The 57,365-nt window shown below is 51.6% G+C and carries 58 protein-coding genes (1 of these 58 cut by a window edge); 27 read left to right on the top strand and 31 right to left on the bottom strand.

Going from position 1 to position 57,365, the window contains the following annotated elements; translation table 11 throughout:
• On the top strand, positions 1-25 hold the end of the coding sequence (locus HB679_RS01370) for an SHOCT domain-containing protein (protein WP_214070142.1). The gene continues 203 nt to the left of window position 1, outside the view; 25 of the gene's 228 nt are visible here — the last part of the coding sequence; its start codon lies beyond the left edge, outside the window; its stop codon occupies positions 23-25.
• 98 nt (positions 26-123) lie between these two features.
• Complete coding sequence (locus HB679_RS01365; RefSeq protein ID WP_214070141.1) at positions 124-543, top strand: hypothetical protein; 420 nt, start codon at positions 124-126, stop codon at positions 541-543.
• Positions 544-574: 31 nt separating this feature from the next.
• On the opposite strand, the gene HB679_RS01360 is transcribed toward HB679_RS01365, so the two are convergent.
• Positions 575-1,282, bottom strand: coding sequence for a Crp/Fnr family transcriptional regulator (locus HB679_RS01360; protein WP_214070140.1), 708 nt, complete (start codon positions 1,280-1,282; stop codon positions 575-577).
• A gap of 96 nt (positions 1,283-1,378) precedes the next feature.
• On the opposite strand from HB679_RS01360, the gene HB679_RS01355 reads away from it, so the two are divergent.
• The 4 genes from HB679_RS01355 (at position 1,379) to HB679_RS01340 (ending at position 4,452) form a co-directional block, all read left to right on the top strand.
• On the top strand, positions 1,379-2,044 hold the full coding sequence (locus HB679_RS01355) for a methyltransferase domain-containing protein (RefSeq protein ID WP_346345136.1): 666 nt from the start codon (positions 1,379-1,381) through the stop codon (positions 2,042-2,044).
• 28 nt (positions 2,045-2,072) lie between these two features.
• On the top strand, positions 2,073-2,666 hold the full coding sequence (locus HB679_RS01350; RefSeq protein WP_214070138.1) for a class I SAM-dependent methyltransferase: 594 nt from the start codon (positions 2,073-2,075) through the stop codon (positions 2,664-2,666).
• Positions 2,667-2,869: 203 nt separating this feature from the next.
• Positions 2,870-3,178 carry a hypothetical protein gene (locus HB679_RS01345; protein ID WP_255547516.1) on the top strand — a complete coding sequence of 103 codons (309 nt, stop codon included), beginning with the start codon at positions 2,870-2,872 and terminating at the stop codon, positions 3,176-3,178.
• Positions 3,175-4,452, top strand: coding sequence for an aminotransferase class I/II-fold pyridoxal phosphate-dependent enzyme (locus HB679_RS01340; RefSeq protein ID WP_214070136.1), 1,278 nt, complete (start codon positions 3,175-3,177; stop codon positions 4,450-4,452). The genes HB679_RS01345 and HB679_RS01340 overlap by 4 nt, the downstream gene beginning before the upstream one ends.
• A 100-nt stretch (positions 4,453-4,552) precedes the next feature.
• Here HB679_RS01340 and HB679_RS01335 read toward each other — a convergent pair whose 3' ends face one another.
• Both HB679_RS01335 and HB679_RS01330 read right to left on the bottom strand, forming a co-directional pair.
• Positions 4,553-4,807 (bottom strand): hypothetical protein, encoded by a 255-nt coding sequence (locus HB679_RS01335; RefSeq protein ID WP_214070135.1) that lies wholly within the window; start codon positions 4,805-4,807, stop codon positions 4,553-4,555.
• A 6-nt stretch (positions 4,808-4,813) separates the two neighbouring features.
• Complete coding sequence (locus HB679_RS01330; RefSeq protein WP_214070134.1) at positions 4,814-5,170, bottom strand: hypothetical protein; 357 nt, start codon at positions 5,168-5,170, stop codon at positions 4,814-4,816.
• A gap of 117 nt (positions 5,171-5,287) precedes the next feature.
• On the opposite strand from HB679_RS01330, the gene HB679_RS20555 reads away from it, so the two are divergent.
• The 8 genes from HB679_RS20555 (at position 5,288) to HB679_RS01295 (ending at position 13,499) form a co-directional block, all read left to right on the top strand.
• A complete protein-coding gene (locus HB679_RS20555; RefSeq protein WP_255547515.1) occupies positions 5,288-5,422 on the top strand; it encodes a hypothetical protein in 135 nt (44 codons plus the stop codon).
• A gap of 94 nt (positions 5,423-5,516) precedes the next feature.
• Positions 5,517-5,930, top strand: coding sequence for a glycine cleavage system protein H (locus HB679_RS01325; protein WP_214070133.1), 414 nt, complete (start codon positions 5,517-5,519; stop codon positions 5,928-5,930).
• Positions 5,923-7,149 carry a pyridoxal phosphate-dependent aminotransferase family protein gene (locus HB679_RS01320; protein WP_214070132.1) on the top strand — a complete coding sequence of 409 codons (1,227 nt, stop codon included), beginning with the start codon at positions 5,923-5,925 and terminating at the stop codon, positions 7,147-7,149. The genes HB679_RS01325 and HB679_RS01320 overlap by 8 nt, the downstream gene beginning before the upstream one ends.
• Positions 7,150-7,246: 97 nt before the next feature.
• Entirely contained in the window at positions 7,247-8,650 is a 1,404-nt protein-coding gene (locus HB679_RS01315; protein WP_214070131.1) for an NAD-dependent succinate-semialdehyde dehydrogenase, read from the top strand.
• 54 nt (positions 8,651-8,704) lie between these two features.
• Positions 8,705-10,846: a copper-translocating P-type ATPase gene (locus HB679_RS01310; RefSeq protein ID WP_255547514.1), complete on the top strand. Its 2,142-nt coding sequence runs from the start codon at positions 8,705-8,707 to the stop codon at positions 10,844-10,846.
• A 13-nt stretch (positions 10,847-10,859) separates the two neighbouring features.
• Entirely contained in the window at positions 10,860-11,216 is a 357-nt protein-coding gene (gene queD / locus HB679_RS01305) for a 6-carboxytetrahydropterin synthase QueD (protein WP_214070130.1), read from the top strand.
• A 246-nt stretch (positions 11,217-11,462) separates the two neighbouring features.
• Complete coding sequence (locus tag HB679_RS01300) at positions 11,463-12,764, top strand: hypothetical protein (RefSeq protein ID WP_214070129.1); 1,302 nt, start codon at positions 11,463-11,465, stop codon at positions 12,762-12,764.
• Between the two features lie 12 nt (positions 12,765-12,776).
• A complete protein-coding gene (locus HB679_RS01295; protein WP_214070128.1) occupies positions 12,777-13,499 on the top strand; it encodes a TIGR00730 family Rossman fold protein in 723 nt (240 codons plus the stop codon).
• 9 nt (positions 13,500-13,508) lie between these two features.
• Here HB679_RS01295 and HB679_RS01290 read toward each other — a convergent pair whose 3' ends face one another.
• From HB679_RS01290 to HB679_RS01270, 5 genes are read right to left on the bottom strand one after another with little or no spacing between them, the layout of a single operon-like run.
• Entirely contained in the window at positions 13,509-14,000 is a 492-nt protein-coding gene (locus HB679_RS01290) for a hypothetical protein (RefSeq protein ID WP_214070127.1), read from the bottom strand.
• A gap of 8 nt (positions 14,001-14,008) precedes the next feature.
• A complete protein-coding gene (gene mgtA, locus HB679_RS01285; RefSeq protein WP_255547513.1) occupies positions 14,009-16,552 on the bottom strand; it encodes a magnesium-translocating P-type ATPase in 2,544 nt (847 codons plus the stop codon).
• Between the two features lies 1 nt (position 16,553).
• Positions 16,554-18,248, bottom strand: coding sequence for an alpha-glucan family phosphorylase (gene glgP / locus HB679_RS01280; protein WP_346345125.1), 1,695 nt, complete (start codon positions 18,246-18,248; stop codon positions 16,554-16,556).
• Positions 18,199-18,600 (bottom strand): hypothetical protein, encoded by a 402-nt coding sequence (locus tag HB679_RS01275; protein ID WP_214070125.1) that lies wholly within the window; start codon positions 18,598-18,600, stop codon positions 18,199-18,201. Before HB679_RS01275 ends, glgP begins: the two co-directional genes overlap by 50 nt.
• A complete protein-coding gene (locus tag HB679_RS01270) occupies positions 18,588-20,972 on the bottom strand; it encodes a phosphoketolase family protein (protein ID WP_214070124.1) in 2,385 nt (794 codons plus the stop codon). Before HB679_RS01270 ends, HB679_RS01275 begins: the two co-directional genes overlap by 13 nt.
• A gap of 221 nt (positions 20,973-21,193) precedes the next feature.
• Here HB679_RS01270 and HB679_RS01265 point away from each other — a divergent pair, with 221 nt between their 5' ends.
• The 5 genes from HB679_RS01265 (at position 21,194) to HB679_RS01245 (ending at position 26,179) form a co-directional block, all read left to right on the top strand.
• The gene (locus HB679_RS01265) at positions 21,194-22,381 is read left to right on the top strand and encodes a PAS domain-containing sensor histidine kinase (protein WP_214070123.1); all 1,188 of its coding nucleotides are present in this window, start codon (positions 21,194-21,196) and stop codon (positions 22,379-22,381) included.
• Entirely contained in the window at positions 22,378-23,430 is a 1,053-nt protein-coding gene (locus tag HB679_RS01260) for a response regulator (RefSeq protein WP_214070122.1), read from the top strand. The genes HB679_RS01265 and HB679_RS01260 overlap by 4 nt, the downstream gene beginning before the upstream one ends.
• 83 nt (positions 23,431-23,513) lie before the next feature.
• The gene (locus HB679_RS01255) at positions 23,514-23,963 is read left to right on the top strand and encodes a lactate dehydrogenase (protein ID WP_214070121.1); all 450 of its coding nucleotides are present in this window, start codon (positions 23,514-23,516) and stop codon (positions 23,961-23,963) included.
• Complete coding sequence (gene hemN, locus HB679_RS01250) at positions 23,953-25,329, top strand: oxygen-independent coproporphyrinogen III oxidase (RefSeq protein ID WP_214070120.1); 1,377 nt, start codon at positions 23,953-23,955, stop codon at positions 25,327-25,329. The genes HB679_RS01255 and hemN overlap by 11 nt, the downstream gene beginning before the upstream one ends.
• A gap of 49 nt (positions 25,330-25,378) precedes the next feature.
• Complete coding sequence (locus HB679_RS01245; protein WP_214070119.1) at positions 25,379-26,179, top strand: universal stress protein; 801 nt, start codon at positions 25,379-25,381, stop codon at positions 26,177-26,179.
• A gap of 93 nt (positions 26,180-26,272) precedes the next feature.
• Here the strand turns inward: HB679_RS01245 and adhP are convergent, their stop codons facing one another.
• The 8 genes from adhP to hemA all read right to left on the bottom strand — a co-directional run bounded on the left by adhP (position 26,273) and on the right by hemA (position 33,787).
• Positions 26,273-27,292 (bottom strand): alcohol dehydrogenase AdhP, encoded by a 1,020-nt coding sequence (adhP, locus tag HB679_RS01240; protein WP_255547546.1) that lies wholly within the window; start codon positions 27,290-27,292, stop codon positions 26,273-26,275.
• Between the two features lie 114 nt (positions 27,293-27,406).
• On the bottom strand, positions 27,407-27,982 hold the full coding sequence (locus HB679_RS01235; RefSeq protein WP_214070117.1) for a YceI family protein: 576 nt from the start codon (positions 27,980-27,982) through the stop codon (positions 27,407-27,409).
• 11 nt (positions 27,983-27,993) lie between these two features.
• Positions 27,994-28,401, bottom strand: a complete 408-nt coding sequence (locus HB679_RS01230) for a hypothetical protein (protein WP_214070116.1) — start codon at positions 28,399-28,401, stop codon at positions 27,994-27,996.
• A 55-nt stretch (positions 28,402-28,456) separates the two neighbouring features.
• Positions 28,457-29,809 (bottom strand): hypothetical protein, encoded by a 1,353-nt coding sequence (locus HB679_RS01225; protein ID WP_214070115.1) that lies wholly within the window; start codon positions 29,807-29,809, stop codon positions 28,457-28,459.
• A gap of 2 nt (positions 29,810-29,811) precedes the next feature.
• Entirely contained in the window at positions 29,812-30,408 is a 597-nt protein-coding gene (locus HB679_RS01220; RefSeq protein ID WP_214070114.1) for a YceI family protein, read from the bottom strand.
• 167 nt (positions 30,409-30,575) lie between these two features.
• Positions 30,576-31,373, bottom strand: a complete 798-nt coding sequence (locus HB679_RS01215) for a universal stress protein (protein WP_214070113.1) — start codon at positions 31,371-31,373, stop codon at positions 30,576-30,578.
• Between the two features lie 68 nt (positions 31,374-31,441).
• Positions 31,442-32,551 (bottom strand): ketoacyl-ACP synthase III, encoded by a 1,110-nt coding sequence (locus tag HB679_RS01210; RefSeq protein ID WP_214070112.1) that lies wholly within the window; start codon positions 32,549-32,551, stop codon positions 31,442-31,444.
• Positions 32,552-32,575: 24 nt separating this feature from the next.
• Entirely contained in the window at positions 32,576-33,787 is a 1,212-nt protein-coding gene (gene hemA / locus HB679_RS01205; RefSeq protein ID WP_214070111.1) for a glutamyl-tRNA reductase, read from the bottom strand.
• Here hemA and HB679_RS20550 point away from each other — a divergent pair.
• The 4 genes from HB679_RS20550 (at position 33,786) to HB679_RS01190 (ending at position 37,785) form a co-directional block, all read left to right on the top strand.
• Positions 33,786-33,914: a hypothetical protein gene (locus tag HB679_RS20550; protein WP_255547512.1), complete on the top strand. Its 129-nt coding sequence runs from the start codon at positions 33,786-33,788 to the stop codon at positions 33,912-33,914. The two genes, hemA and HB679_RS20550, sit on opposite strands and share 2 nt — an antisense overlap.
• 125 nt (positions 33,915-34,039) lie before the next feature.
• Entirely contained in the window at positions 34,040-34,444 is a 405-nt protein-coding gene (locus tag HB679_RS01200; RefSeq protein ID WP_091154009.1) for a hypothetical protein, read from the top strand.
• Positions 34,445-34,455: 11 nt separating this feature from the next.
• Complete coding sequence (gene pta / locus HB679_RS01195) at positions 34,456-36,549, top strand: phosphate acetyltransferase (protein ID WP_214070110.1); 2,094 nt, start codon at positions 34,456-34,458, stop codon at positions 36,547-36,549.
• 24 nt (positions 36,550-36,573) lie between these two features.
• Complete coding sequence (locus HB679_RS01190; protein ID WP_214070109.1) at positions 36,574-37,785, top strand: acetate kinase; 1,212 nt, start codon at positions 36,574-36,576, stop codon at positions 37,783-37,785.
• A 12-nt stretch (positions 37,786-37,797) separates the two neighbouring features.
• Here HB679_RS01190 and hemH read toward each other — a convergent pair whose 3' ends face one another.
• From hemH to HB679_RS01140, 10 genes are all read right to left on the bottom strand, one after another.
• Positions 37,798-38,817 carry a ferrochelatase gene (gene hemH / locus HB679_RS01185; protein WP_214070108.1) on the bottom strand — a complete coding sequence of 340 codons (1,020 nt, stop codon included), beginning with the start codon at positions 38,815-38,817 and terminating at the stop codon, positions 37,798-37,800.
• A gap of 67 nt (positions 38,818-38,884) precedes the next feature.
• The gene (locus HB679_RS01180; RefSeq protein ID WP_091153991.1) at positions 38,885-39,235 is read right to left on the bottom strand and encodes a hypothetical protein; all 351 of its coding nucleotides are present in this window, start codon (positions 39,233-39,235) and stop codon (positions 38,885-38,887) included.
• 92 nt (positions 39,236-39,327) lie between these two features.
• Positions 39,328-40,068 carry a sulfite exporter TauE/SafE family protein gene (locus HB679_RS01175; protein WP_255547511.1) on the bottom strand — a complete coding sequence of 247 codons (741 nt, stop codon included), beginning with the start codon at positions 40,066-40,068 and terminating at the stop codon, positions 39,328-39,330.
• A complete protein-coding gene (locus tag HB679_RS01170) occupies positions 40,014-40,436 on the bottom strand; it encodes a FixH family protein (RefSeq protein WP_091153986.1) in 423 nt (140 codons plus the stop codon). The genes HB679_RS01175 and HB679_RS01170 overlap by 55 nt, the downstream gene beginning before the upstream one ends.
• 3 nt (positions 40,437-40,439) lie before the next feature.
• Positions 40,440-41,807 carry a cytochrome c oxidase accessory protein CcoG gene (gene ccoG, locus HB679_RS01165; RefSeq protein WP_091153982.1) on the bottom strand — a complete coding sequence of 456 codons (1,368 nt, stop codon included), beginning with the start codon at positions 41,805-41,807 and terminating at the stop codon, positions 40,440-40,442.
• A 4-nt stretch (positions 41,808-41,811) separates the two neighbouring features.
• Positions 41,812-42,684 carry a cbb3-type cytochrome c oxidase N-terminal domain-containing protein gene (locus HB679_RS01160; RefSeq protein ID WP_214070107.1) on the bottom strand — a complete coding sequence of 291 codons (873 nt, stop codon included), beginning with the start codon at positions 42,682-42,684 and terminating at the stop codon, positions 41,812-41,814.
• Positions 42,681-42,872: a hypothetical protein gene (locus tag HB679_RS01155; protein WP_214070106.1), complete on the bottom strand. Its 192-nt coding sequence runs from the start codon at positions 42,870-42,872 to the stop codon at positions 42,681-42,683. The genes HB679_RS01160 and HB679_RS01155 overlap by 4 nt, the downstream gene beginning before the upstream one ends.
• A 7-nt stretch (positions 42,873-42,879) precedes the next feature.
• On the bottom strand, positions 42,880-45,003 hold the full coding sequence (gene ccoN, locus HB679_RS01150) for a cytochrome-c oxidase, cbb3-type subunit I (protein ID WP_091153969.1): 2,124 nt from the start codon (positions 45,001-45,003) through the stop codon (positions 42,880-42,882).
• A gap of 81 nt (positions 45,004-45,084) precedes the next feature.
• Entirely contained in the window at positions 45,085-45,246 is a 162-nt protein-coding gene (gene ccoS, locus HB679_RS01145; RefSeq protein WP_214070105.1) for a cbb3-type cytochrome oxidase assembly protein CcoS, read from the bottom strand.
• Positions 45,243-47,633: a heavy metal translocating P-type ATPase metal-binding domain-containing protein gene (locus HB679_RS01140; RefSeq protein WP_214070104.1), complete on the bottom strand. Its 2,391-nt coding sequence runs from the start codon at positions 47,631-47,633 to the stop codon at positions 45,243-45,245. The genes ccoS and HB679_RS01140 overlap by 4 nt, the downstream gene beginning before the upstream one ends.
• Before the next feature lie 120 nt (positions 47,634-47,753).
• On the opposite strand from HB679_RS01140, the gene HB679_RS01135 reads away from it, so the two are divergent.
• From HB679_RS01135 to HB679_RS01125, 3 genes are read left to right on the top strand one after another with little or no spacing between them, the layout of a single operon-like run.
• Complete coding sequence (locus HB679_RS01135; protein WP_214070103.1) at positions 47,754-49,517, top strand: hypothetical protein; 1,764 nt, start codon at positions 47,754-47,756, stop codon at positions 49,515-49,517.
• An 11-nt stretch (positions 49,518-49,528) separates the two neighbouring features.
• The gene (locus HB679_RS01130; RefSeq protein ID WP_214070102.1) at positions 49,529-50,014 is read left to right on the top strand and encodes a pyridoxamine 5'-phosphate oxidase family protein; all 486 of its coding nucleotides are present in this window, start codon (positions 49,529-49,531) and stop codon (positions 50,012-50,014) included.
• A 50-nt stretch (positions 50,015-50,064) separates the two neighbouring features.
• Positions 50,065-50,817: a YoaK family protein gene (locus HB679_RS01125; protein ID WP_214070101.1), complete on the top strand. Its 753-nt coding sequence runs from the start codon at positions 50,065-50,067 to the stop codon at positions 50,815-50,817.
• On the opposite strand, the gene HB679_RS01120 is transcribed toward HB679_RS01125, so the two are convergent.
• From HB679_RS01120 to HB679_RS01110, 3 genes are all read right to left on the bottom strand, one after another.
• Positions 50,810-51,697, bottom strand: coding sequence for a response regulator transcription factor (locus HB679_RS01120; RefSeq protein ID WP_214070100.1), 888 nt, complete (start codon positions 51,695-51,697; stop codon positions 50,810-50,812). The two genes, HB679_RS01125 and HB679_RS01120, sit on opposite strands and share 8 nt — an antisense overlap.
• Positions 51,698-51,706: 9 nt before the next feature.
• Positions 51,707-52,711, bottom strand: coding sequence for an aldo/keto reductase (locus HB679_RS01115; RefSeq protein ID WP_214070099.1), 1,005 nt, complete (start codon positions 52,709-52,711; stop codon positions 51,707-51,709).
• A gap of 63 nt (positions 52,712-52,774) precedes the next feature.
• Positions 52,775-53,644: an RteC domain-containing protein gene (locus tag HB679_RS01110; protein WP_214070098.1), complete on the bottom strand. Its 870-nt coding sequence runs from the start codon at positions 53,642-53,644 to the stop codon at positions 52,775-52,777.
• A gap of 332 nt (positions 53,645-53,976) precedes the next feature.
• Here HB679_RS01110 and HB679_RS01105 point away from each other — a divergent pair, with 332 nt between their 5' ends.
• Positions 53,977-54,201, top strand: a complete 225-nt coding sequence (locus HB679_RS01105) for a hypothetical protein (protein ID WP_214070097.1) — start codon at positions 53,977-53,979, stop codon at positions 54,199-54,201.
• Here the strand turns inward: HB679_RS01105 and HB679_RS01100 are convergent.
• A complete protein-coding gene (locus HB679_RS01100; RefSeq protein ID WP_214070096.1) occupies positions 54,198-56,000 on the bottom strand; it encodes a TetR/AcrR family transcriptional regulator in 1,803 nt (600 codons plus the stop codon). The two genes, HB679_RS01105 and HB679_RS01100, sit on opposite strands and share 4 nt — an antisense overlap.
• Entirely contained in the window at positions 55,955-57,226 is a 1,272-nt protein-coding gene (locus HB679_RS01095) for an aminotransferase class I/II-fold pyridoxal phosphate-dependent enzyme (RefSeq protein WP_214070095.1), read from the bottom strand. The genes HB679_RS01100 and HB679_RS01095 overlap by 46 nt, the downstream gene beginning before the upstream one ends.
• Positions 57,227-57,365: the final 139 nt, after the last annotated feature.

Below are 57,365 nucleotides of genomic sequence, written 5' to 3'. Positions count from 1 at the left end.
AATGGAATTGATCAGGAGGAGTTGAACCTTAAACCCAACTTTATTTAACCAATAGCCCGTTACTCATCCAATGGAGGATCACAAGACGCAGGTAACATCTACTTATCTACAAAACTCACCAAAATGGAAAATTTAACCGAAATGTCCGACCGTGCGGAACAATACCACACACTGGCCAAACGCTGGACCAGCGATTTGGAATTCTTTCAAATAGAAACTGATTTTTTACTCCAGCTACAGCGCGATTATTTGATTCGCCTGACCGGAAAGGTAGCCGGCGAAACGCTGAAGGCTATTGACGATCAAATTTTAGGGCTGCAACTGGATATGCACGAAGCGGCTGTGCGGTGCAGGGAACAACTGGATCGTTTAACCGCGATAGCTGAAAACGTTACGCCGGAGGATATTTCATACCTGCTGACCGAAAATAACGGCTTGGCCGACCTGATGGTCAATCTTAACCAGGAATACCAGGAGGTTAAAAAAGCGTTATTTACCCAGGTTAAGCGCGTTATGCATGAATACAAGCTTTTAACGGATTAGCGGTTTCCTGTCTGCCGGCAAACCCGGCGCGTTACCGGTAATTGGCCCTTTTAACCAGTAGTTTGATATCCCTGATCAATATTTTACGGCCGTCGGTTTCCAGTATACCCTCGGTTTTAAATTCCTTGAGCAAGCGGATAACGTTTTCCTGTGCAATCCCGGCAATATTGGCGAGGTCTGAACGGGATATGTTCAATACGATATCCTGGTCGGGAGTTTGCCCGTCCTTGGCTTTCTCCCGCAGCACAATGAGCGCGATCGCCAGGCGCTCCGGGCCGGTGCGCTGCGCAAAAACGGAGATGCTATTGGCCAGCACCGTAAATTCATGACTCAGCGCCTTTAAGAGTCTTTGCATAAAAAGCGGGGAGCGCTGTAAGGCCGCGGTGAAATCTTCTTTGGGAATAAAGGATACCAGGCTTTCTTCCATGGCAGCCGCGGAATCCGGGTAACGTTCTTCGGAAAGCACCGCATGATAGCCAATGAGCTCCCCCTGATTGGCAACGTAAATAATCTGCTCCTTACCGATCTGATCCACCTTGTATTTTTTAACCTGGCCGCTTCTGACTAAAAAAATCCCGGATGGAAATGCACCCTCGCGGAAGATCACCTCTCCTTTTTGGTAGCGGTAATCGCTTTGGTTGCTGATTAACAAGTTATAATCCTCCGCTGAAAGAACGTTTAAGATCGATTGGGTAGTAAAATTCCAACGGTCGATAGGAAATATTCCTGATAAGCTCATGGCGCAAAGTTACGATAATATTAAAAACTGATAAATATCAGCTTCTTCACTGATTTATTCCGGTGCGGGGTACGCAGACACCGGGTATCTTTGAAGGTGATCAACGCTTACCCATACTCTCTTTTCCCGCCTGAACCGGAAGCCCGTCAACGCAACATCATCGCACCCTTAAAAAAAATCAACCCCGCGGCTTGTTTCTTCCGCAACGATGCAGCGTTCGACTGGTTGTATCCCGAACATTTCCAATTAATGTCCCTGAGACAGTGGACCCCGCTGGCTGTTGCGAAGAAGGCAGCAGAATATTTAAATGTCAAGGGGGCCAGGATCCTGGACATCGGCAGCGGCATCGGAAAATTTTGCATGGTGGGCGCCCACCACTATCCCGATTCCGAGTACTTTGGGGTGGAACAAAGGCATGAACTGGTGCATTACGCCAGGATCGCCAAAAAATATCTCGGGCTGGACAACGCCAGCTTTATCCATGCGAATATCACGCAGGTCAACTTCCATGAATTTGATCATTTCTATTTCTATAACTCCTTTTATGAGAACATCGACCGGGAGAATGCTATCGACGATACGATTGAAACGTCCTACAGCCTCTATGATTATTATACCCGGTATTTGCAGTCCGTACTCAAAGATAAGCCCCCTGGTACCCGGGTAGTCACCTATCAGAGCCTCGGTGAGATCTTACCGAATGATTTTAAACAAGCCGATCAGTCATTCGGCACCCTGCTCCGCTTATGGATCAGGGAATAAATAAATTTTAAGCTGAGAATTATAGCCAATGTATAGCGATACCATCAATATTTCCTATTTCCGAAAAGACGCCGCCTTTGATACCTTATACCCGCAGCATATCCGGGAACTGTCCCAGATGCACTGGACCGCCCTTGACATCGCATTGGAGGCCAGCAATTACCTGGCCAGCCCCGGGGCACGCGTTTTAGACATTGGCAGCGGGGTCGGTAAATTTTGCATCGCAGCGGGCGTGTATCATCCCAATACCGATTTTTTTGGAATTGAACAGCGCAAGGAACTATTCCATCATGCCCAAGTTGCACAAGAACAGGTTGGCGCGGACAATGTTCACTTTAGCCATGGGAACCTGACCGAACTGGACTATGACCATTACGACCATTTTTATTTCTATAATTCTTTCTATGAAAATATAGAGCCCGGCAGCCGCATCGACTACTCAGTAAGGACCTCTTTTGAGCTTTACAACCATTATACCGAGTTCATTCATGATATGCTCAGCAGCCGGCAGGCAGGCACCAGGCTGGTCACTTATCATGCGCCGGATAAACAAATACCGGCATCGTATCAATTAGTGGATAATTCCTATAGCAGGGTATTGAAAATGTGGGTTAAGGGGTAGTGAAAGTGTTGATGCCCTGCTATAAGAATATAGATAAAATAGTACAAACCGGCAGCAGAACGATCAATTAAATGGAAAAGACACCGAAATCGCGGGCGATGCTGCACGCCAAATGCCCGCGCTGCAGGCGCGGGAAGATGTTTGAAGGCGGGATGTATAGTTTCAGTTCTAACCGGATCAATATCCATTGTCCGGACTGCAGGATGATCTTTGAAATCGAACCGGGTTATTTTTACGCCGCGATGTACGTGAGCTATGCCCTGAATATCATGGAGGGTGGAATGATTTGTTATTTGACCTACCTGATCACGGGAAACAGTGATTCACCCTGGCTTTATACCTCAGCGATCCTGTTTGGGCTGTTTGCCTTATCCCCGGTCAATTTCAGGTATTCCAGGGTATTCCTGTTATACTGGCTATCCCCGAAAGTGCATTACCATCCGGAACTGGATAAGCCGGCAATTGTTACGGAAAGCCGTGAAGCGGTTACCAATTTAAAAACAACTACATGAATTTACTAGAAAAAGCTTTGTCAAAATTAGGCCCGCTTGGTTCCCATGCACATTACGCCCACGGCTATTTTGCCTATCCGAGGCTGGAGGGTGAACTCGGCAGCAGCATGATGTTTAACGGAAAAGAGAAATTGATCTGGAGTTTAAATAATTATCTCGGCCTGGCCAATCATCCCGATGTCCGTACAGCCGATGAAGAGGGGGCCAAACAATATGGCCTGGCTTATCCCATGGGCGCGCGCATGATGACGGGCAACTCTACCCTGCATGAACTGCTGGAAGGGAAACTATCCGAATTTGTGAACAAGCAGGATACGTTCCTGCTGAATTATGGTTACCAGGGAATGCTGTCGGTCATCGATAGCCTGGTAGACCGGCATGACGTGATCGTTTATGATTCCGAGGCACACGCTTGTATCATTGATGGCTGCCGCTTACATGCCGGGAAGCGGTTCGTGTTCAAGCATAACGATATGGAAGATTTTGAAAAGCAGCTAAACCGGGCGGAGAAACTGATATCGGCCGGCAATGGCGGGATACTGGTGATCACCGAAGGCGTCTTCGGTATGCGCGGCGATATGGGCAAACTCAAAGAGATCGCCCTTTTCAAAAAAACACATGACTTTACCTTATTGGTAGATGATGCGCACGGCATCGGCGTAATGGGCCCGACGGGTGCCGGGACCGGTGAGTTGCAGGGTGTGCAGGATGCCATCGATCTCTATTTCGGTACGTTTGCGAAAGCTTTCGCCGCTATCGGCGCATTTATTTCCGGCAAGAAGGAGATCATCCAGTACCTGCGCTACAATATGCGCTCCCAAATTTACGCCAAGTCACTGCCGATGCCGGTCGTTTTCGGCCTGCACCAGCGCTTGCAGCTGATCCGGGAGCAGCCGGAACTGCGCATCAAACTCTGGCAGATCACGCACGAACTACAGAACGGATTAAGGGCAGCCGGCCTTGATATTGGCAACACGGAGTCACCCGTTACCCCGGTCTACTTACAAGGTTCGATCCAGGCGGCGACCAAACTCGTCGGGGACCTGCGGGAGCATCATGACATTTTTTGCTCTATGGTGGTTTATCCGGTCATCCCGAAGGGCATGATTATCCTGCGGCTTATTCCTACGGCGATCCATACGTTTCAAGAGGTGTACAAGACTATTACCGCTTTTAAGGCTATTGGTAAAAACCTGGAGGATGGTAAATATGACGGGCATGAAAAACCTTTTTACCCGGCAGATCAAATTTTATCCGGCAACTTATACCAATAGCTCAGCAGCATATTTTGGCCCATTATTGGTTCATTAAAGACTAAGTCACATGTTTGCCTTCACTACGGCATCGGTGTTTTTGAAGCGCGCAAGGTTAGGGTCAGCTGTAATTATGCTTCCTGATATGGAAATGGCCATTGATGATTTTACCGATCAACCGGATCAGTTCCGCATCAAACATCGTGGTGCCTTCATCATTCCTTTCCACCCAGGTACCGTCTTCATCCAAACAGATCTTACAATTCCTGCCTTCCAAAAGGATCTCAAAGGAGGAATCCCTTTGGCCGGGCGGGGATAAGATATAATACAAATATGCCCGCTGCTGATATTTCACCCATAATGGTAGGCCTATCATTTGATGCTACGCTTTGGCCAGCTCTTCCACAAACAGGTTGGTAAATAAAGGATTTGACCGGTTGATGAATTTAACCCGCAGTGTCGCCGCGCTGTCGGCATAGACGATCAGGACCGGCTCATCGCTGTTCATCGCCGGGAGGGCTTCATCAAACCGGTACAAAACTTCTTCCTTATCACACTTGATCCCGGCTTTTTGGAATGACGCTTTGACAAAATCTTCCGCGATACCATTCAGTAATTCCAAATTATGCTCGCTTCGCTGATTGACGGCCGCGAAATCAAATCCCGCCTGCTGTAAATCGTACCCCATATTAAAAGTATCTTTCATTTTTACCTGTTCTGCCTTCGAAGGCTTTTCCATTAGGTCAAAGGTAATACCCCGGGGTGGCGCAAAATGCGGAAAAACATCAGGCGGAATACTGATTTATATCATACCGGATTTTTATCCGGCGGGCAAATTATCCCCTACTTTTGTACGATGTCAAAACGCAGGACTGATTATACCTTCTGGACGAAATACAAAAAATTCGCGGGGAATGAGATCCTGCTGTATGTCATTATGATCGCAGGTATTATCCTGGGGATCATCATGGTCAGCTATTTCCGGAACTAATATAGCTTCGATCGGTTTAAAAACTGATAAATATCAGCTTCCGGGTTGATTTGTTACGATAAATCAGCCTGCACCGGAGGGTAAATTCGAAGCCATGAAAGTTGATTCCCATTACCCGCAGCATTTATATTACACCACCGGCCATCAGTGGTTGAGATTCGAAGAGGCCTATGCCTTTACGGGCATCACGGACTTCGCGCAAAAAGCATTAGCCGGGGTGCTGATCGTGACTATTCCCTACTTAAATAAAATAGTGGTGCAGGGCAGCTATCTGGGCACTATCGAAACGGAACAAGCGGAAATGGACCTATTTATGCCGGTAACCGGGACAATTGCAGCTATCAACCCGGAAATATTCAGCGCGCCCGGATCCGTGAACAACGATTGCTATCATACCTGGCTGGTTCAAATAGAAGCCGCCCAAACTGATCAAAAGAATTTGCTGCTGAACGCCGAAGCCTACGAGGCTTATAGCCGGCAGGAAAACAAAAACAGGACCTATGCGTAAAAAACTACAGGACAAGATCGCCCGTTTTACGGATGCTGCTGACATTAAAGCCAAGGGGCTTTACCCCTATTTCCGGGCAATCGAATCCGGTCAAAACACTGAAGTCCTTATCGCGGGTAAACGGGTATTGATGTTCGGCTCCAATTCCTACCTGGGCCTGACTGATCATCCTTATATTAAAGAAGCCGCAAAAAAAGCGATCGACAAATATGGGACCGGATGCGCCGGCTCCAGGTTCCTGAACGGGACGCTGGATATTCATATCGAACTGGAAAGCCGTCTTGCCCGGTATGTACATAAGGAAGCGGCCGTTCTGTTCAGCACGGGCTTCCAGGTCAACCTGGGTGTCCTGTCCTGTATCACCGGACGAAATGACTATCTGATACTGGACGAACAGGATCATGCTTCTATTATCGATGGCTGCCGCCTTTCCTTTTCACGCGTGATCAAGTATGCGCACAACGATATGCAGGATTTACAGCGAAAGCTAAGTATGCTGCCGCAAGAAGCCATTAAGCTGATTGTCATTGACGGCATTTTCAGCATGGAGGGTGATATCGTTCAATTACCCGGGATCGTTGCCCTTGCGAAACAATATGGCGCCAACATCATGATTGATGACGCGCATAGCCTGGGTGTGATCGGGCATAAAGGTTCCGGTACGGCCTCGCATTTTAACCTGACCGCTGAGGTAGACCTGATCACCGGCACTTTCAGCAAATCGCTGGCCTCCCTGGGTGGTTTTGCGGCCGGTGATCATGCGACCATAGACTACCTGAAACACCAGGCCCGCTCGCTGATGTTCAGCGCGAGTATGACGCCATCGGCTGTGGCCAGCACCATTGCCGCCCTGGATATTATTGAAGCCGAACCGGAAAGGATCGCTAAACTCTGGGATAATACCCATTATGCACGGGCGCTAATGCAGGCCGAGGGCTTTGACCTGGGCTTATCAGCAAGCCCGATCCTGCCCATTTACATCAGGGATAATGACCAGACTTTCCTGGTCACCCGGAAACTGATGGCTATGGGCATATTTGTGAATCCCGTCGTGTCGCCTGCCGTGCTTCCCCAGGACTCCCTGCTGCGGTTTTCCTTAATGGCCACGCATACCTTTGCCCAAATAGAGGAGGCGGTAGAAAAAATAGCCAGGGCATTTAAACAGGCCGGCGTGATCGCGATGAAAGAAGACACACGAAAAAGCACAGTTATCGATTAGGCCCCTGATAAGGTGAGCAAGATCACAATTATTGCGGTCGTACATCATTGATTAGCCCCCGCTCCCATGCTACTTTTGAGCAAAGAACAGCAAGATCATGGAAGCACTAAGCAAAACGTCACCGATCAAATCGGTCAATCCTTTTAATAATGAAATTGTCGCCACCTTCGAGGTGATGACCGATGAACAGGTCGATTCAAAGATCGGCCTGGCCGACACCGCTTTTCAAAGCTGGCGGAAAACACCAAAGGCAGAACGGGCACAACTGTTGCGCCGCGTCGCGCATCTGCTGCGTGTCCGCGGGCCCCAGCTGGAAGCGCTGGCTACCCTCGAAATGGGCAAACTCCTGAAAGAAAGCCGGGCGGAAGTGGAACTTTGCGCGGCTATTTTTGATTACTATGCCGATAACGGCGAAAAGTTCCTGGCCGATCAGCCTTTAGACACTCCGCTGGGATCAGCGTTCCTGTCTTATGAGCCTATCGGCGTATTGCTGAGTATCCAGCCCTGGAATTTCCCTTTCTACCAGATCACCCGTTCAGCGGCGCCACACCTGATGGCAGGTAACACGATGCTGCTGAAGCATGCCTCCAACGTACCGCAATGCGCGCAGCTGATGGAGGATATTTTCCTGGAGGCCGGTTTTCCCGCAGGCGTTTACCAAAACCTGTTTATACCCGGTTCCAAGATCGACCGCCTGATCGCTGATAAGCGGATCAAAGCGGTAACGCTTACCGGCAGCGAGCCGGCCGGATCTTCCGTTGCCGCGGCAGCCGGGAAGTATATTAAAAAATCCACCCTGGAGCTTGGCGGCAGCGACGCGTTTGTCGTGCTGGATGACGCTGATGTCGAACAGGCAGCCGAAGCCGCGGTGCGCGGCCGGATCTGGAACGCGGGACAAGTTTGCGTATCGCCAAAAAGAGTGATCGTAGAGGAAGGGATTGCTGATGCTTTCCTGGAAAAAGTAAAAACCAAATTTGCCGCTTTAAAGGTAGGCGACCCGACGGACGAACAAACCGACCTGGCACCGCTGAGCAGCGAAAAAGCAGTAGCAGACGTGATCAAACAGGTTCAGCAAGCCGTTGAACAAGGCGCGACCGTGTTGGCCGGCGGCCATCGTATCGATCGCCCGGGCGCTTTTATGGAACCAACCATTTTGGCCGATATCCAGCCGGGCACCGCTGCCTACGAGGAAGAGATCTTTGGGCCGGTGTTTATGTTCTACCGGGTAAAGAACGAACAGGAAGCGATTGCTTTAGCCAATGCCACCGATTTTGGGCTGGGCGGCAGCGTATTCAGTTCAGATGATCAGCGCGCCGTAAATGTGGCCAGGCAGATCGATACCGGTATGGTTTACATCAACCATGTGACCGGCATTGCACCTGAATTACCTTTTGGCGGCACGAAACATTCCGGCTACGGCAGGGAACAATCTCCCGCAGCCATTTATGAGTTTGTCAACACCAAGCTGATCCGCGTAACCACAGCGGAAAACGCTTATTAATCAAATCCTGGCAGTCAATCCACAGCAAGCTGCGGATTGACTATTTTTATTCCTATGATAAAAAACAACACCAAGAACCCTGCCGGCAAAACTTTTACCTGCCCCATGCACCCGGAAATTACCAGGAGCAGCCCGGGAGCCTGCCCGATTTGCGGCATGGACCTCGTGCCGGTCATTCCATCAGTGGATGGAGAAGAACAGGAATATAAGGAGCTATCAGGCAAAATGTGGGTAGCCGCCTTTTTCACCATCCCGGTTTTTTTAATCGCGATGCTGGGGATGATGCCGGCCAATCCTTTGTTGAAACTCCTGTCCACCGCTGAATGGGACGGGGTGCAACTGGTATTGTCCCTTCCCGTAATTTATGTTTGCCGCTCTTTTTTCGTTCGGGCCTGGCTATCGGTCGTGACCTGGAACCTGAATATGTTTACCCTGGTCGGCCTGGGTACCGGGGTGGCTTTCCTGTTCAGTTTAACCGGGCTGTTCCTGCCCGGAATGTTTCCGCCGGAATTCAAAACCCATCACGGAGCTGTTGCCTTGTATTTTGAGGCGACTACGGTTATACTCACCTTAGTGCTGTTAGGTCAGTTGCTGGAAGCAAAGGCGCATAGCCGGACCAACGGCGCGATTAAAGCCCTGTTAAAACTGGCACCTACCGAAGCGACACTGGTCTCGGGCGGGAAGGATCAGGTCATCGCTATCGACAAGATCGTAAAAGGAGATCTGCTCCGCGTGAAACCAGGGGATAAGATCCCGGTCGACGGTCATATCACCGAAGGCGGGGCAACGATCGACGAATCCATGATCAGCGGGGAACCCATCCCGGTGGAAAAGAAGGCGGGAGAAAACGTTATATCCGGCACAATCAACGGCAATACCTCCTTTATCATGGTCGCCGAAAAAGTAGGCGCGGAAACCCTGCTCGCCCGCATCGTGGAAATGGTCAGTACGGCCAGCCGTTCCAGGGCGCCGATCCAGCAATTAACCGACCGCATCGCCCGGTATTTTGTACCTGCGGTGGTCCTGCTGGCGCTGATCACCTTCATCGCCTGGGCCAGGTTCGGGCCGGAACCCGCCTTCGTCTATGGCTTAGTCAATGCCATTGCCGTATTGATTATTGCCTGCCCCTGCGCGCTCGGCCTGGCTACACCCATGTCGGTCATGGTCGGCATTGGCAAAGGCGCCGGAGCCGGCATCCTGATCAAGGACGCGGAAGCGCTGGAACGGATGGACCGCGTCAATATCCTGATCACGGACAAGACCGGCACCCTGACCGAAGGTAAACCGGCCGTTGAAAAAGTGGTCGTGGTCAGCGGCATTAAGGATGATGATTTGATCTGCGCCATCGCGTCTTTGAACCAATACAGCGAGCATCCGCTGGCAAGCGCATTGGTGGCCTTTGCCGCTGCGAGGGATCTTTCGCTGACAGCGGTGAACGACTTTCAGGCTGTACCCGGCAAGGGCGTTACCGGAACCGTGAACCAACAGCCGCTGGCGGTTGGCAACGAGGCGCTGATGCAACAGGCAGGCGCCGAAATTCCGCCGGAGCTGGCGCAGGAAGCGCTTCTCGGCCAGCAAGCAGGAAAAACCATCTCTTATATTGCGGTAGCCGGGACCGTCTCGGGCCTGGTCATGATCAGCGATCCCATCAAAGCGAGCAGCCGGGATACGGTCAGGGAATTAATGCGGCAGGGCATCGGGGTGATCATGCTCACCGGCGATAATGAACATACGGCAGCCGCGGTCGCCCGTGAACTGCAGCTGACCGGTTTTAAAGCCGGGCAATTACCGGCGGACAAGCTTGACGAAATCAAAAAGCTGCAGGCGGAAGGCAAAATAGTGGCCATGGCCGGTGACGGGATCAATGATGCCCCGGCACTGGCGCAGGCGGATATCGGCATCGCCATGGGTACCGGAACGGATGTGGCGATAGAAAGCGCCAAGATCACCCTCGTAAAAGGAGACCTGAAAGGCATCCTTCAGGCCAGGAACCTGAGCCATGCCGTCATGAGGAACATTAAACAAAATTTGTTTTTTGCTTTTTTCTATAACGCGCTGGGCATACCGGTCGCGGCAGGTGTCCTCTATCCGTCTCTTGGTTTGTTGCTCTCCCCGATGACCGCCGCGCTGGCCATGAGCCTGAGTTCGGTATCCGTCATCCTTAATGCCTTAAGATTAAGAAATTCAAAAATTTAAGAACGAAAGCCTGATGATCATCTATAAGCAATTCTCCTTTGATTCCGCGCATTTTCTTCCGCAGGTTCCTGAAGGGCATAAGTGCAAGCGCCTGCATGGCCATACGTATCATTTAACGGTGTTTGTAACCGGTAAAGTCCGGGAAAAAGAAGGCTGGGTAATGGATTACGGAGACCTGAAGATGGCCGCCGGACCGGTCGTTGACCTGCTGGATCATCACCTGCTGAATGAGATTGAAGGATTGGAAAATCCGACGGCAGAAGTACTGTCCGTCTGGATCTGGAACAAGATCAAACCTTTACTGCCGCAATTAAGCCGTATCGAACTTAAAGAAACGCCTTCATCCGGGGTAATTTATGAAGGCGTATGAAACCGGCAGATCCGTCGTTCAGATAAACAAGTGGATCAGCTGTTGCCAAAAATCATCCGGCTCAGCCGCAACCGGGTCGAACAACTCGTCGATCCGGTCTGAAAATTCTAACAGTTCTGTACTCATGATCAATGCTTTAATGATGAACAAATTTACCGGAAGAGCAGCGGAAAAAAAATGAGTACGGTCACCCCGGCCGCTGTCCTGCATCATTATTTTAGCGGCTGGCATTAGCCATCTTTGGCTATGAAAAAGTCCGTTACCTTCTTTTATACGCTATTGCTGACCTGTAGCGGCTTAGGTTGTTTAGCCGCCACAGTCGTAAACGCAGACAGTCTTTCCCGTGAGATCCGGCGGCAATTGGGCGGTCCTGCCGGCAAAAAATTATTATTTCCGCAAAGCGTTAAACGTTTCTATGCGTCCAGGTCCTATCATTCCGCATGGTTTAAACCCCAGACGGGAGAAGGGCCAACTTGGCAGGCGATGCTGCTGATCGATTGTACGGAACAATTTGGCCTTGCAGGTGTAAACTATCACCAAAATGAATTATCGTATAATACCTTACATGACATTTTAGAAACGCCGGGCACCATCAGCGCGGCCAGACAGGCCCGCTTTGATATGCTCCTGTCTGACGCCATGATCGCCTATATGAACCATTTACATTATGGCCGGAAAAACCCGGTCTATCCGGCCGGCAAGGTGGATCGCGGAATCCCTGATGCTTTCCATGCCGAAAAAATGCTGACACGTGCGCTCGGGCAAACGGACCTGATCAGTGTGATCACCGGCGTTCAACCCACTAGTAAGCAATACCGGGATCTGCAGTACCAGTTGTATATGTTACTTGGGGTTCATTCCGGGGATAATTACCAGGTTTCCGCGGCGGACATTAAAGGCATGACGCTGAGTATGGAACGGCTCCGCTGGGCTTCGGCCGCGGAAGGCCCTTTTATCCAGGTCAATATCGCCGCTTACACCTTAACCCTCTACGAGCCGGATTCAGCCTACGTTTTCAGGATCATTGTCGGGAACCCCCAGCACCAGACCGCCCGCATACCAGGTGCCATCAGCAACCTGGTAACGGCAGCCGCTGAGGACTCACCCCGGATGGCGCTTCCCCGTCTTTCCACGTTACTGCCGGAAATCATCCCTGAAAAACCTGCGGATCGATCTAACCTATCCTATCCGGGGGCGGCTGGTTCTTTTACCATCAGGCCCCAGGGCAGTCGTGAACAACAACAGTTTGGCCGGGCACAGCGGGATCTGAGCGATGGCAGTATCCGGGTAGCGCACCCGGAAAAGCTGGCAGCGCTGTTGTTACGCTATGACGGCGCGGAAAACAAGGTAGCCGGCATGAAAAAGGCTTTACATGCAGCGCAGGTCCGTACTTTCCGTTTAAAAAAGAAAGTTCCGGTGAAAATAACTTACCTGACCTATTTGATGACAGATGGTGAACTGGTTATCTATAAAGATATTTACGGGCTTGACCGGTCCCTGGAAAAAGCCCTGTTTCCCGGCAATACCCAATTCGTAATCAATTATTAACTATCAATACCGATGATCAATAAAGCTGAAATACAATTCCTGGACGGTCCGCAGTCACGCTGGAAAGAGCTGAAGTTTACTATTCAGACGATGACGCAGCTGATCCACGGCTTCCGGGCGCTGCACTTTGTCGGGCCCTGCATTACCATTTTCGGCTCAGCTAGGTTCAAAGAGGACCACCCTTATTATGCGCTGACCCGAAAAGCTGCTGCCGCATTTGCCCAGCTGGGTTTCACCATCCTGACCGGCGGCGGGCCCGGCCTGATGGAGGCGGCCAATCGCGGTGCCCGTGATGTTGGCGGCAGATCAGTTGGCTGTAATATCCAGTTGCCGGTAGAACAGCAACCCAATCCTTACCTGGATAAATGGGTGTATATGAAGCAGTTTTTCCTGCGGAAGGTGCTGTTGGTCAAATACTCCTTTGCTTTTGTCGTTATGCCCGGAGGGTATGGCACGATGGATGAGTACTTCGAGGCGCTGACCCTGATCCAAACCCATAAGATCAAGGACTTTCCGATCATCATTTTCGGTAAAGCTTATCACCAGGAGCTGATCGCCTATATTGCTCAAATGAAAAAGGACGGGACCATCGGCGAGAACGACAACCGGTTGTTCCTGGTCACCGACGATATCGGGGAAGCCGTTGCGCTGATCCGGGAAAAAAGCATTAAAGCGTATGGCCTGAAGCCCAAAAATAAGGTCAGGCCGTTCAAATGGCTCTTCGAACAGGCTTAAACCTTTATTTTACCCTGCATTACCCAGGTAGAGTCCGATCAATAAGACGATAGCCCCGCCAACAATGACCTGCAGGATCGTTTTAATGAGCGGCGTATTCATAAACTTATAACGGATAAAAGCAATAGCCAGCAGCTCGCCGGCTACGACAACATAGGCCGTCCTCAACGCAATATTTAAATGAGGGATCAGGAATGGAAAAGTATGCAGCATACCGCCAATGGCGGTGGCAATTCCTGTAATACTGCCCCTGATCAGGGGCTTACCCCTGCCCGTTACGGAACCATCATCGGTTAACCCTTCAGCCAGTCCCATACTCACACCGGCTCCCAAAGAAGCAGCCAACCCTACGAAAAAAGCGGATAGCGGTTTACCGGTCAGACCGGCGGCGGCAAAGATCGGCGCCATGGTAGATACAGAACCATCCATAAGCCCAAGCAAAGCGGGCTGCACTTTCTGAATAACGAACCGGCTTTCTGCCTGCTGCCGCGAAACTTTCATCTTTAATTTCATGTGTTCCCGGTTGTCATCTTCCGGTAGAACCAGCGTTTAGCCAGTTCGGCGGTAGCCAGGTAAGCGCTGATGATCAGCAGCATCCAACCATAATAACCCAGGGGTAAGCGGGTAAAGCCGAACCATAAAGCTACCGGCGTAAGCGGCAAGATCAGCACCAGCAGCAGGACAGCGAGCGTGGCGATCAGCAGGAACTTACCCGGCAGGCTTTTGAAAAATGGCAGCCGGGTGCGGACCACCAATACGATCAGGGTAGCAGAAACAACCGATTCAACAAACCAACCTGTCTGAAAAGTGAGTTCGCCAGCGTGAAATACATATAGCAAGACGCCAAAGGTCAGGTAATCGAATACCGAGCTGAGGAGTCCGAAAGTGATCATAAAGCGTTTGATAAAGCCCAGGTCCCAGCGCTGGGGCGACTGGATATTCAGCGCATCGACCCGGTCGGTCGCGATGGTCATTTCGGGAAAGTCGGTCATTAAATTCGTGAGCAGGATCTGCTTGGGCAATAAAGGCAGGAATTTCAGGAACAGGGATGCGCCCGCCATACTGAACATATTGCCGAAATTGGCGCTGGTCGCCATGAAAATATACTTCATGGTATTGGCAAAAGTCTTACGGCCTTCGATGATCCCATCGACCAGCACGTCCAGGTCGCGGCTCAATAGCACGATATCCGCCGCTTCCTTGGCGACATCCACCGCGGTATCTACCGAGATACCGACATCAGCGGTATGCAATGCCGGCGCATCATTGATCCCGTCGCCCATGAAGCCAACCACATGGCCCGCTTTTTTCAACAGGATAATAATACGTTCCTTTTGATTGGGCTCTACTTCCGCAAAAATATCGGTCAGCGGTGCCTGGTGGCTCAGGGCGGCATTGCTCATTTTCTGCATGGCTGAACCAGTCAGGATAAGGGGTTTTTCAATACCGATCTGCAAAGCCAGGCTTTTCGCCACCAGCGCATTATCGCCGGTGATGATTTTGAGCTTCACGCCGAGGTTATTGAGCTTACCCAGCGTAGCGGCCACGCCGGGTTTTGGCGGGTCAAACAAAGTAATAAAGCCGAGGAAGACCATGTCCTTTTCATCGGCCTTGGTGAAATCCTTAGCTGCATCGCCGGGTTTATAGGCGACCCCTAAGGTTCTGAACCCAGCCGCGCTTAAAGCCTCGTATTGCTTGAGTATCGCTTCTTTGCCTGCAACAAGACTGCTTACTTTACCATCGCCGGATTCTATTTTGGTACAAATGTCCAGGACAATGCGCAGCGCGCCCTTGGTAACGGCGAAATTTTCTTTTCCGTTTTTAACCTGTATCGTTAGTCTTTTGCGGATAAAATCGTAAGGAATTTCCGTCTGAACCGTATAAGCGGGCTTCGCCCCTTTATGACCCAGGCAGATCGCCTCATCGATCGGGTTATGAAAACCCTGCTGCAGCGAGGCGTTCAGCCAGGCATATTGCAAAACCTTGTCACTGTGCTGTCCGTTACTGTCCAGCGTATCTTTCAGCTTCACCTTGCCCGCGGTGATCGTGCCGGTCTTATCCGAGCATAAAATATCCATGCTGCCAAAGTTCTGGATAGACGATAAGCGTTTAACGATGACCTTTTGCTTAGCCATCCGCCGCGCGCCGGTGGCCAGGTTAACGCTGATAATGGCCGGCAGCAACTGCGGCGTTAAGCCCACGGCCAGCGCCAGGGAAAACAAAAAAGAGTCCAGCACCGGTTTATGCAGGAAGACATTGATCGCGAAGATGACGAGCACCAAAACCAGCGTGATCTCCATCAGCATATACCCAAACTTGCGGATGCCTTTTTCAAAATCGGTTTCAGGAACCTTAGCCTGCAGTCCGGCAGATATTTTCCCGAACTCGGTTTGCAAGCCGGTTTTCATCACCAGCACACTGGCCTTTCCGCTGATCACGTGACTACCCATAAAGAGCGCGTTCGTTCGTTTGGCCAGCGGCGTATCGGCGGGTAGTACGCCCGCATTCTTTTCTACCGGGTAGGTTTCGCCGGTAAAGGCGGCCTCATCCACGAAAAGTTCCTGCGAGTCCAGGATCAGGCTGTCCGCCGGGATGACATCACCGGCCGACAAAAGCACGATGTCGCCTGGAACTACCCCGTCCAAAGAGATTTCCCGTGACTTTCCGTCCCGGAGTACCGCGCAATGCAGGGCCACCATTTTTAAGAGTTCAGCTACCGCGTTGGCCGCGCCGCGCTCCTGCCAAAAGCCCAGCAGGCTGCTGATCAGAACGATCGTCAGTATAATCACCGTATCGGCCACATCACCCAGCCCCGCTGACAATAGTGCCGCTACGATCAGCATGATCGTAACCGGGCTTTTGAACTGCGACAGAAATAAAAAAAAGCCGGATGACCGGCCATTGGCTTTGATCGTATTGGGGCCGTATTGTTTGCGCCTTACGGCCGCTTCCTGTCCGCTCAGCCCTTTGTTACTGCAGTTGAGGCCGCTTGTGGCTTCTGCTTCGCTTAAATGCCAGAAACTACCCGGCGCGGTATCTTTGTTATTTTCCAATTTATGTGGTTGAGGGGGCATATAATTGTTCCTGGTACTCCCGCACCATCCGGCCGGCTTCAAACGCCGGAACGACATCCCTTGCCGCCTTTTTAATGATGCTGAGCCAATGCTTTTTCTCGTTATAATACATCGGTATAACGGTCTGTTCCAGCGTATCCATCAGGCTCAGGTTTTCCAGGCGGTCCTTTTCCGTTACGGGGAGTTCATCGGCTGCGGGCCGGATCAGGAAAGCGTTTTCCCCATCTTTGGCAAACTCGGGTACCCAGCCGTCAGGCAATGACAGGTTGATACTGCCGTTCATGGCAGCGGTCATCCCGCTGGTGCCCGAAGCCTCCCGGTACATCCTTGGATTGTTCAGCCAGACATCCGATCCTTTTTTTAACAAGGCGGATAAGCCGAGTTCATACCCCGTCAGCACGGCGCAGTTAGCGAATGGTTTTGCCCTGCTGATGATCTGGTTGAACAGTCCAATGCTCTCCATATCTTCCGGGTAAGGCTTTCCCGCCCAGATGATTTGTACGGGGAGAGCGCTGTTATTAACCAGGGCCATAAACCGGTCCCAGTCCCGCATCAGCAGGTCGGCCCGTTTATAGCCCGCAAAGCGCCTGGCCCAGACGATGGTCAACACCCCTTCTTTAAAAAGTTTGCCGCATTGATCGGCCACTACTTTGAATAATTCCCGTTTGAGTTCCTTTTTCCGGTTAATGATCGCTTCATCCTGATCAGCGGCCATAGCCTGGTCGATCAGCGGATCCGCCCAATAGGCTTTATTCTGCGCATTGGTGATGGAGATGATCTCGCAAACGCCCGGATTGCTGCCCCACATCTGCCGGGCGACCCCGCCGTGCAGTTTGGAAACGCCGTTCGCTTTCCGGGCAAACTTGAGCGCCGCCAGGGTATAATTAAAATTATCTCCCTCCAGGCCCAGTATAGACCTGGCCTCGTGCGCCTGCAGGTGATAGAAAAACGACATTTCTTTGAGCAGGTCATAGCTATGCGCTTCGTTACCCGCCATCTCCGGCGTATGCGTGGTAAAGACGACCCGCTTTTTCACTTCTTCCAGGCTTTTATATTTGCTGAGCAGGTAAAAATTCAGGGAAACCGAATGCCCTTCGTTCATATGGTAAACCTCCGGCTCCATACCTAACCTATCCAGCAACATAGCGCCGCCAATACCTAAAACAATGGTTTGGGCGATCCGGGTCGTTTCATTAGGATCGTACAGGCTGTGGGTGATCGATCTGGAAAGTTCATCGTTTTCCGGCACGTCTGTACTTAACAGCAACAGGGGCGCTGATCCGAATGTTTCCGGTTTCAGCAGCCAGGCCCTCACGTGGACAGGCGCATCGTGCACGGTTACCGTAAATATGATCCCGGTATCCTGTAAGAACGAATAATCCTTTTCAATGAATTCCGGCTTCATCAGGCCATTGCCGTCCCGGCCCTGGTCGTAATAGCCATATTTCCAAAGCATACCGACCCCGACCAGGTTTTGTTTCCGTTCATAGGCGCTGCGCAGGTGCGAACCGGCCAGAAACCCCAGTCCGCCGCTATAAATTTTAAGTGACTGATCGATCGCGAATTCCATGGAAAAATAAGCGACAGGGGTATTGTATTTTTCATCCGGCGTATAGCCGAAAATTTCATTGCTGGTCATTGTAGTCAGGCGATATTTTATAAGGTTTATATGCAAAGCTGGGATCGGTCAGCATTTCAATTTCTTCTTTTTGGATATTGGCATCCACCAGGTTAATGTTCAGGTCCTCATAATGATCCATCCGGTACTGCAGCAGTTCCGGCAAACCTTCCGCTCCCCTTTCGATCAGTTGCGCAATATAAGCCTGCGCACCATCTTTTGCCTTCTCCATCGCCTGCCCGATATCGCTGAACAGCAAGCTATCCCGGTCCAGGGTCAGCGTACCTGAAGGTTTGGCGCTGACGGGTTTAAAGTCGTTAACCGGGATTTCGGTAACGGCGGTATCGTTTAAATTTACCCGGTAATATTTATAATAACGGCGCATCCCGCCCTGTTTTATGCTTTCCATTTCCAGTTCAGTATTTCGGGCATATCCTTGCCATTCGTGTTGATATAATGTTTATGTTCGATCAGTTTATCCTGAAGCTGTTGTTTGAGATAAACCCCTTTGCTGCCGGTTTGCGGCAGGCGGTCGATCACATCCATCACCAGGTGGAAGCGATCCATCTCGTTCAGTACGGTCATGTCAAAAGAAGTCGTGATAGTACCTTCTTCTTTATAGCCGCGCACATGCATATTTACATTATTCGCGCGGTTATAAGTCAGGCGGTGTACCAGCCAGGGGTAACCATGGAAGGCGAAGATCACCGGTTTATCCGTCGTGAAGAGTTCGTTATAGTCCTTGTCGGTCAGTCCATGCGTATGCTCGGTGCTCTTCTCCAGCTTGAAAAGGTCGACCACATTGATGACCCTGATCTTCAGTTCCGGCAAATGCTCTCTTAAGATGGAAACCGCAGCCAGGATTTCCAGCGTAGGTACATCACCGCTACAGGCCATAACTACATCGGGCTCCGCTTCCTGGTCATTGCTCGCAAAATCCCAGATGCCGATACCACGGGTACAATGCGCCACGGCCTGTTCCATGTTCAGCCATTGCGGCGCCGGGTGCTTGCCGGCTACGATGACGTTCACATAATGATAGCTGCGCAGGCAATGGTCCATGACTGATAATAAACAGTTGGCGTCGGGCGGTAAATAGACCCGCACGATGGTCGCTTTTTTATTCACCACATGATCGATAAAGCCCGGGTCCTGGTGGGTAAAGCCATTATGGTCCTGTCGCCATACGGTGGACGTTAATAAAATATTGAGCGAGGCGATCTTGCGCCGCCAGGAGAGCTCAGAACTGGCCTTCAGCCATTTGGCATGCTGGTTAAACATGGAATCGACGATATGGATAAAGGCTTCGTAGCAATTGAATAAGCCGTGCCTGCCGGTCAGCAGGTAGCCTTCCAGCCAGCCTTCGCACTGGTGCTCGCTCAGCATTTCCATTACGCTGCCATCGGCAGCAAGGAACTCGTCATGTTCGGCAATAGGCGCGTCCCATTGGCGGTTGGTCGCTTCGAATATAATATCGAGGCGGTTAGATACCGTTTCATCCGGGCCGAAGATCCTAAAGTTGCGTTTTTCCTGGTTCTCTTTGATCACATCACGCAGGAAGCGGCCGCTGACATAAGTATCGCCTTCACCGTCTGCGCCTGGCGCCTCCACGGTTACCGCGTAGTTCCGGAAATCAGGCAGGCGCAGATCGCGCAATAAGTTGCCGCCGTTAGCGTGCGGGTTGGCGCCCATCCGGCGCTCGCCTTCCGGCGCCAAAGCCTGCAGTTCCGGCAATAGTTTACCTGCTTCGTCAAACAGCTCTTCGGGCTTATAACTTTTCATCCAGCTTTCCAGGATTTGCAGATGTTCCGCAGGTGCTGATGCCGAAACGGCCAGCGGGATCTGGTGCGCCCGGAAGTTGCCTTCGATCTGGTAGCCATCCACTACTTTGGGGCCCGTCCAGCCTTTGGGTGACCGCAAGATGATCATCGGCCAGCGCGGACGCTGCCCGTTCGGGTGTTCCGCATCATATTTGACCTGTTTGATCCGGTCCACCGCGTAGTCCAGGGCAGCTGCCATGTCCCGGTGCATTTGTTCCGGTTCATCGCCTTCAACAAAGATGGGGTTCCAGCCATAGCCCCGGAACAGTTGCTCCAGTTCTTCGTGACTGATGCGGGCCAGCACCGTAGGGTTTGAAATTTTATAGCCGTTCAGGTGCAGGATGGGCAGCACCGTTCCATCCGTTAGCGGGTTCAGGAATTTATTGGAATGCCAGGCGGTAGCCAATGGCCCCGTTTCGGCTTCCCCATCGCCGACTACGCAGGCGACGACCAGGTCCGGGTTATCCATCACTGCTCCAAAAGAGTGGCTTAAAGAATACCCCAGTTCGCCGCCTTCATGGATCGAGCCGGGTGTTTGCGGTGACGCGTGGCTGGAGATCCCGCCGGGATAAGAAAACTGGGTGAACAGCCTTTTCAGCCCTTCTTCATCCTGGGTGATATTCGGATAAACTTCGGTATAGGTGCCCTCTAAATAGGTTCCGGCAACTACCGCCGGCCCGCCATGACCCGGACCGGAAACATAGATCATGTTCAGGTCGTATGCCCTGATGATCCGGTTAAGGTGGGTATAAATAAAGTTCTGGCCGGGCGTGGTCCCCCAATGGCCCAGCAGCATATTTTTGACATGCTCCAGTTTCAGCGGTTCTTTCAGTAAAGGGTTGTTCCGCAAATAGAGCTGCCCTACAGACAGGTAATTGGCGGCCCGCCAATAGGCGTTCATTTGTTGCAACAGCCCGGGCGGCAAGGGGTTTTCAGGTATATTGATTGCTGATGATTCCATTTTTGATCTTGAATTTATGTAGCGGTGTTGGTAAAGTTAAGCGAGGGGCGGTTCCCAAAAAATGATCATCATCATTATCAGGATAAGGATGATATGCGTCACCTTAAACGTGCAGAGAAAGCGCAAATAACAGCCAACAGGGTTTAAAAAATGACCACGATCACTTTTTCACCTGAAATTAATTATATTTTGTATGACTTGTAATCTTGATATTTGCGATTATGGAAAATGCGGCCCTTTTGAAAGCTATTATTGCGAACGCCATCGATGGCATCATTACCATTGACAACCGGGGCTGCATTGAATCTATCAACCCGTCGGGCTGCAAATTGTTTCAGTATACACCCGAAGAGGTCATCGGCAAAAACGTTTCCATGCTGATGCCGCCGCCGGATAAAGAGCAGCATGATGAATACCTGGCACGTTACCAGCGTACCGGGCAGCCGCATATCATTGGTGTCGGCCGGGAAGTAAAAGGCTTGCGGAAAGATGGCTCTATTTTCCCTTTCCGGCTGGGCGTAAGCGACGTCGCTTATTCCGGCAGAAATATCTACACCGGTTTTATCCATGACCTGAGCCGGGAAAAAGAAGCGGAAGAGCAATTGAAACAATACGCCGCGCACCTGGAAGAACAGGTGGCCGAAAGGACCCAGAGCCTGCAACGCCTGGTACAAGCCCTGGAACTGGCCAAAGAAGAGGTCAGTGAATCCCTGGAAAAAGAAAAGGAACTCGGGATCTTAAAGAGCCGGTTCGTGTCGATGGCCTCCCACGAGTTCCGGACCCCGCTGAGCGCGGTACAACTATCCGCCTCCCTGATCGAGAAATACGCCCTGTCTTACGGGAACCCCAATATCAGCAAACACGTCGGCAAGATCAAAAACGCGGTAGGCAACCTGACGGCTATCTTAAATGATTTTCTTTCCCTTGAAAAACTGGAAGCGGGAAAAGTAGAACCGGCTTTCAGCAGCTTTGACCTGGTCAAACTGGCAGAAGAGATCACCGAAGAAATGCAGCTGCTGGCCAAACAGAACCAAAACATTATCTACCAGCATACCGGCACGCAGCATATGGTCCGGCTGGATCAGAACCTGCTCAAAAACTGCGTGGTCAACCTGATCGGCAACGCCATTAAATATTCCGGGGAAAACACGTTTATTGAATTTAATACGGAGATCAGCGAACAGGGATGCCAGGTTACCATTAAGGATAACGGTATCGGCATACCGGAAGCTGACCAGAAACATTTATTTGAAGCTTTCTTCCGTGCGCATAACACGGGCAATATACCCGGCACCGGCCTGGGACTGAATATCGTTGCCCGGTATGCCGACCTGATGCATGGCCAGGTGAGCTTTAAAAGCGAAGTGAACCAGGGCACCTTATTTACTATTTCATTACCGATCCTATGAGCAAAAAAGTACTGATCATCGAAGACAATGACGATATCCGCGAAAATATAGCCGAAATACTGGAACTGGCCGGTTATACGGCCCATACCGCCGCCAACGGAAAGAAAGGCGTGGAACTGGCCATAAAAGAACTCCCCGACATTATCCTGTGCGATATCATGATGCCGGAGCTGGACGGCTACGGCGTACTGTATATGCTGAATAAGAAACCCGAAACCGCCGCGATCCCTTTTATCTTCCTGACGGCGAAGGCCGAGCGGGTCGATCTGCGCAAGGGCATGGAAATGGGCGCGGATGATTACCTGACCAAGCCTTTTGATGACATGGAGTTGTTAAACGCCATTGAAAGCCGGCTGAAAAAGAAAGAGATCCAGTTGAATTTTTACAGTAAATCGCTGGACCGGCTCAACAGCATTGTCTCTAAAAGCGATGGCCTGCTGGAATTAAAAAAGATCATCGAGGAGCGCAAGGGCCGTGAATTCAAAAAGAACCAGGTGATTTATTACGAAGGGGATAAAGGCAATAACCTTTTCCTGGTCATGAGCGGCCGGATCAAAACGATCAAACTGGCGGAGGACGGACGGGAACTGATGACGGGCATGTTTTCGGCTGATAGCTACCTGGGCGTTAATGCCCTGTTGTCCGGCGAGGCCTTTACGGATACCGCGACCGCGCTGGAAGACAGTTTATTGTGCCTGATCCCGAAGGACCAGCTGGAACAATTGCTTGACCTGTACCCCATCGTTGCGCGGGAGTTCATCAAATTACTCTCCAACGATATCCGGGAGAAGGAGGATCAGCTGATGCAACTGGCCTACCATTCTGTCCGCAAACGGATGGCCGAAGCCATGGTGCGCCTGTCCCGCGGCGAAAACTCCGGGGCGGAAAGTTTCCGTATCTCCAGGGAAGATCTCGCCGCGATGGCCGGCATGGCGACCGAAACGGTCAGCCGTACCTTATCTGATTTTAAGGACGAGGGCCTGATCGACAAAAAGGGCAGTACAATTACCATCCTGGATATGGCGCGTCTGGCCAAAATGAAAAACTGACGCAGATCACTTTTTTTACTGATACTGCTCACGTGGGGGGAGCTTTGGACCGGTAGTTTTGTAGCTAAACAAAATTATAGCGGATGAAGACGGTCGCGTACAGTATCAAACCTTTCGAAAAAGAATTTTTGGCCCGGGCCAATCAAAAAAAACATGATATTACCCTTATCTCCAACCCGCTGGGCCCGGATACGCTGACTTATGCCGCGGGGAAAGACGCCGTCATCGTGTTTACCACTGACGATGTTTCCGCGCCGGTCGTGGAAAAACTCGCCGCAATGGGTATCCGGTTTATTACGACCCGTTCCGCCGGTACGGATCATATCGATACGGCCGCGGCAGCCCGGTTTGGCATCAAACTGGCTAACGTCCCCGGTCAGGCGCCGGAGGCCCTGCAGGAGATCGCCGATCAAACCATCAAAAACCTCGACCGCTGGCAACTGAATAAATGCGTGGGTAACGCCTGCATTTGTGCCAAAGATTGCAGAGCCGTCCAATCTCCAACCGAAAACAACCCGGCCAATGACCACTAAAGCATCTTCCCTGCGCCTTTCTGACAAGTACCAGGTGGCAGCGCCACGCTATACCAGTTACCCGACCATGCCCTTTTGGGACACCGCCGGTTTTGACGGGCAAGCCTGGGCGGATAGCGTCCGGCGCTCTTTTACGGAAAGTGACCAGTCAGCAGGCATCAGCCTGTATATCCATTTACCATTTTGCGAGGAACTGTGTACCTATTGCGGCTGCAATACACGGATCACTAAAAATCACCGGGTCGAAGAGCCCTACATCGCCGCGCTGATCAGCGAATGGCAACATTACATGGAGATCATGGCTGCGGCACCGGTCATTCGCGAGATCCATCTCGGCGGCGGTACGCCGACGTTCTTCAGCGCAAAAAACCTGCAGGCCCTGATTCGCGGCCTGCTGGAAAAAGCAAGCGTTCACCCGGAAGCAGCCTTCAGTTTTGAGGCCCACCCGGCGAATACGACGGTGGAGCACCTCCAAGCACTATTCGACCTGGGTTTCCGCCGGCTCAGCCTGGGTATCCAGGATTTTGACTCTAAAGTACAGCAGATCATCAACCGCCGGCAAAGCTTTGAACAAGTCGCCACTGTCACGCATCAGGCTCGCCGGATCGGGTACACCTCGATCAATTATGACCTGATCTATGGCCTGCCTTTACAGACATTGGAAGGACTGGCCTGCACCTTACGGAAGGTAGCCGAACTGCAACCCGAAAGAATAGCCTTTTACAGTTATGCCCATGTGCCCTGGCTCAAACCGGGACAACGGAAATTTACCGAACTGGACCTCCCCGCTCCTGCCGCCAAGTTAAAACTGCATGAAACCGGGCGAAGCCTGCTCAAAGGCTATGGCTACCGGGAAGTCGGCATGGATAATTTTGCCCTTCCCGGTGATGAGCTCCTGGAGGCTGCGGCAAAGGGCCGCCTGCACCGGAATTTCATGGGTTATACCACCCACCAGTGCCAGTTGCTGATCGGACTTGGCGTATCGGCTATCAGCGATGCGGGCAGCGCCTATGCCCAAAATATAAAGGTGGTAGAAGACTATTTAAAAGCGGTGAATGAAGAAAAGCTTCCGCTACTGAAAGGACACCTGATGACCCCTGAGGATTTGATCATCCGGCGGCATATCCTGAACATCATGTGTACGGGCCGGACCAGCTGGAACCACCATACCGAACCCTGCGCCGCCGTCTTTGAGGCCATTGACCGCCTGCAGCCGCTTGCGGATGACGGGCTGATCGAACTCAGTTCCCTGGGACTAACAGTAACACCGGAAGGCGAAGGCTACCTGCGCAATATCTGCATGGCGCTGGATGCCCGCTTATGGGCGGCCCAGCCCACTACCCGCTTATTCAGCATGGCTATTTAGGTACCGCAGACAATTTATGAACAGCTAATCTACATTAAACAAATATGTTATGAAAACGATCATTGCCGCCACAGATTTTTCAGCACTGGCCGAAAACGCGGTGGACTATGCCGCCGCAATCGCCCAACGCTACCAGGCCAGGCTGGTGCTTTTTAATGCCTTTACGATTCCGGTGCCTGCGGCCAACGGGCTGCTTACGGTTGCAGACTTTGACGGCCTGCAGTCCGACAACCAGGACCGTCTGAAAAAACGGGCGGAACAGATCGCGGAAATTTATGCTATCGGGGTAAACTACGAGTCCTCGTATGCCATTATCCCCGAAGAACTGGAAAATCTCCTGGTGAAGTACGAAGCTGAACTGGTGGTCATGGGTATGGAGCCCGATAGTTTAAAACAGGACCTTTTGGGCAATACCACAACCGCCGTGATCGGGAAACTGAACTGCCCCGTGCTCGCGGTACCGGAAGGCGCCCGCTTTGACGGTCTTAAGAAAATTATTTTTGCCTGCGATATGCTGCACGGCCTGCCTGCGGATCTTCTGCCAAGAATAAAAGCGATGGCAATAGCCTTCAAAGCAGATTTGGAAGTCTTTTTTGTAGCGGAAAAAACCAGCGGTCCGGATACCAGCGCGGTCATTGCCGCGGCGTTGGAAGGCATCGCTTACGCCTATAAGCAAATAAGATCAGATGCTGTTATCAGGGAAATACGGCAGGAGATCGTGGCCACGGAAGCCGACCTGTTGATCATGGTGCCGAAGACCTATGGTTTCTGGTCTTCGGTCGTGCACCGCAGCAAAACCCGGGCAATGGCTTCAGGTTTAACTATACCCTTGCTGGCTATTCCGGCTTAACTGATCCCGGATAAACCTGCGCCCAGGCAAAAGGCATGAACGCCCGCAAACCTGCGGGCGTTCATGCCTATTAGCGGTTTACCTTCCCTTGCGTTATGGCTTCGCGATTTCCAGCACCATCCGGCCGCTGATGTCGCCCTTTTTCATATCGTCGAAGACCGTATTGATATCTTCCAGCCTGGCGGGTTTGACCGTAGCTTTCACTTTCCCTTCCACGGCGAATGAAATAGCTTCTTCCATATCCTTGCGGGTGCCTACGATAGACCCCCGGATCGTCGTGCCGTTGATCACGGTATCAAAAATGGACAGATCGAAAGTCCCGGCCGGCAAGCCGTTCAGGGAAAGCACCCCCTTGCGGCGAAGCGTACTTAAACCCTGGTTAAAGGCGATCCTGGACGGGGCGGTTACCAGCGTACCATGCATACCCCCGGTTAGTTTTTTAAGGTATTCACCCGGATCATTTTCTTTGGCATTAACGGTAAGATCGGCACCCAGGCTTTTGGCCAGCGCCAGTTTATCGTCAGCGATATCGATAGCGGCGACATGCAGTCCCATCGCCTTGGCATACTGCACCGCCAGGTGCCCTAAACCACCGATCCCGGAAATGGCTACCCATTCCCCGGGTTTGGCATCGGTTTGCTTCAAGCCTTTGTATACCGTAACACCTGCACAAATAATGGGCGCCATTTCCGTGAAATTGATATTTCCCGGTAAATGCGCCACATACCGGGCGTCTGCCACGACGTATTCAGCAAAACCGCCGTCTACGCTATAGCCCCCATTCTGCTGGGCCTCGCAAAGGGTTTCCCAGCCGGTATAACAATAATCGCAGCAGCCGCAGGCGCTGTATAGCCAGGGTACGCCCACCACGTCACCCTCTTTCAGGTGCTGAACGCCCGGGCCGATGGCGGCTACATAACCAATGGCTTCATGCCCCGGCACCAGCGGCATCTTGGGTTTAGCCGGCCAGTCGCCCTGGCAGGCATGCAGGTCGGTGTGACATACGCCGCAGGCGATCACCTTGACCAGTATTTCATTCTCGCGGGGTTCTCTGACCGGCATTTCTTCGATCTGCAGCGGCTCGCCGAATGCGTGGATCACGGCTGCTTTCATTTTTTTAGGTATCATTTTTTGTAGATTAAAAGGTTAAATCATTCTTTAAGACTGGTAAATATGGGTCGTTGCCGCGGTTTAAAAAATGACGGCGGACAGGTATTTAAATGATGTTTAGTTGACGGCGGACATGCGGAGGTGGAAGGCCACCGTTAGCTGGTCGTTCGTTTTGATCATGCCGCCTAATTTTCTTGGCGGCACCAGGTTAAAATCAGAGAAATTGATATTCCTCGATCCCAGCAGGTGGATCACTTTCTGATCATCCATAGAGACCTGGTAATTGATCTCCAGCCGCTTGGTGGCCCCGGCCAGTTCAATATTCACCCAACCGGTAACCTGTTGCGGCTCCGGCCGCAGCTGCGGCATTTCGCTCAGGGATAAAAAACGGATATAGAGGCGGGGAAACTGGCTTTCTTTCAGCGTTTTCCGCAGATCACGCGTCATCATGGAATTATGGCAGTCAAAAGTTATGATCTTCAGCCCGACATTCCCGGTTAGCGCGACCTCCTTGCTTTTCCTGCTGACCGTCAGGGTATCCGTTTGATCATAGCTAGGGATCTCGCAGGAAAACTTATTGATGTTCGTACTGCCGTTGACGCTTAAGCTGCTGTTTTCGGCGATCACCCACCGGGTTCTTTCGGGCGGCCAAAGCAACAATAAACTGATCCATAAGATAGGTTTGTACCACATGGCTTTGGGGATCAGGGGTTAATTTTTGCCAGGATGATCCCGGCGACGATCGCCTGCATCAATCCATAGCCGAACCAACTCAGCACCATGGCAATGGTAACATCCAGGGCGCTGAAGGAGATCCACATGACTGGCAGCAAGGCAACAATGGAATAGACCAGGCCAAACTCTATTCCCTTTAATAAGAACGGGCCTTTGAATAAGCTTTTAAACCGGTCCCAGAACCAGGCCAATGCAAAGCTGAAGATGAACGCGTGCAGGTAAAAAAGCAAATCCCGGTTACCGTCTGAATTAAACAAGGGGTTGTTGTATTCGGTAAACAAGGCGGGGAAAAACCGTACGGCCAGGTAAAGGCCGCCATAGCTGCAGACGAACAGGATACAGCCGGTGATAAAACCGGAGATCAGGATCTTTTTCATGGTTGATGAATTAAAAAAAACATCCCCGGACAAGCCCGGGGATGTTTAAATGGAATTAAAATGCGATAGCGGCTTCCAGCATAACGCCGTTGAACTGGCCGCCGTTAAGAATATTGGTGTTAGCGTAATTTTTATAAACCTGGTCAACGTATTCGGCCTTCATCATAATATTTTTGGTCATGAACCAGCCTATGGAACCTACGCCGCGGTTGATGGTCACATCGGCAGGATTTCCTGCAATAGTTGCCGTAACGGTATTATACCTGCCGCCTACCCAGAAATTCTCTTTGTTTGCAGGGAAGCGGTAGATCAGGTCAACCGCATATTGTTTAGCTCCGCGGTTACTGGTTTCGGTAATAGACCTGCCACGCGCATCTTCATAAGTTCCGAAGAACTCGAGGCCTTTATGTTTTAAAAACAAGTTGGCCATATAGGTATGCACTTCTTCGCTGAAGCCGGGATTAAACCTGCCTGAAAAGGCGTTGTAATCCACCGCGTTGTTCAGCGTGGTGCCATTGGCTATATTTTGGTTGGACATGATATAGTAATAGTGTGAGCCGGTACGGTCGCCGCCGAATAAAGTACTGCTGTTTGCGCTGCTTACGGTATAGAAGGAGCCGGATAATCTGATCCGGGTATCTTCATTGATTTGTTTATCAAAGCCGATTTTGCCATGATAGGCCGGTGGATATTTGTTGACTTGTTTCGTTGCAGAGTCGATTTTGGTAGGCGCAACTACGGTTTCATTTAACTCACCGTTGGTGATCCCACCCATCAGGAAGAAACCTGATTTATGGTGATAATAGATCTCGGCGCCGGTTTCGGTGGAGAATTCATCCATGATGTAATTTTCGACAAAGGGGTTGTAAATCGTATTGCCGCCGTCCGATCTGCGGAAATGCTGGTCGCCATAATCCACATCATTCTGGCCGATCTTGATGGTAAAGCTTTTCATCAGCTGATCTACCAGGTCGCTGTGCAGGAAGGTCAGTTTATCAAACTGGATATACCCTCCTTTTACCCAGGTATCCTCATGGTGCCTGGTAGCCAGGTAAGAGGTCAGGTTCAACCGGATACCGTCTGCCAGCTGCACGTCAACATTCAGGTTGGCCATCGGCAGGTTAAAGCCGGGCATCAACTTGATCAGGCTGTTCACATTGCCGGTAAAGCCGGTTTGTGTTTTGGGTAGGGCCGTATTCCCGTCGGTCAGGTCCTGGAAACTCAGTTCAAAGTTGCCGCCGATCTTTACTTTCAACCCGGTAAAAGCCACCGTGTCTTTTTTAGAAGTTTCAAAGATATTCAGGCCGCGCTGGTCATTAGGACGGAAGAACTGCATTTGCCCTTGCTGGGCTTTTACACCCAGGGGCAACAGCGCCAGGGCTACGAGTATCAGATAGAGATTTTTCATGATTATTTTTTATAAATAAGGTTAAACTGAATGGTAAGGTCATTGTAGACTTTCATGGCGCCCAGCATAAAAGTTGGGGGTTTAATGCCATAATCGGTTAATTGGATTTTTTTGGAGCCGCTGCAGGTAATGGTATTGTCGGCATTGACCACCGCGGTAACGTCCATGCTGATCGGCTGGGTGGCACCGGCAATAGTCAGGTTCCCCTTGGTTTTGATCAGGTACTTATGCGCATCGACGGTAGTTACCTCGGCAGTAGTCAGTTTATAACTGATGTCCGGGAACTTTTTGGCGTCAACCGCTTTATAGGTACGGTCATCCATAGAAGTATGCTCGCTTTTCAGGCTGGTCACCGCCAATCGGAAACTAAGGATTTGCAGGTGATGATCAGCGAGGTTAAAGTCGCCCTGGCTTTCCATTGTGGTGGAAGTCATGGTCCAGTCATGTACATTGGAGGAGCCCAAAACTTTGATGTTTACCTCCTTGTCCGTGATAAGTTTATAAGTGGTCTGCGCCGCCCCTCTTTGTGGCAGGATCGCCGCAGTGACGATCATCAGGAGGGCAGCGATCTTTGTAAGCTGCTGTTTTAAATGTTTCATGGTCTTTTGTTTTATTTGATGCTCAAAGGTAGCCGGCGCTCCTGCGGCAGGGAATGATGACCGTGCGCCGCAAACATGATCGTAATCACTTACCGGCGGTAGTTAAGGCATAAAAAAGCCCGCGGCGACGATCGCAGCGGGCTTTCCCGGCATTTAGGGCGGGCGGCTTATACCGCCTCCGGGAAGACCAGCAAGGGTGTAAAAGGATGATGCATCATTTTTTGGGTGATGCTGCCCCTCAGCAAACGCTGCAAAAAGTTCCGTTTTTGATGAACCAATACCAGCAGGTCGAGGTCCCGCTCAGCGCTCAGCAGTTTAAGACCTGCCGCAATATCACGGCTCCTGATCAGGCGGTAGCTGATCCCCTTGCAAAATTGCGCCAGTTCAGCCTCTTCATTTTCGGCGGCGGTTTTACCGGTCACCTGGGCAACCCATAACCGGGCGCCGGTATCCTCAGCCAGACCTGACAAAGTTTGCAGGATACCGGTATGGACCGTTTCCTTGTCCCTCGCGAAGGCAATATTTCTGTAGCCCTGGAACCGGACCTGGTAAGGAATGATCAGTACCGGGAATCCGGCATTATCGATCAGGTCACGCGCATGGTCGCCGGAAAGCATGGTAGACAGCAGGCCCGCGTTGTGGCTGCTGATAACGGCCAGCAGCACGTGGTTTTTAATGGCTATTTCATTGATCCGGCCGGCAACGGATCCTTCCACGCTGCACTGGCTGATCTCCGGCCGGAACACGGCTGCATTTTCTTTATTGGCGGCCGTTCTCAACCGGGCGGCCAGTTCCCCGAGGTCTTCGATACTGTTTTGTTCAGCACTGGATAATTGCTCCCCGTCTGGCGCATAAATATTGCAAAGCAATATATTGGCTTTGATCTGTTGTGCCAGGTGCAGGGCATAATGGGCGGTATAGTCCGCATTGATGGAGAAATCGGTTAATACTAAAATGGTTTTCATGATAAACACGTTTTAAAGCTCTTAGCCGTAAAACTGCGGTTTATGCTGCAGCCATCACATGATGAGGATCAGCCGGCGTAATGATGATGGTCACTTTGTGGTATTTGATAAATGACGGCATTCATATTCAGGCCGGCACCGACCGAAACAAACACGACCGTGCGGCCGGAGGTCAGGCAGTGGTGGGCGATCTCGCCTTTGGAAAGCAGGTCATATAAAGTAGGCAGGGTCGCTACCGAACTATTGCCCAGCCAGGAGATCGTCATGGGCATGAGGTGATCCGGCGCCTGTTTAAGGCCATACAGCACATACAATTGCTTTAAAATAGCCTCATCCATTTTCTGATTGGCCTGGTGGATCAGCACCTGGTCAATATCGCCGATGGTCAAGCCCGCTTTCGCGATGCAGTCGCTGATCAGCAAAGGGACGAATTTCAGGGCCTGTTCGTATAATTTCCGGCCCTGCATTTTAAGAAAAAGGGTATCTTCCGGGTAAGCCGGATTGGAGGACCGGCCCATCTGCAAGAGGTAAGCAAGCTCACCGCCATAGGACCGGGTCAGGTGCGCCAGTATACCGGCTGCTTCATGAGCCGGTGCTGCGGATATGATCACGGCACCCGCGCCATCCGCGTAAAGCATGCTGTCGCGGTCATGGGGGTCACAGATACGCGATAAGGTTTCAGCGCCGATCACCAGGACCTGGCTGGCCTCCCCCGAACGGATATAACCGTCCGCCTGGATCACCGCCTGCAGCCAGCCCGCGCAGCCAAACGGCAGATCGTAACAAATGGTCTGCGGATTAACGATACCTAAGTGATGCTTTACCCTGGCGGCCAGCGAAGGCACCTGTTCGCTCCGGCGGTTCTCCGCCCGGATATCCCCGAAATTATGCGCGACGATGATATAATCCAGGGTTTCCGGATCTATGGCGGCTGACCCGAGGGCATCCCTGGCAGCAAAATGCGCCATATCTGAAGCGACCAGATCATCTGCCAGGTATCTTCTTTCCCGGATACCGGTGATCAGCTCGAATTGCCGGATGATCTCCTCGCCGGATTTCTGCAGCCGGGCCCCATCCGGGCCATAAAAGGTGTGGCTAAGGAAATCCTCGTTGGTCACTTTAAGTGTGGGGATATAGCTCCCGCTCCCGGTGATCAGGGCATGTCTTTGTTGTTCCATGTTCAAAAATTAGGGGCTGCCGGTTTAACTGAAATCCATCAGTAATTCGTTGATCGCCTCAATATAATAGCAGCCGCTGTGGTTATCCGCACGCATTTTCTCCGCCGTTCCGCCAATGACGCGCCGGATCTTTTGTTCGGCCGTCTGGCATACGGCCGGCATTTCCGGGTCATTTACAGCGCGTTGCTGCTGTGCCGCGATCTCCCCCAGCCGGATGCTGATAGCTTTCAAGATAGGTATATTTTTGCGCATCCGGCACCAGTCCAAAAATTCATCCAGGTGCCGCGCGATGATCGCGTTGGCCTTCGGAATATCTGCCTGCCGTTCATGCAGGGAATGGTCATTCGACTTTGAAATCTCATCGAGGCCGATCAATTGAATATGCGGCAGGTCTTTGACCGCTGTCTCCACATTAGCGGGCAGGGAAAGGTCGATGATCAGTTTGTGACTCGTATGTTCCAGGTGTGAGCGCAAAATAAGGGGCGCAGCTGCATTGGTCGTTACGATAATGATATCCGCTAAAGCGACCTGTTCAGCCAGCTTTGCCATGGGCGCGCAGGTCAGGTGCAAGGCTGCTGCGATGCCGGCAGCTTTTTCTGCTGAACGGTTAACCACAACGATCTGGGTGGCGCCCAGGTAGTCCACCAGGTTCTTGCAGGTACTGCAGCCGATCTTACCGGCCCCTACCAGGAGTATACGCCGGTCAGCGGGCCGGGTGACCGCAGCTTTGATATATTGTACCGCGGCGAAAGCCGCAGACACGGCGCCCTTGCTCAGCGCGGTATTGTTTTTGATGTCTTTCGAGGATTGCAGTACGGTGCTTACCAGGCGATCCAAAAAGGTATTGATAAACCCCCGGTCCCTGGCAAATTTGACAGCTTGTTTTAATTGCCCGACGATCTCGTAATCGCCCAGCAGCTGCGAATCCAGACCTGCGCCAACCTGGAATAAATGCGTGATTGCCTCCCGGCCTTTTTTCAGATAAGCCTGGTTGGTAAAAGCCGCGGCGCTGCCTTTGGTCGCGGTACATAGTACATTGATCAGGGCCCGGGGATCCGCTGCGAACCCGTAAATTTCGGTACGGTTACAGGTGGAAAGTATAAACAGCGCCCCGATCCCAAAGGCTGGTGCCTGCGCTAAGCAGGTTGTATATTGTTGCTGGTCGATGGCAAACCATCCCCTGGCCGGCGCATTTGTCTTTTGATAGCTGATGCCTGCCAAAAAAAAGCCTGCCATGTCCGGGAGCCTGTTCGTATTCATGGATAATAATTATACGGTTAATTTCTTAACCGCAAATATCAGCATCCGGGTGATGATCCGGGTGACGGATATCAGTAGCAAAGATGACTTTGGTCATTATTGACTTATCACAGACAAATACGGGCCTTTCTTTCCCCTATGGACTGATGAAGGTCATTTTTTTTAATGACCGTCTTCCTTTGAACGGATTTTTAAAGCCGGGATATTTGTCTGATAAAAATTAACGCAATGGTAAGAGTCAAGGAAGATCAGGAATTAGAGTTTGAATTACAAGAACTTTACCTGACCGGTAAACAATGGTTATCCGATATCGCTTTCCTGGAAGAAGAGCTCCGCTTCTTAATGGAGCTGATGGGTAAATTCGCGATCCCGCTGCCGGGCAGCGGGCAGCAGCGAAAGCAGCAGGATATGATGGAAGCACTTTCCCTGCGGGAAGCGGCGCATACGGAGCTCAAACAGGAAGTGCTCATTTATATGAACAAACTGGAGCCTTTGATTGTTGAACCCGATACCAGGATCAGCCTGCAGCTGGTCGAGGATTATATGCTCTTGAAGGGAAAGGTAGAAAACGCGCTTTTAGATTTAAAATCGATCAAATATGCCTGTATCAATGTTTACCGCATGCACCAATAAACTACTGAAACTTGACCAAAACCATTTTTATCGCTTCGGCTGAACCTTATAGCGGCAAATCAATCATCGCCCTCGGCCTGGTGGCCATGCTGCTGGGAAAAGCGCAGAAGATCGGCTATTTTAAGCCGGTGATCAGCCCGGACACCCCCGGGCAGCAGGATTTGCATATCCGTACCATCATCGAACATTTTCAGCTGGCCATCCCCTATGAAGACGCTTTCAGGTTTACGCGCCAGGAAGCCATGCAATACCTGAAGGAGCAGCGCCAGGGTGAAATGATCGACCAGATCATCAGCCAGTACAAAAAGCTGGAAAGCCAGTTCGATTTTACCGTGCTGGAAGGCAGCGACTTTACCGGGCAGGGCACCGCTTTTGAGCTGGAGACCAACATACTCATCGCTAAAAATCTCAGCGCCCCGGCCATGCTGGTGGTTTCCGGCGAAAATAAGACGACGGCGCAGGTCATCCAGGAATGCCTTAATTTCTTCCATACCTTCAGGTCGCGCGACATCGCCGTTTTGGCGGTTATCGCGAATAAAGTTAAACCCGCACAGGCGGATGATATCCGTGCATTATTAACCGCCCAGTTACCGGCCGGCATGATTTCCGCGGTTATACCGGCGGACCCCGCCCTGCAAAATCCCAGTGTAAAGGATATCCGGGAAAACCTGGGCGCAAAACTGCTCTTTGGAGCAGCTTACCTGGACAACCAGGTTGACAACTATGTGACCGGCGCGATGCAGGTGCCCAATTTCCTGAATTATTTAAAGGAGAATGTGCTGATCGTTACCCCGGGCGACCGCGGGGACATTATTATCAGTTCCCTGCAGGCAAACCTTTCTTCGAGTTATCCGCGCGTGGCCGGCATTGTGCTGACAGCGGGTATCGAACCTGAAGAGCCGGTCCTGCGGCTGATCGAAGGCTTGCAGCATGTCGTGCCGATCATGGCGGTCGCTACCGGGACCTTTGAAACGATCACGCAAATCGGCGCCGTCAAAACGCGGATAACACCTGAAAACAGTAAAAAGATACAGCTGGCTATGGACGCCTTTAACCAATACCTGGATATTTCTGCGCTGGAGAAAGGCCTGGTGACTTACCACTCGGAGGCCATCACGCCCCATATGTTCCAGTACCAACTCAGCCAATGGACGCGGCGGGCGCTCAAAAATATTGTTTTACCGGAAGGTGATGACGACCGGATACTACTGGCCGCGGCGCGGCTGACCGCCCAGCAGCTGGTTACACTGACCTTATTGGGAAAACCGGCGGACATTACAGCAGCCGCCAAACGCCTGGGGATCGTTTTAGACCCTGCGCGGGTCCGGATCATTGACCCGGCAAATTCGGAAAACTATGCCGATTACGTACAGACCTTATATGAACTGCGGAAAGAGAAAAACCTGACCCTGGAAATGGCCCGGGACCTGATGACCGATGTTTCTTATTTCGGCACCATGATGGTCTATAAGGGACATGCCGACGGCATGGTTTCCGGGGCCTGTCATACCACACAGCATACCATACGCCCGGCATTGCAGTTCATCAAAACCAAACCCGGGATCAGCACCGTTTCTTCGGTGTTTTTTATGTGCCTGGAGGACCGGGTTTCTGTATTCGGCGACTGCGCCGTGAATCCTAACCCAACTGCGGAAGAACTGGCAGACATTGCGATCTCCTCGGCCGACAACAGCAGCCTGTTTGGGATTGAACCGCGGATCGCGATGCTTTCCTATTCATCCGGCACCTCAGGCAGCGGCGAAGAGGTGGATAAGGTACGGCGCGCGACCGGTCTGGTTAAGGAAAGGCGGCCGGACCTGAAAGTAGAAGGCCCCATCCAGTATGATGCCGCGGTTGACCCCGTGGTCGGGCGGCAGAAAATGCCGGATTCTGAGGTGGCGGGCAGGGCCAGTGTCCTGATCTTCCCCGACCTGAATACCGGCAACAATACGTATAAAGCCGTGCAGCGGGAAACCGGCGCATTAGCCATTGGCCCGATGCTGCAGGGACTGAACAAACCCGTCAACGACCTGAGCCGTGGCTGTACCGTGGATGATATCTTTAATACGGTCATGATCACGGCCATCCAGGCCCAGCAAACCTGAACCAACGAATTTGAACCCATAAATATGCACAAGACCAATTTGCTGGTCATTAATTCCGGCAGCAGTTCCATCAAATACCAGTTGTTCCAAATGCCCTCGCCCGAACCGGTTTGCAGCGGCCTGATCGAGCGGATCGGCCTGGCCGGCGGCATCGTCACGCATAAGGTATGGCAGGACGGTAAAGAAAACACCACCACCCTTAAACAGGATGTGGCCGATCATGAAGCAGGTATGCGGCTGGCGGCCAGGTTGCTGACCCAGCCGGGTACGGGTAGCTTGCAGGACCCTGCCGAAGTGGAAATTGTTGGTCACCGTATTGTGCATGGCGGGGAAACGCTCACCAAAACGACCGTGATCACGCCCGAAGTCAAGGCGGAAATTAAAAAACTTTTCCCCCTGGCCCCGCTACATAACCCAGGCCATTATAAGGGCATCGAGGTCGCAGAAGCGGTATTTAAACAAGCGACCCAGGTCGCAGTTTTTGACACGGCCTTTCATCAGACCCTGCCGCCCAAAGCTTATCGTTACGCGATACCCGGTCATTTTTATCAGGATTTCGGTATCCGGGTCTATGGCTTTCACGGCACGAGCCATAAATATGTATCCGCCAGGGCCATGGAATTTCTCGGTAACGCGGAGGCAAAGATCATCAGCATGCACCTGGGTAACGGCTGCAGCATGGCGGCTATACAAGCGGGGCGTTCCCTGGATACGAGCATGGGCCTGACCCCGCTGGACGGACTGGTTATGGGCACACGCTGCGGAAATATCGACGCCTCGGTCATTTTGTACCTGATCGAGCAACAAGGCTATACTTCCGAACGGCTGTCCGATCTGCTCAATAAGCAAAGCGGGATGCTGGGCCTGACCGGGCACAGCGATATGCGGGATATCGCCCGGCTGATCAGCGAAGGTGACGAAGAAGCCAAACTGGCCTATGAACTTTACGCTTACCGCATCCAAAAATTCATAGGCGCCTATTGTGCCGTTCTTTCCGGTGCCGATGCGATCTTATTTACCGGGGGTGTCGGCGAGCATGATGCAAGGCTGCGGGAAATGGTTTGCAAGGATATGGACTGGTGCGGGATCGCGCTGGATCAGGAAAAGAACAAGTCCTCCGCGCCTGGCATCCGGGAAATCAACACCGCAGGTTCGCGGGTAAAAGTGCTCATCGTTCCCACCAATGAAGAACTGGAGATCGCCCATCAGTGTATGGAGCTGTTGCATAAAAAATAAACAAAAGCCGGATTATCCGATGGCCAGCGCTGCCAGCGCCCGGGTAAAAAGTGGTGAACCGTTCAGTCCTTCCACCAGCTGCAGTTCTTCGCCGCCGGCGTCGAGGAAGGCCTTACGGTATTCCAGGCCGATCTCCTGGAGGGTTTCCAGGCAGTCCGCTACGAACGCCGGGCAAAATACCAGCAATCTTTTTTTCCCTTCAGCAGCCAATTGTCTGATCACATCGCTGGTATAAGGCTGCAGCCAGGGTTCACGGCCCAGCCTGCTTTGAAAGCAAACCGTAAAATGGCCAGGCCTTAGCTGCAACTGCCCGGCGATCAGGCTGGCGGTATGATAGCATTGCGCGCTGTAACAATGCCGGTTCCTCGCGCCAAACGTGCTGCAGCAATTCGTTGTTTGGAAACAATGTGCCCGCATGTGATCGCTTTTGAGGAGTTGCCGCTGCGGCAGGCCATGGAAGCTGAACAATATATGATCATACGAACGCGGCTGATATTTCCGCCCGTTCGCAGCGAAAGCGCCGATCAGTAATTCCAGGTCATGAAAGGAGTTGACAAACGAAATTTCAGGGATGACCGGCCAGCGGCTGACCAGGTCCATGACCTGCTGGTGCACCGAGCCGGTCGTAGCCGAGGCATATTGGGGGAACAAGGCGATCACCCGTATCCTGGTAACCTTAGCTGTTTGCAGGTTTGCCATTGCGGCGGCGATGGATGGGTTCCCGTAGCGCATCGCCAGCGCGACTACCCATGCTTCGCCTAATTCCTGCTGTAAGAGCTGTTGTTGCAACCGGCTGTAATGGAGCAGCGGCGAACCAGTTTGGGTATCCCAGACCTGGCGGTACAGCGCCGCGGAGCGCGGCCCCCGGAAAGGTACGATCAGGCCCCTGACCAGAAGCTTGCGCCAGAAAGGGTGAATATCGATCACCCGGCCGTCCGTCAGGAATGCTGCCAGGTACCTGCGGACATCCTTTACCGAGGGGCTGTCCGGCGTGCCGAGGTTAACTAATAAAACGCCTTGTTTTGCGGTCATACGGTAAAAAAAGCCGCCGGCAATAACCGACGGCCTTCAACTATTTAATTAATTATTGGGAAAGGGCTTACCCTATAAAGACGGCCAGCATGAACAGGTGAATGAACACGCTTAAAGCGAATGCGCCGATAACGACCCGTATGCCGGAGCCACCCATGCCGCAGATCACATTGCCGAAGAACAGGGTCATCGTTACAGCCAGCACGGCGACCGGCGCCTGGTAATAATACATCAACACCGCGGGAATGGGCAGGAACAGAACGCCCTGTGCGATCAGCGATACCAGGAACCAGGCGGTTTTATAAGGGGCCTGGCTGTCGGCAAAGGCCAGCCATTTCGTCCGTAGAGTTAGCGTGTCTTTTTGATTGGTCTTTTCGTTTGCCCATGCGGCGGGCAGGTGTATTTTTAGCGTTGCCATAATAGGAATGTTTTATGGTACAAAATTGCGGGATAAATGCCGGCGGAGCCATGACCGGGCGCATCCGCAAAAATGATCTGCGTCATTTTCTGCTAATGGCAAATGGCCACGCCGGATGCCGGTTTTGCCGGGCTCAGATAGGGAATATCCAGGTTCAATCCGCGAAGAACGAACCAGATACCCAGGCAAACCATCAGGTATGGCATTGCCTTATTGATGCGCTTCCTGATAAGCGGGCCGACAAAGCCTGCGCTGACGGTAGCCAGCAGCATTAAGGGGAAAGTACCGGCGCCGAACCAGAACATATAGGCCGCGGCGCTGAGCGGGGCATCGGTATTGATCGCGCCGGCAAGGGCCAGGTAAACAAACCCGCAGGGTAAAAAACCATTGAGAAGCCCGATGACCAGGTGCCCGGCTTTATGCCGCAGCGCATAGTTTAACAGCCGGCGGACCGGGGCCAGCAAGGGTGACAGGATACGGTTACCGGTCATGCGGAGATTCAAAATACCCGAAAAACCGGCCAGGAGAATAAGCAGGCCGCTGAACAGGCTCACCCCTTGCTGCAGGCCGGCCAGCCATAATTGTTTACCGATGAAACCAATCAGCAGCCCTAAAAAAGAATAAGTCAGTACGCGGCCCAGGTTATACTGGATCTTATCGGCAATGACCAGCCACCAGCGGTCCCGGAACGAGGGCATCGCAAGCGCGAGCGGGCCGCACATGCCGACGCAATGCACGCTGCCGAACAAACCGATAAAAAAGGCGACCGCGTTATTGCTCATTTGATCGTGATCGCTTGCTGGTACAGATAAGCTTTTTGGTTGCTCGTCCATTCCAGTACCAATTGCCATTTACCTTTAGTCAGTGATTCCGTTGCCAGGCTGATCTCCCTCCCGCCGGTATTATCAAGCGCGAAACTCGTATCCCTGGCGTCACTCGCCGGCCGCATGAGTTTTACCCGGCCTTTAACGCTTTGCGGGAAATTGAATTGGATCGAATCGGCACTAACCGTGATCCGGGGCTGTGCATGATCCTTGCTGACCTGCGCCTCCCTGTTGTAATCATGGTCAAAGTTCAATCCGTCTTCGTAGTACTGACGGTCATATTCATCCGCGGGCGAGCGGAACATATAGTAGCTCAGGCCGCTTATAAAAAGCACAAAGGCCAGTAAGATGATGATCGTTGCTTTTCCCCAGTTCATAGTTTAATTGTTTAATGGCGCCACAAAAGTGGTGGTCACCGTTTGCAGGATTTGATTACCGGAACGCAGCTGCAGCCGGACATCGGTTTTGAGTGAAGTCAGTTTGCTGACCGGTATCAGGATAAAAAAGACCGCCTTTACTTCATTGCCTTTGGTGACGATGCCGGGAGCCTGGATATATTTGATCAGGATGGCCGGATCCTCTGCCTTGAGGGTGATCGTCCGGTCTTTATTGGTTTTGTTCGTAATGTCGGCGTTGTAGATATTGCTGATATAACCATTGGGCTGTTCCTGGTACAGCATCCCCGCCCCGCGCATCACGGTGATATCCATATCGCTCCGGCTAAAAATAAAATAACCCATGACCGCCACTAATACCATGATCACCGCACTGTAGCCGATCATTCTGGCGTTAAACGACGGCGTTTTTTTAGCGTGGATCATATCCTCCGAGAAGTACCCGATCAGGTTACGCGGTTTGTGGATCTTGTCCATCACCTCATCGCAGGCATCGATACAAACGGTGCAGTTGATGCATTCCATTTGCGTACCGTTCCGGATATCGATACCGGTGGGGCAAACGGCCACGCATAAACTGCAGTCCACGCAATCGCCCGTTGCCAACAGCCCGGTTTTATCCAGTTTTCCACGAGGTTCGCCGCGAGGTTCATTATAGGCGACGACCAGCGTATGCTTATCCATTAATACGCCCTGCAGTCTTCCGTAAGGGCAAATGACCGTACAAACCAGCTCGCGTACCCGGCTGTACACCAGGTAAAAAACACCGGTGAATACCCAGATGCTCAAAAACCCGATCCAATGCTGATCAATGGGTTCAACCATAATTTTTATTAAATTATCACTGCCGATGATATAAGCCAGAAAAGTATTGGCGATCAAAAAGGAGACGATAATGAACAGGAAGTGCTTAATTACTTTTTTTCGGATCTTGGCCTGGTCCCAGGGTCCTTCGTCCAGCTTTTTACTTTGGTTACCGCCGCCTTCGATCCAGATCTCGATCTTACGGAAAACCATTTCCATAAATATGGTCTGGGGGCAGATCCAGCCGCAGAAGATTCGGCCAAAAGCGATGGTAAACACGACGACGCAAACGACAAACACCAGCGAGGCCAGCATGAACAGGAAAATATCCTGCGGCCAGAACACCTGCCCCAGCAATACAAACTGCCGGTCCATGATATTGAGCAGCAATAAAGGCTGGCCGGCTATCCGCAGGAACGGGCCCGTAAAAAAAAGCAGCAGATAAATATAACTGATCGCGCTGCGCCAGCGGTAATACCTGCCTTTACGCACCAGTGGATAGAGCCATTTCCTTTCCCCGCTATCTTTTGCCTCCAGTAGTCCGTTCATGAGCTCAATCCTTTTCTTCCGTTCCCTGCGGGGCCTTCGGGTTAGCCGGGTTTGTCCCGTGCAGGGATTTTACATAATTGACCACCGCCGAGATCTGCCCGGGTGACAAAACCTTTTCCCAGGTGGGCATCCCTTTGGCTAAAACGCCATATTTGACGGTTTTGAACAGGTCATTGACCTTGTGCCCGTGCAGCCAGAAATCGTCCGTTAAATTGGGGCCTACCATGCCCTGCGCATGATCGCCGTGGCAGGCTACACAGTTCTGTTTGAAAACCGCCTGCCCGGCGGCAAGCACCGCGGGGTCCTTCACCAGTTTGACGGTATTTTCATCAACCTGGTTAGCCGCTTTGCTCAGGTACAGCTTTTTGGCCGCATCGGCCTGCACCATCTCGGTTTTATATTCTTCATATTGCAGTTGCCCGGTATGAAATACATGGTAATTGAGCAGGTAGCCGACCGCGAAAATGATCGTGATATAGAACAGGTACATGAACCAGGCCGGGATCGGGTTATCCAGCTCCTGGATACCATCATAATCATGCGCGATCAACAGTTCTTTTTCTTCTGCTAAGGGCCTTAGCGACAGCAGTTTGTTCCAGACTTCCGCTTTCGGCTTTTTAATTTTTACCGGGTGGAGTTCCGCTTCGATCTGTTCGTCGCTGTAGCCATCCGCTTTCAGCACCAGCCTGGTCACGATGTTAAAGGCCCGCAAAATGACCAGTAAAGCCACAATGATCAGCAGCAGCAGCAGCATGATCGCGCCGTAGCCGATATAATTTTCAACATCACCGGGTATCAGGCTATGGTCATCAGCTGCCAGCGCCGGTTGTACGGCCAGGCAAAGCCCGGCCAGGATAAGGGTGCGCAAGTATTTCATAAGGGTAAAGATTGAGGCGCGTCCGGTGTGCCGTCTTCCAAAGGAAGATCGCTCATATAGTCGATATACTGCTTTTTGGTTATAAAAAGCAGTATGCTCACCACCACGAAGAATACCAGGAATATCCAGAGGGAGAAGATCAGGTACATTTCCTTCCCCGAAACGTCTTTGACAAATTGATCGAACATGACAGTGTTATTTAGTAGTTGTTTTATTTGCTTTAATATCCATACCCAGCCGTTGCAGGTAGGCCGTAATGGCAATGATCTCTTTCCGGCTGGAAACCCGGATATGGTTTTCCGCCAGGTCCGCCGCAATGGCTTTGGCTTGCCGGTCCAGGTCCCGGTTGGCGATGCGCTCATAACCCGCAGGGTATGGCACACCCACTTTCCGCAGCGCGGCGATCTTGGCAGCGGTGGTGCTGGTATCCAGGTCCTGGGTAAGCAGCCAGTCATAGTTGGGCATGATACTTCCCGGTGACATCAGGCGCGGATCCATTAGGTGATTATAATGCCAGGCATTGGGATATTTGCCGCCAACGCGGGCCAGGTCGGGCCCTTTCCTTTCGGAACCCCACAGGAAGGGGTGGTCATAAACAAATTCCCCGGCCTTGCTATATTCGCCGTAACGTTCCGTTTCTGAACGGAAGGGCCTGACAGTCTGCGAATGGCAGCTCACACAGCCTTCGCGGATGTAGAGGTCCCTGCCCTGTAATTCCAAAGAGGTATAGGGTTTCACACTGGCGATCGTCGGGATATTGGAAGAAATGGTTAAGGTCGGCATGATCTCTATAAACGAGCCGATCAGGATCACGACCAGGGCTAGTACCATAAATTGTATGGGCCTGCGTTCCAGCCTGCGGTGCCAGGTACTTTCTTTAACCATGGCGCTTACCGGTTCCAATGGCATCGCTTGTGCGGGTTCATTGGCCAGTAGCTGCCCCTGCAAGGCGGTGCGGGTCAGGTTATAGGCCATCACGATCACACCGGTCAGGTACATACCGCCACCCAGTGAACGGGTAACCCACATCGGTACGATGCGTAATACCGTTTCCAGGAAATTGTATTTCAGGATGCCTTCCGGCGTAAATTCTTTGAGCATCAGCCCCTGGGTAAAACCGGCCCAGTATAAAGGGATCACGTAAAACAGGATACCAAGCGTGCCAATCCAGAAGTGAAAAGAAGCTAATTTTTTAGAATAAAGTTCGGTACGGTAGATCCTGGGGATCAGCCAGTATAAAATGGCGAAGGTTAAAAAGCCGTTCCAGCCTAAAGCGCCGACGTGTACGTGGGCGATGATCCAGTCTGAAAAGTGAGCGATCGCGTTGATTTGTTTCAGCGCCAGCATTGGCCCTTCGAAAGTGGCCATACCATAGGCGGTCAGGCCCACCACCATAAATTTGAGAATCACATCATCACGGACCTTATCCCAGGCCCCGCGCAGTGTCAGCAGCCCGTTGATCATACCGCCCCAGCTTGGTGCGATCAGCATGATCGAGAATGCCACGCCTAAAGATTGCGCCCAGCCGGGTAAGGTGGTGTACAATAAATGGTGAGGCCCTGCCCAGATATAAATAAAGATCAGCGCCCAGAAATGCAGGATACTCAGTTTATAGGAATAGATCGGGCGGTTAGCCATCTTGGGCAAAAAGTAATACATCATCCCCAGGTAAGGCGTGGTCAGGAAGAACGCTACCGCGTTGTGCCCGTACCACCACTGCACCAGCGCGTCCTGCACGCCGGCATAAACCATATAGCTTTTCCAGAAAGTAACGGGTATTTCAACGGAGTTGACAATATGCAGTACCGCAATAGTAACAAAGGTGGCGATGTAAAACCAGATGGCCACATACAGGTGCCTTTCCCGGCGCTTGAATATCGTGCCGAACATGTTCCAGCCAAACACGACCCAGATCACGGTGATCGCGATATCAATCGGCCATTCCAGTTCGGCATATTCATGCGAGGTGGTTAAGCCTAAGGGAAGGGTGATCAGCGCGCTGACGATGATCAGCTGCCAGCCCCAGAAATGGATGGCGCTAAGCGTGTCGCTGAACATCCTCGCTTTGAGCAGGCGCTGCAGGGAGTAATAGACCCCCATAAAGATCGCATTGCCGACAAAGGCAAAGATCACCGCATTGGTATGCAGCGGCCTTATCCGGCCGAAGGTGGTGTACTGGTTGTGCATATTCGCGCCCGGGTAATAGAGCTGAATAGCGATCAGGAGGCCGATGGTCATGCCGGCGATCCCCCAGATGACGGTCGCGATGCCAAAGTTCCGGACGATCTTGTTGTCGTAGTAAAATTTTTCGGGCTGCATATTTAATTCTTTGATGGTGTAAAATTAGCTGGGGTCATTTTTCCAGGGAATGACCGGTATTAATTAAAATAATGATCGGTATCATTTTTCAGGCGGCGGTTCTTCCTTATCCTCCAGCAGGATCCGCATGGCCGGGGTATACAGGTCATCATGCTGCCCGCTTTTCTGGGCCCAGAAAAAGGCGGCTAAAAAGATCAATGCGAGCAGGATACTGCAGCCGATCAGGAAATACAGGATCGTCATAGCAGCTTTCTGAATTTGGCCGCCACGCGTGTGGCGATACTGGTAAAGGAAATGATGGTTACGGTGCTGACCGGCATTAATATCGCCGCCGTGAGCGGTGATAACTTCCCGGTAATGGCAAAGCTGAGGCCGACCATGTTATAGACCAGCGATATGCCGAACGATAGCTGAATGACATTTACCGTATCTTTCGCAAATTTCAGGAAGGACGGCAGCTTTTCAAAGGAAGCGCCGTCCAGGATGGCATCGCTTCCCGGCGAAAAATTATTGATATTTTCCGTTACGGCGATGCCCAGGTCGCTTTGCTTTAAGGCCCCCGAATCGTTCAGCCCGTCGCCGATCATCATGACTTTATTGCCCTGGAGTTGCAGCAGGCGGATATAATCCAGCTTTTGCTGCGGCGACTGGTTGAAGTGCAATTGTTCTGCATAAAGGAAAAAAGGCAGGAGTTCGGGTAGTTCATGATCCCCGTCGCCGGAAAGTAAATGAAGCTGGTAATCTGTCTGGAGTTCCGCGATCTTTTCCAGTCCCTTTCGGTAATGGTGTATAAAGGAAAAATAACCCAGGTAGTTGTCGTCGACCATCAGGTGTACCTGCGTGGTATTCACCTGCGCCCCGCGACCGCCCAATACAAATTGTTCATTCCCGATGCGGACCTGGTGCTGCCGGATACCGGCCAGTATCCCTTTACCCAGGATCTCGGTATAATCCGCTACCTCCAGGCCGTCTTCATGACCGAGATAACGGCAGATCATCCGGCTAAGCGGGTGCCCGGAATTCATGCAGACGCTATAAACCAGTTGCTTTTGCTCCCCGGTCAGTTCCGCTTCCAGGGTCAGGCTGGTAGGATCGCCGGTCGTGATCGTTCCCGTTTTATCCAGGACAATGGTATCTATTCCGGCCAGCTGTTCTACAACAGATGTGTTCTTTAAATAGAACCGGTTACGGTCAAAAATACTCAGCGCAGCGGACAGGGTGAAGGGCGTGCTTAAAGCGAGCGCACAGGGACAGGCCACGATCAATACGGAAGTAAAAGCGGCAAGAGCCCTGCTGCTATCGGTTTGCAGCCAGAAGAAAAAGGCCGAAAACGCGATGGCCAGTAATACGATGGTAAAATATTTGCTTACTTTTTCATTGAACGAAGATATCCGGTTTCCTTTCGGCTGGGTAAAGGCTTCATTGTTCCAAAGCTGGGTAAGGTAACTTTGGGAAACCGGTTTGATCACTTCCATTTCTATGGCCTGGCCGGTCTGTCGCCCGCCAGCATAGATGATCTCCCCTAAAGTTTTGCCGACCGGCACGGATTCCCCGGTGACAAAGCTAAAATCGATCAGCGCCTCTCCTTTTAAGAGGATGGCGTCGGCCGGGATGATCTCCTGGCTACGGATGACGATCCGGTGCCCGGTTTCCAGTTCCGACAACGGAACCGGCCGCTCTTTTCCATCGGTGATCACTTGCACGGCTACCGGAAAAAAAGACCGGTAATCGCGCTCAAAGGAAATATGGTGATAGGTCTTTTGCTGGACGAGTTTGCCGATCAGCAGGAAAAAAACCAGGCCGCAGAGGGTGTCGGCAAATCCCGCGCCGCTATGGGTCAGGATCTCCGCGACGGTACGGATAAATAATACCGCGATACCCAGGGCCAGCGGAAAATCGATATGCAATACTTTATTGCGCAGGTTCTTCCAGGCGGAAACAAAATAGCCCCGCCCGCTATAAAATACGACCGGCAGCGAAAATAAAATATTGAGCCAGCCAAAGAAATGCCGGAAGGATTGCTCAGCGCCGGAAAGGCCGAAATATTCCGGGAAGCTCAGCAGCATGACGTTGCCAAAGCAAAAACCGGCCAAGGCTATTTTCAGCACCAGGTTATCACGGGGGACTGCGTTTTGTTTTTTGATAATATCCTGCAGGCTGATCAGCGGCTCATAGCCGATATCATCCAGCAATTCTACCAGTCCCTGCAGGCTGAGGCTGCGCTGATCAAACTTGATATTGATCTGCTTTTTCAGGAAATCGACCCGGCAATAATAGATAGCGGGATTGATCCTGTTCAATTGTTCGAGCAGCCAGAGACAAGAGCTGCAATGGATATGCGGAAGGTAAAAGGTAACGACCGTTTGCTGGTCATCGGTATAGTCGATCAGCTGACTGACAATCGATGGTTCGCTCAGGTAATCAAAGCGTTTATTTTGTTGTTCACGGCTTGCGCCGGGGTGGTCGTTATAACTATAATAACTGCAAAGCTGGTTGTCGCGCAGTACCTGGTAGACCCCTTTGCAGCCCTGGCAGCAAAAATCTTTTTCGTCGGCCCTGATCCCGGCATCGGGGACTTCGTCCCCACAGTGGTAACAGGTTATTTCTTTTAGCGTTAAGGTTTCCTTCATAGCCAGCTATTTATGGTTCCAAAACTGCGGGTTTAGCAACTGGTAAAGAATGATGAATGACTTATAAAAATGTGACCTGCGTCAGTTTTTTGCCGGGGGCCGCTGCCTAATTTTGACGGCATGAGCCATACATTCCATATCCCCGTGTTAGGGTTAGGGTATTCTATCGATACCCCGCTGAAAGTCGCGCGTTACGGTATTTCTTCCGTGATCTCCATTGTTGATGATGAACTGACGGAACGGATGCGGGCCTATCATTCGGCCGAAAATCAGCTCCGGTATACCCTGATCCCTAAGACCGCGCCGGATGCCCGGGCGAAAAGAATCACCGCCTATCTCAACTTAATTCATGAGTTAGTTGAAAAGCAGTTCCGGGAACTGAAACTACAGGCCTTTACGCCTGGCAACGATATTTGCCGGTATTTTGAGCTGCTGCCCGAAACTTCCCAGCTGCGCCAGGGCTATGACCTGATGCTGGAATACCCCCAGGGTCAACGGAAAGAGATCTTTCAAAATTTGTTAAGGGAACTGATGCGTCCGGGTGCGATCGATGTCAATATCATGGCCAAGGTGGATAAAATGAATTTTTCGGCGGATGGGAACTATTTGGGTGATGAAAACACGGATGCGCTGGCCGCTTTACGCGGTTTTGCAAACAGCAAGCTGCATTCTTCGGTTACCCTGTCCGCGGGGATGAATCCACGGCTATATAGTTACCTGGAAGCCTTCGGGGATTTCCTGCCGGATGAGGCGGGCGCACTGCAAAAAAAGATCATTCTCAAAGTCAGCGACTTCCGTTCCGCCTTTATCCAGGCCAAGTTCCTGGCAAAAAAAGGTTTATGGGTGTCCGAGTTCCGCGTGGAATCGGGCCTGAACTGCGGCGGCCACGCTTTCGCTACCGAGGGTTACCTGCTGGGGCCCATACTAGAAGAATTTAAACAGAAAAGGGAAGAAATGGCCACGGAGCTGTTCGGGCTCTATGCACCTGCCCTGTTACAAAAAGGCGTCACCGCCCATCATCATCCGCAACGTTTAAGCGTACAGGGCGGTATCGGTACGGCCGCTGAAAATGCGTTCCTGCTGGACCATTATGACCTGGACGCGACTGGCTGGGGCAGCCCCTTTCTGTTAGTCCCCGAGGCGACTAACGTAGACGAAGCCACGCTGCTACAGCTGGCCGGCGCGGCGGAAACCGATTTTTACCTGAGCGGCGCCTCGCCTTTGGGCATCCTGTTCAATAACTTTAAAAACAGTTCGATAGAAGAACAGCGCCTGGCGCGCCTGGAAAAAGGCAGGCCGGGCAGCCCTTGTACGAAAAAGTATCTATGTACCAATACGGAATTTACCGAGCAGCCCATTTGCACCGCCTCAAGGGAATACCAGCATTTGAAAATACAGCAATTACAGGCAATGGAATTGCCTGCGGCCGACTATCAGCAGCAATTTGACGTAATTACCGAAAAGATCTGCCTGTGTGAAGGCTTATGTTCTTCCACTTATCTGAAATACGGGATCGAAAGGCCCCGGGAAAATAACGCGGTAGCCATCTGCCCCGGACCCAACCTGGCCTATTTCAGCAGGATCTACAGCCTGGAGGAAATGGTCAAACATATCTACGGCCAGGTTAACTTACTGGATCAGATCAAACGCCCGCACGTATTTATCAAAGAACTGGAGCTCTATATCGATTACCTGCAAAAAGATCTGCAGGCGCATTTAAAGGACCTGACGGAGAAGAAGCAAAAGCAGCTGACTAAGTTTAAAGAACAACTGCTGTCAGGGATAAGCTATTATAAACAGCTCTGGAACGAATGGCCCCTGCCCCAGTTCGGTATTTATGACCTGGCGCTGGCGGAAACGAAGCTGAACAATACGTTGATATAAGGAACAGAACCATGTTAGGGACACTAAACGATGAAAAGCTCGAAGAGCTTTTACAAACAAAATTACTGGGCCGCATCGGCTGCCACGCAGACGGGATCACTTATGTCGTTCCTGTTCATTACGTGTATGAAAGCCCTTTTATTTACGCGCATTCTTCGGATGGCTTAAAGATCAGCCTGATGCGCAAAAACCCGGAGGTCTGTTTTGAAGTGGACGACATCCGTGATTTTTTTAACTGGCAATCGGTGATCTGCTGGGGTACTTTTGAAGAAATCAAAGGTATCGATGAACAGCAGCGGGTGATGCAAAAGCTCATCGACCGGATCGAACCGTTCCTGTCCGGGAAGGAAGATGCGCATCCTTCACATGGCATCGCTGACCTGGCCAGTGAGATAGGCACCACCAAAGACCTGGTGCTCTACCGGCTGAAACTTCATCAAAAAACAGGCAAGTTCGAGCACCGGGATTTAACACCTGCCTCCGGACAGGAACATTAAGTTAAAGCGAAAAAAGGCAGGGCATTTGGTTATCTTTGGAGGTAAAGAATATGTTAAGGCACCAGGGAACCAAACGAACCTACGCGCATAATGTGAAGCTGGCTTCACTGCTGGGCATTACGGCCGGATTTGTCAACGCGGCGGGCTTTTTAGGATTTACCGTGTTAACGACCAACGTTACCGGCCACGCGGCTCTGTTCGCTGAACGGATCGCTTTCCAGGACTGGGCCACTGCCCGGGTGGTAGCGTTATGGATGTTTTTATTTTTAGCCGGCGCTTTTGTTTCCAGCCTGATCGTTTCCCGTATCGGCCGCAACCAGCAGTATTCTTATGTCATTCCGATCCTGATCGAGACCGTTATTTTACTAACCGTCGCGCTGCTGGGCCACCGTTACAATGGCAGCCTGGTGGACAAAGAGCTGTTCGCCGGCAGCCTGCTCTTTGCGATGGGTTTACAAAACGCGCTGGTTTCACTGGTTTCCGGTTCGGTCGTACGGACCACGCATTTAACGGGCACCTTTACCGACCTGGGTATCGAACTGGCCCAGGCGCTGCAGCAAAAAACCGAAGAACGGCCCTTGCTGCTATCCCGTATCAAGCTGCGCCTGGCCATCATCTTTTTCTTTATGTGCGGCGCCGTTGGCGGCGCGTACCTGTTCCATGCCAAAGGGTTTTATGCTTTCCTGGTACCGGTGGCTATCCTGGTTTACACGCTGGTCTACGATGTGTTAAGGATCCGGCTGAAGCGTTTTTACCACCATTGGCAAAATAAAGTCAGCGCGAAAAAAGAACGCTTTAATTAAATGCCTGCCGAAACTCCAGCGGCGACAGCTTGGTTTTCTTTTTAAACAAGGTACTGAAGGATTGCGCATGCTCAAAGCCCAACGCATAGGCGATCTCGCTGACCGAAAGACTGGTCGCGGACAGGCGCTCTTTAGCTTTTCCGATCAACTTTTCATGAATATGCTGCTGGGTATTTTGCCCGGTATGTACCCGCAGCAGATCACTCAGGTAATTGGGGGAGAGATTCATTTTACCGGCGATATATTGTACCGTCAGCAAACCCGGTACTTCGCTATTGAAATACGCATCAACCAGCTGTTCAAACTTCACCAGCAACTCAGAATTATTAGGCTTGCGGGTAATAAACTGACGCTCGTAAAAACGATTGGAATAATTCAGCAACAATTCGATCTGCGTTAAAATGATCTCCTGCGTGTGCTTATCGATATGCCTGCACTCTTTATCAATTTTAGTTAATACCGTGATCAGGTCATCCTCTTCTTCAGCGGAGAGATGCAGCGCTTCATTCACGGCATAAGCAAAGAATCCGTAGCCGGCAATACCGGTTGCCAAATGATGCTGCAGCAAAAAGTCCGGATGAAAAACCAGGAGGTATCCCGAGCCGCATTCCATATACTGTACATCGAGATACTGCACCTGGTTAGGTGCAGTAAAACTTAAAACCCCCTTGTCATAGTCGTAATGCTGCTGTCCGTACCTGATCTTACCCTTTGCCTCCCGTTTCAGGGCCACGCAATAAAAGCGGTTGACAAAACCCTTCCAGACCTCGTCATCTAAAAAGACGCTCTCCGCCAAATTGATCACGCTCACCAGGGGGTGCCGCGGTTCCGGCAGCGACAGCAGCCGGTGAAATTCAGCGATGGAGTTAATGGCGTTCATCAAACAAATTTAATCATTTAAACCCATACCGAACTCATCATACGGTGCTCCCGTATCCGTGCCCGGCGGTACGATATTTTCCAGCTGTGCCAGGTCTGCCTCAGTCAAACTGATGCCTGTTGCGGCGATATTTTGTTCTAAATACTTGCGGCGTTTCGTTCCCGGTATCGGCAATATGCCTTTACTCATGATCCAGGCCAGAGCCAACTGTGACGAAGTAACCTGCTTCATTTCAGCCATGGCTTCAATAGCCTTCACTAAGTCGATGTTCTTGTCAAACTGCCCGCCCTGGAAACGCGGCATACCCCTTCTAAAATCATGCTCCGGCAGGTCAGCCAGGCTTTTGATTTGTCCGGACAGGAACCCGCGGCCCAATGGCGAATAAGCCACAAAACCAATACCGAGCTCTTTTAAGGTTGCCAAAACCCCGCGCTCTTCCACCGTCCGTTCAAACAGCGAGTACTCGCTCTGCACTGCCGTAACCGGATGTACCGAGTGTGCCCGCTTCACGGTTTCCGAAGATACCTCCGACAAACCGATATAGCCCACTTTACCTTCTTTGACCAATTCAGCCATGGCCCCTACGGTTTCCTCTATCGGCGTATTTTTATCCAAACGGTGCATATAATACAGATCGATATAATCCGTATTCAGGTTCTTCAGCGACCGCTCCAACGCTTTTTTCACATAAGCTTTCTTCCCGTTGATCGCCCAGGTAACCTTATTTTCATCGTCGATCTCCCAACCAAATTTGGTTGCTATGATATATTTATCACGCTTGCCTTCTATTGCTTTTGCGATCAGCTGTTCGTTTTTTAACGGACCATACAGATCAGCGGTATCCAAAAAATTGCCGCCCAGTTCCAGCGAACGATGAATGGTAGCAATGGCTTCCTGCTCATCTGCCGGGCCGTACATATGTCCTTCTTCAAAACCGGTCATGCCCATACAGCCCAGCCCGATCATCGGCACAACCAAACCCTGGCTGCCCAATGCAGTTTGTTTTATTTCCATAACCCAAAGGTCGCTCAAACCTATTTGGCAGACGTATGCAAACCCCTGAAGCTTGTCAGCAAATCAAGGTTTGACCTGCTTTGTTCCGCCCGGCTTCCAGGCATCCCCCTCCTCTATATACCGCAAAAACGCTTCCCGCATCTCATCCAAATACTTAGATTGACTAACCGACTTCCGCATCTTGATCTCCGAGAACCGCCGGTAGTAACGGCTCAAACTGATATTAAAACTATCTTCCAGCCATTCAATAATTTCGGCGATGGTTATTTTCCCATCATTGATCTGTTGTGTGCCGTAAATGCCATAAGCGACTTCGACCAGGTTGGACTTGTCACCGGTCCAGTTCATGGGCTTGCGTTTGGGTTTGCCTATGGTCGGTTCTTCGGCACCACGGTGGTACAAACAGCCGATCAGGAATTCCTGCAAACGTTCATAAGCGATGAACTTGGCGAACAGGTAATCCCCTGCCGTTGAAAATTCAGGGTCCAGGTCCGGGCCGTCCGGCAGCAAAGTTGCAGGAACATCTACGTTGCGCACAAAATACAAGGCATCCAGTTCCGAACCATCGAGTAAATAATATTGATAGAGAAAGCGGTGCTGGTCAAAGAAACGCCGGATGTATTTCAGTTCCTGCTCATAATAGGCTTTGAGCAGAATTTCTTCGCCGATGGGTTTGCTGCTTTCGATGGTAAACACCTCCAGCGCGTAGATCTGCTCGGCCACGATTTGCGGCTTGCCATATTTGAACAGGTCGATCTCTTCACCTTGGTTGGTGATGGGATTTGCCGCCAGTGCTGCTTTAAGGTCATTGACCGCCAGGCGCACGGCGCCGATAACGCCGGTCAGTCGTTTTACCGGCGTAGTGCCTAAATCATTAAAAATCGCTATTTCTTCTTGTAACGCTGTAAAGCGTTGTTCTGTAAATATTTTCATAGGTTTCTGTTTTCAGCAAAGCAAGCGCCCTCCGGTATTGCCCGCAAGTGGGGAAAGGGTACATCTACCCCCTCGCTAACTCACAGGTGGTGTCAATTAACTTCGCTATATTTGTGCTATATTATAGCGAACTGCTATTTGACTTGTCTCAGAAACTGCGAATTTCAAAACAAACAAGGACAAATAGGCTGGCTCGCCTGCGCTACAGCGCGGGGCGGCGGCTTATCTTGTTTGTGGGCTTTCGCAGGCCTCTGAGACGGATATGGCACGTACCCCGCGCTGTATCGTTTAAGGACCGCTTGTACCGGGGCAACAGGCATCATTGATCAAACATGGACACTTATTTAGCCGAACCACTATTGAACGAAGCTATCGCCCGACTGGGACTAAGCGAAGAATTTTGCCTGGTTACCGAAACCCTTGGATTTTATAGGCTGGCCGAGCTGCTGCAGCACCGGATGGCTGACCTGCTGGCTTTGCCGGGGTTTGACTACCGGATCTGGAACGAATATGCCGCCTTCCTGGAACAGCACCGGATCGGCCATTACCTGGACTAAAAGAAATTCCGCAGGTCGTCCAGCATACGGACGAGCAATTCTTCCACCGTTTTGATCGTCGCCGTATCCTTGGTATAAAACTTGGTCTTCACGCTGCCCGGCGAAACATCGGACTGCTGTTTAGTGGCGCAGTTCCGGGCGATCTTCTCGGCCAGGACATCCAGGCTTTCCTCATCGAACAAACCATGATCATATTGCAGTTTATACCATAAGGCGGTCGCTAAAACACTCATTTTATGCCGGAACTTAAACGGATTCTTAAACGTGTCGCCTGTATCGTCCGGCTCTACCTGCGCGATCAGTTTCATTTCCGCGTCGACCCAACTGCATAACTGGTCGCCGACCTTTTCCGTTCGGCTCTCATAACGCAGGTCCGACACCGCAACATCTTGCAGGATAAGCGTTTTGCAACGGGTCAGTTCTTCCAGTTTGGCTTTGCGCCCAACTTTAGCATCCGTCTTTTCCTTGATCAGCCGGTAACAATACCCCAGGAAACGCTGGTGGTTATAACCCAGCCGGATCAGCGCCGAGATCAGGGCTTCCTCCGGGGAGCCGCAATCCAGGTTCGTCCAGTCCATATTTTCGATAAAGTCAAATAAGCGGCGCAGCCAGGTATAATCGGCCCAGACCAGGCGGTTTTTATGAAGCGCGAAAGCGGCAACCGGCAATCCCGTGATCTCGGTCAGGAGCGACCCTATCCCCTGCCCGGCCAGTACGGTTTGCAGCGCAGCCCAGCGGCTGCCGAGTTTTTCGCTTTGGTGCTGAATAAAGCCTTTGGGCAAAGGCAGGGCCGGACTGATACTTTGCGGCACAATGTTTTTTACCGCGCTCAATAATTCAAGCAGTACCCTGGTTTCCGCGCTGATCCTGCCGTGGATATCGAAAAGCCGGTCGCAAATGCGGATCAGCCTTTGCAGCACCATGTTCAGCATCGTACTGACCTGCGTCGGGTTCTTCAGTTCCAGTAAACGGGCGCTCACCAGGCGTTCGATCCGTTTGGATTCCGAGCTCAGCGCATTTGACGACCCGGCTTTTTTTTCAAGGTCAGCAACAATAGCCTCCAGTAGCTCAAACTCTCCATTTATCGTTTGCATATCAGTTGTTTCTTTATTTTCAATTGCTTTTTCCCAGGCCCAGCCAATGATCTGCCCGATGGTGTCGAGCAGCAACGCCCGGTCACGTTCCAGGTTGGCATCGATACCACAAACCGTGCTTTTGTTATTTTCGGCATGCATCACCACATAATAGATCCCGCCCAAAAGCAAGGCTTCGACCGCTTTAAAGCTGATCCCTGAGTCCTTAAAAAAGGCATCCGCGGTATGGAGCAGTTTGGCCCCTTCGGTTTCCCGTTCCTCCGAGATCCGGCGCATCAATGGCGTATTTTCGCTGATCTGCCAGAGGATGATCTTTTGCATTTCGACATTGTTGCGGAAATAACGAAAGTTCTCCTGCATCAGTTCGGTGAACAGGTGCTGCACCTCGAAGGCCTTCGGAGCTGCGGATAAACGGAACCGTTCGAAAAACGGCAGCCAGTAATCTTTGCCACGGATATAGACGCGTTTCAGGTTGGCCAGGTTCCCGAAATGGTGATTGACGATCGTCCGGTCCTTGCCGATCCGGGAAGCGATCTCCGTAGCCGTCAAAGCGGAGAAACCTTGTTCGATGACGATCTCCGAGGCCGCATCCAATATTTGCTGTTTGGTCAGTTCCGCGTTTCGTCGTTGATTAAGGCTTCCCCGCATCTGGTTTTGTTTTAGTGTACGATCTGTTTTTTTAAGCCGGTCTTTCCGGCTACCCATTCCCAGGCATTCAATACCCGGTCCAGGTGTTCCCGCGTATGCGTGGCCATGACGGCCATCCGGATCTGCGAGCGGTTGCCGGCCACGGCCGGGTAACCAATCCGGTTGGCGTAAATACCGGCATCCATCAGCAGCTTGCTGACCTCGGCATTCAAATCAGGTTTGCCGGTGATCACCGGGATGATCGCCGATTCCGTATTGCCCGTATTCAGGCCCAATGCCTGTAAACCCGTTTTTAAATAAGTAATGTTGTCCCATAGCTTAGCCTTCCAGACCGGCTCCTCGTCGATCAGGTCGATGGCCTTTAATATGCCGCAGGATGAGGGTGCCGGGGATACCGAAAAGATATGCGCGCGGCTCTGGTATTTCAGGTAATTGACCATATTCGGTTTGGCCACCACATAGCCGCCGATATTGCCAAAGGTTTTACTGAAAGTCCCGGTGATAAAATCCACTTCCTGGTACAGGTCGTACAATTCCAGTACGCCGCGGCCGGTCTGCCCGATCACACCCACACCGTGGGCATCGTCGAGCGCGGTATAAGCACCATAATGTTTGCAAAGCCGGACGATCTCATCGAGTTTAGCGATATCGGCCTGCTGGGAATAGACCCCGTCGATCACCACGATCCGGGTGCGATACTGACCACCGGTCTCCGTTAATATCCTTTCAAGCCTTTCCATATGGTTATGCGGGAAGGTTTTGATGGTCGCGAGCTGGCAGCCCTCGTACATGCTGGCATGGACACCGGTATCAAGGATCGCCAGGTCCTGTGCTTTGTTTTTCAGCAAGGCCTGCATCGTGCCGGTATTGGCGGGATAACCGGCCGAATAAAGGATGGCCGCATCCCGTTTGAAAAATGCCGCGATCTTTTCTTCGATCTGCCGGTGATAGGTAAAATGGCCGCCGATGGCCGGCGAAGCGGAAGAGCTGCCGCCGTATCGCTCGATACCGGCAATGGCCGCCGCTTTGACGGCCGGGTGCTGGGAAAAGCCCAGGTAATCATTAAAGACAAGGGCCACAAAATTCTTGTTGGGATTGCGGGGCATGTCTAAGGTTATTTCAGGCCCGCAGGGACCGGTGCATTCCTGGCGGTAATTCCAGTGGCCGCGGGCTTCCCAGTCATCCTGGTAATTACGGAATTCTCCGGCCCATCCGAAAGGGTCTTTCCCTTCCATTTCTTCAAAATCCTTGAAGCTTGCTGTTGCATAATTAATAGTGCTCATAGGTGTTCTTATTTGTTGTATAAGTAAAACTATGCGCCTTTTATTCCCCTACCTGTGAGTTAAGGCAACAAAAACGCCGGGCTGCTCCTCCGCCCGGCGCTGATTAACTATTTTTAACTGATCTCATTTATCGTAATGA

This window comes from Mucilaginibacter sp. dw_454 (assembly GCF_018449775.1).
In the GTDB taxonomy this organism is placed as follows: domain Bacteria; phylum Bacteroidota; class Bacteroidia; order Sphingobacteriales; family Sphingobacteriaceae; genus Mucilaginibacter.
Note: the sequence above shows the minus strand (reverse complement) of the source record. Positions and strands in the feature narration are given on the sequence as shown.

Coding starts and splice junctions, on each gene's coding strand:
- HB679_RS01365 (WP_214070141.1), top strand. CDS start 124: ATGGAAAATTTAACCGAAATGTCCGACCGTGCGGAACAATACCACACA.
- HB679_RS01360 (WP_214070140.1), bottom strand. CDS start 1,282: ATGAGCTTATCAGGAATATTTCCTATCGACCGTTGGAATTTTACTACC.
- HB679_RS01350 (WP_214070138.1), top strand. CDS start 2,073: ATGTATAGCGATACCATCAATATTTCCTATTTCCGAAAAGACGCCGCC.
- HB679_RS01345 (WP_255547516.1), top strand. CDS start 2,870: ATGATCTTTGAAATCGAACCGGGTTATTTTTACGCCGCGATGTACGTG.
- HB679_RS01340 (WP_214070136.1), top strand. CDS start 3,175: ATGAATTTACTAGAAAAAGCTTTGTCAAAATTAGGCCCGCTTGGTTCC.
- HB679_RS01335 (WP_214070135.1), bottom strand. CDS start 4,807: ATGATAGGCCTACCATTATGGGTGAAATATCAGCAGCGGGCATATTTG.
- HB679_RS01330 (WP_214070134.1), bottom strand. CDS start 5,170: ATGGAAAAGCCTTCGAAGGCAGAACAGGTAAAAATGAAAGATACTTTT.
- HB679_RS20555 (WP_255547515.1), top strand. CDS start 5,288: ATGTCAAAACGCAGGACTGATTATACCTTCTGGACGAAATACAAAAAA.
- HB679_RS01325 (WP_214070133.1), top strand. CDS start 5,517: ATGAAAGTTGATTCCCATTACCCGCAGCATTTATATTACACCACCGGC.
- HB679_RS01320 (WP_214070132.1), top strand. CDS start 5,923: ATGCGTAAAAAACTACAGGACAAGATCGCCCGTTTTACGGATGCTGCT.
- HB679_RS01315 (WP_214070131.1), top strand. CDS start 7,247: ATGGAAGCACTAAGCAAAACGTCACCGATCAAATCGGTCAATCCTTTT.
- HB679_RS01310 (WP_255547514.1), top strand. CDS start 8,705: ATGATAAAAAACAACACCAAGAACCCTGCCGGCAAAACTTTTACCTGC.
- queD (WP_214070130.1), top strand. CDS start 10,860: ATGATCATCTATAAGCAATTCTCCTTTGATTCCGCGCATTTTCTTCCG.
- HB679_RS01300 (WP_214070129.1), top strand. CDS start 11,463: ATGAAAAAGTCCGTTACCTTCTTTTATACGCTATTGCTGACCTGTAGC.
- HB679_RS01295 (WP_214070128.1), top strand. CDS start 12,777: ATGATCAATAAAGCTGAAATACAATTCCTGGACGGTCCGCAGTCACGC.
- HB679_RS01290 (WP_214070127.1), bottom strand. CDS start 14,000: ATGAAAGTTTCGCGGCAGCAGGCAGAAAGCCGGTTCGTTATTCAGAAA.
- HB679_RS01275 (WP_214070125.1), bottom strand. CDS start 18,600: ATGGAAAGCATAAAACAGGGCGGGATGCGCCGTTATTATAAATATTAC.
- HB679_RS01270 (WP_214070124.1), bottom strand. CDS start 20,972: ATGGAATCATCAGCAATCAATATACCTGAAAACCCCTTGCCGCCCGGG.
- HB679_RS01265 (WP_214070123.1), top strand. CDS start 21,194: ATGGAAAATGCGGCCCTTTTGAAAGCTATTATTGCGAACGCCATCGAT.
- HB679_RS01260 (WP_214070122.1), top strand. CDS start 22,378: ATGAGCAAAAAAGTACTGATCATCGAAGACAATGACGATATCCGCGAA.
- HB679_RS01255 (WP_214070121.1), top strand. CDS start 23,514: ATGAAGACGGTCGCGTACAGTATCAAACCTTTCGAAAAAGAATTTTTG.
- hemN (WP_214070120.1), top strand. CDS start 23,953: ATGACCACTAAAGCATCTTCCCTGCGCCTTTCTGACAAGTACCAGGTG.
- HB679_RS01245 (WP_214070119.1), top strand. CDS start 25,379: ATGAAAACGATCATTGCCGCCACAGATTTTTCAGCACTGGCCGAAAAC.
- adhP (WP_255547546.1), bottom strand. CDS start 27,292: ATGAAAGCAGCCGTGATCCACGCATTCGGCGAGCCGCTGCAGATCGAA.
- HB679_RS01235 (WP_214070117.1), bottom strand. CDS start 27,982: ATGTGGTACAAACCTATCTTATGGATCAGTTTATTGTTGCTTTGGCCG.
- HB679_RS01230 (WP_214070116.1), bottom strand. CDS start 28,401: ATGAAAAAGATCCTGATCTCCGGTTTTATCACCGGCTGTATCCTGTTC.
- HB679_RS01225 (WP_214070115.1), bottom strand. CDS start 29,809: ATGAAAAATCTCTATCTGATACTCGTAGCCCTGGCGCTGTTGCCCCTG.
- HB679_RS01220 (WP_214070114.1), bottom strand. CDS start 30,408: ATGAAACATTTAAAACAGCAGCTTACAAAGATCGCTGCCCTCCTGATG.
- HB679_RS01215 (WP_214070113.1), bottom strand. CDS start 31,373: ATGAAAACCATTTTAGTATTAACCGATTTCTCCATCAATGCGGACTAT.
- HB679_RS01210 (WP_214070112.1), bottom strand. CDS start 32,551: ATGGAACAACAAAGACATGCCCTGATCACCGGGAGCGGGAGCTATATC.
- HB679_RS20550 (WP_255547512.1), top strand. CDS start 33,786: ATGTCCGGGAGCCTGTTCGTATTCATGGATAATAATTATACGGTTAAT.
- hemA (WP_214070111.1), bottom strand. CDS start 33,787: ATGGCAGGCTTTTTTTTGGCAGGCATCAGCTATCAAAAGACAAATGCG.
- HB679_RS01200 (WP_091154009.1), top strand. CDS start 34,040: ATGGTAAGAGTCAAGGAAGATCAGGAATTAGAGTTTGAATTACAAGAA.
- HB679_RS01190 (WP_214070109.1), top strand. CDS start 36,574: ATGCACAAGACCAATTTGCTGGTCATTAATTCCGGCAGCAGTTCCATC.
- hemH (WP_214070108.1), bottom strand. CDS start 38,817: ATGACCGCAAAACAAGGCGTTTTATTAGTTAACCTCGGCACGCCGGAC.
- HB679_RS01180 (WP_091153991.1), bottom strand. CDS start 39,235: ATGGCAACGCTAAAAATACACCTGCCCGCCGCATGGGCAAACGAAAAG.
- HB679_RS01175 (WP_255547511.1), bottom strand. CDS start 40,068: ATGGACGAGCAACCAAAAAGCTTATCTGTACCAGCAAGCGATCACGAT.
- HB679_RS01170 (WP_091153986.1), bottom strand. CDS start 40,436: ATGAACTGGGGAAAAGCAACGATCATCATCTTACTGGCCTTTGTGCTT.
- ccoG (WP_091153982.1), bottom strand. CDS start 41,807: ATGAACGGACTACTGGAGGCAAAAGATAGCGGGGAAAGGAAATGGCTC.
- HB679_RS01160 (WP_214070107.1), bottom strand. CDS start 42,684: ATGAAATACTTGCGCACCCTTATCCTGGCCGGGCTTTGCCTGGCCGTA.
- HB679_RS01155 (WP_214070106.1), bottom strand. CDS start 42,872: ATGTTCGATCAATTTGTCAAAGACGTTTCGGGGAAGGAAATGTACCTG.
- ccoN (WP_091153969.1), bottom strand. CDS start 45,003: ATGCAGCCCGAAAAATTTTACTACGACAACAAGATCGTCCGGAACTTT.
- ccoS (WP_214070105.1), bottom strand. CDS start 45,246: ATGACGATCCTGTATTTCCTGATCGGCTGCAGTATCCTGCTCGCATTG.
- HB679_RS01140 (WP_214070104.1), bottom strand. CDS start 47,633: ATGAAGGAAACCTTAACGCTAAAAGAAATAACCTGTTACCACTGTGGG.
- HB679_RS01135 (WP_214070103.1), top strand. CDS start 47,754: ATGAGCCATACATTCCATATCCCCGTGTTAGGGTTAGGGTATTCTATC.
- HB679_RS01130 (WP_214070102.1), top strand. CDS start 49,529: ATGTTAGGGACACTAAACGATGAAAAGCTCGAAGAGCTTTTACAAACA.
- HB679_RS01125 (WP_214070101.1), top strand. CDS start 50,065: ATGTTAAGGCACCAGGGAACCAAACGAACCTACGCGCATAATGTGAAG.
- HB679_RS01120 (WP_214070100.1), bottom strand. CDS start 51,697: ATGAACGCCATTAACTCCATCGCTGAATTTCACCGGCTGCTGTCGCTG.
- HB679_RS01115 (WP_214070099.1), bottom strand. CDS start 52,711: ATGGAAATAAAACAAACTGCATTGGGCAGCCAGGGTTTGGTTGTGCCG.
- HB679_RS01110 (WP_214070098.1), bottom strand. CDS start 53,644: ATGAAAATATTTACAGAACAACGCTTTACAGCGTTACAAGAAGAAATA.
- HB679_RS01105 (WP_214070097.1), top strand. CDS start 53,977: ATGGACACTTATTTAGCCGAACCACTATTGAACGAAGCTATCGCCCGA.
- HB679_RS01100 (WP_214070096.1), bottom strand. CDS start 56,000: ATGGGTAGCCGGAAAGACCGGCTTAAAAAAACAGATCGTACACTAAAA.
- HB679_RS01095 (WP_214070095.1), bottom strand. CDS start 57,226: ATGAGCACTATTAATTATGCAACAGCAAGCTTCAAGGATTTTGAAGAA.